Here is a 57,671-nt window from a genome sequence, read left to right on the forward strand (position 1 = left end):
CTGGCAAGCGCCGTGTCGCGATGTTCCAGCTCCTCGGCCTGAAACTCGGCGATTGCGGCACTGAGTTCAGGCTCTTCCGTGCCAAGCTCCACCAGCTGATCGGCGTAGTGCTTATCGATTTCCGTTTCGACAGCGGCGGTGCAGGCCATCGCCGCCTCCGGTCCGATCGCTGCGGTAACGGCGCCCAGCGCAAATCCGGCCACGTCCCAGAAGGGCTGGAGCAAGGTGGGCCGCACGCCGCGTTCTGCCATCAGGCGATCGAAATATTGGCGATGCCGCTCTTCCTGCAGCGCCATGCCGGCGATCTCGCGTGCCAGCGGTGATCGGTGTCCCATGATGGCAAGCTGGCCGGCATAGATGCGCGTGGCCCCATATTCGCCTGCCTGATCGACGCGGATCATGGACTTGGTGTCATGGCGGCGGTCGCCCGGTTTCCAGTTCATCGCACCCTTCCGATCAGCCACAGGATCGCCGCCGCGCCGCCCAGCGACAGGATCGCGTTATACCCGGCCAGAGAAACGCCCAGCAAAGTCCATTGTGCCGCATCGCACCGGATGACGGGCGCCGCGAGCAACCGCCGGAGCATCTCGTCGGTCGATACGCCATCGCCGGTCGCCATGGTGGAGCAGGCGGTGATGCCCTGCCACCAATGATATTCGACGCCGGCGTGGAACACGCCGATCAGGCCAGAAACGGCGATCAGCGCCGCCGCCACGATGATCATCGTCACCTTGCTGGACCGGCCCGGCACGATGAAAGCGAAGCCAGCGGCCAGCACCGCGGCATAATGCGGCCAGCGTTGCCAATGGCACATCTCGCACGGCACCAGGCCGCCGATCAGTTGCGATCCCCAGGCTCCGGCGAGTAGCAGCAATGGCAGCAGCAGCGCGATGAACCGCGCGCGTGATTGGGTCGAGCTCACTTGGCGGCAAGATCCTTCTTCATCGATGCCGTCACCGCCGCCACCTGCGCCGGCCCACCCAGTCGGGCGACCGTCTTCAGCGCATACCAGAGCTGGAAGTCGTCGATGCCGTCCTTTTCCAGCGACTCCGCCGTGGCGGCGAAGCGCGGATCATCCTTGGTATCCTCTTCAAGGATGCGGTCGTCGGCCTTCACTTCGTTGATCAGATGGCGCCGCAGGTCCGCCTCGCGGAACACCGGGCGGGACTTGTAATCGGGATCGCTGATCTGCGGCACGGCGAGATCGGGCTCGATACCGCCTTCCTGCACCGATCGGCCCGATGGCGTGTAGTAACGCGCGGTGGTCAGCCGCAGCGCGGTGGTCGGCCCGAGCTGGAGCAGCGTCTGCACCGATCCCTTGCCGAAGGTGCGCTCGCCCATCACGAGCCCGCGGTGATGATCCTGGATCGCGCCGGCAACGATTTCGGAAGCGGATGCGGTGCCGCTGTCGGTCAGCACGATGATCGGCAGACCATGCGCCATGTCGCCGGGCTTGGCGTAATAACGCTCGACGTCGCCCTTTTCGCGGCCGCGCTGCGAAACGACCTCGCCGCTTTCCAGGAACACGTCCGCCACTTCGATCGCCTGAGTCAGCAGGCCGCCGCCGTTGGAGCGCAGATCCACCACGTAGCCGAGCGGCCGATGGCCCAGCGACTTTTCAATCGCGACCATCGCCGCGCGTGTGTCGGCACCGGTTGTTTCGGAGAAGGTGTTGATGTTGACGTAGCCGACGTCACCCTTCACCTCCCATTTCACCGGCCGCTGCACGATCAGCTCGCGTACCAGCGAAAGCTCGATCGGCTTGTCGCGGCCCGGCCGCACGAGGGTGATGTTCAGCTTCGATCCCGGCTTGCCGCGCATCTGCGCCACCGCCTCGTCCAGCGTGCCGCCGTAGATCAGCTTGCCGTTAATGTGGGTGATATAGTCGCCGGTCTTCACCCCGGCCCGCCATGCCGGCGAATCCTCCTGCGGCGCGATCACCTTAACCGCGCCATCCTCCAGCGAGACGGTCAGGCCCAGCCCGCCGTAATTGCCCTCCGTCTGGATGCGCAGATTCTCGAAGTCGGATGCGTCGACATAGCCGGAATGCGGATCGAGCGCCGCCAGCATGCCGTCGATCGCGCCCTTGATCAGCTGCTCGTCGGTCACCCGGTCGACATAGTCCGCCTTGACGCGATTATACACGTCCATGAAGCGTTCCATCTCGCGATAGGCGCTGGCGTCCACGGCGGCCATTGCGCCGGTGGTAAGCGGCGCCAGCGCGAGCGTCGCGGCCAGAGCAGTGGCGGATAGCAGCGGAAACTTCATGTGGGTCACGTCCTCGGGCGAACCGGATTGATCGCCTTTAGCGGCTTTCGCGTAGCCGATCAAAGCGCAGGCGACGTGAACGGGGGCTGAGCGGGCAAGATCCATCTGTCGCCTCCCGAATTTGAGGCGAAAACACGGTCACCCGATTAGCGCCGTCATGTCGATAGGCCGGCCCTGTCGCCGCAATTCGACCGTCACCAGCGGCTCGCCGTCCACCGGCGCCCGCCCGACCGGCTCGCCCGCCGCCACATAGGCACCGCGTTTCACGAGTGCCTGGCCGATGCCGGTGACCAGGCTGTTCCAGCCCTGCCCATGGTCGATGATGACGATCGTTCGATAGTTACGGAACGGCCGCGAAAGGATCACCCGGCCCGCCGCCGGCGCCATTACGGTCGCTCCGTTCCCCACGGCAAAGGTCAGCCCGCGCGATCGCACGCCATTGTCGGACACCTCACCAAAGCCCGTCACCAGCCGCCCGCCAACTGGCAGACGATAGGCCGGCGCGCGCGCTTCCGGAGCGATGATAGAACGCGGCGGTCCGGGCAGCGCGACCAGCTCTTCCAGCGTCGCTTGAGTCTGTCCGATCGCCGCCATCCGGTCGATGATGTCATGCGCTTCCTCGCCCAGCGCGATCGCACGGTCGGATTGCGCCAGCGCGTCGCGGTTGAGCTGCACCGCCGCACTCGCATGGCGCGCGCGCACCGCCGCCAGCGCGCGGCGTTCGGTCACGAGATCGCGCCGGCTCTGTTCCAGCTCGCCCGCCGCCTGCGCCGCCGCCGTCCGCAACTGCCGGCTTTGGACCAGCTCCTCCCGCAGCCCGGCCGTTTCGCGCCGGATCGCGGGCAAGTTGCTGCCCAGCACCGCACGAATATGGACCAGATCCCTCACCGACCCCGGCTGGACGATCGCCGCCGCGACCGGCCGGCGTGCCAATGAGGATAGCGCCGCCACCAGCCGTGCGACAGGCGCCTGTCGTTCACCCAATGCGGCACGCTGCCGCTGCAGCAGTTCCTCCACGATGGCGACGCGCGCCCGCGCCGCGGCGACGGTTGCCTCCGCCCGGTCGATCCGCGCGCCCACGGCGGCTTCCTCCGCCTGCGCCTTGCCCACTGCGTCACGTTCGGCCTCGGCCTGCCGCTGAAGATCGGACGCGCGCGCGGCGGCCTGCACCGCCTCCGCCTTGGCCGCCTTCAGCCGCGACCGCTCGATCGACAGCGCGTTGGGCGCCGTCGTCGCGCTGGCGAGCAGCATCGCCGCGCCCGTGAGCATCGCTGTCCGCCCCACCCGCATCGCGGATCAGCCTTCGCGATGATAGGGGTGATTGGCAAGGATGGAGGTGGCGCGGAACAATTGTTCCGCTAGCATGGCGCGCGCCATCATATGCGGCCAGGTCGCCCGGCCGAACGACAGCAGCAGGTCCGCGCCCGCCCGCTCGGCATCGTCAAAGCCATCGGCAGCGCCGATCATGAAGCGCGCCTCGCGCACGCCATCATCGCGCCATCGCTCAAGTATTCGGGCGAATTCCACCGAGGACAGCACCTTGCCGGTCTCGTCCAGCATGATGCGCCGCGTCGCGGGCGCGATCTCCGGCATCTTGCCGCCGCGATCGGGCAATTCGGTCACGCGGGTCGGCCAGGCAATCCGCTTAAGATAGCGGTCCACCAGTTCGGCTTCGGGCGAACGACCGATCCGCCCGCGCGCCACGATATGCAGGATCAGATCAGGCGTTCCCGGGGGACGGCACGGCCGGCGCGTCACCGAACGACCACATGCGCTCCAAATTGTAGAAGGAGCGGACTTCGGGTCGGAACAGGTGGACGATCACGTCGCCGGCGTCGATCAGCACCCAATCGGCGGTCGGCAGACCCTCGATCCGCGGCGACTTGCCCGTCTCGCCCTTGATCTTCTCGGCCAGCTTCTGCGCCATGGAGGCGACCTGCCGGGTCGATCGACCGCTGGCGATCACCATGTGATCGGCGATCGATGACTTTCCCGCGAGCGGGATCGAGATGGTGTCGGCGGCCTGGTCATCGTCCAGACTGTCGAGGACAAGCTTATGCAATGCGGCGACGCTGTCAGCGTCGGTCGATCGATAGGCGTTGGCGGAAGCGGGCAAGTTCACTCCTGGGTGAAAGGTTTGGCTGCTGATATGGGAAGCGCATGGCGCTCATGCCAGGCAGGATCTGCGGCGCGAAGCTGCGTCGCGGATGTCGGGTCAGGGCGGAAACGTAACAGCACCAGGGCTGGAACACTCCACTCAGTCCAGTTCTTCGCCTGGCGTGCGGGCCTCTGGAAGCGCCGCAGCCAACCCATCGCGGGTGCCGCGCGGGCAGCAGCATCATAGCCTGGACGCGCGATCACCGCAATCGGAACCGTACGCGCGATCCGTCGCCACGCGCGCCAGCGGTGAAACTGGCCCAAATTGTCCGCGCCCATCACCCACAGGAAACGATGCCGGGGATAGCGGCGCACCAGCGCGGCCAACGTGTCCACGGTGTAACGCGTGCCGAGCCGCGATTCGATGTCGGTCGGCCGGATCCGGGCAGCGCGCGCGATGCGGCGGGCCGAGGCGAGTCGCGAAGCCAGCGGCGCCATGCCCGCGGCGGGCTTCAGCGGGTTGCCCGGCGACACCAGCCACCACATTTCGTCGAGATCCAGCGCCTCGATTGCCGCCAGGCTGATCCCGCGATGCCCCTTGTGCGCCGGGTTGAACGAACCGCCGAGCAGGCCGATGCGATGCGGGCGGCGGCTCATGGGCGAAGCCCTCGCCACGCTTCGTCATCCCGGACGTGATCCGGAGTCCGATTCTCCGCAGGCGCTGCCGCTCGCGCCTCCTGCATCACCGTTCGGTGCACCATTGGTCCCGGATCAAGTCCGGGATGACGGAGGAGGCAAGGCCACCCTCCACCCGGTTTCCCATGTAGCGGGTCGTACGCCTCAGAAACTCTGCTCCGCATAGACCTGCGACAGATCGCCGCCCCAGGCGCCGTTGTAACGATCAAGCAACTGCTCCGCCGGTACCTTGCCCAGCCGCACGATCTCGCGCAGCGGATCAAGGAAGCCGGTCTCGTCGTCGCCGGCGCCATTGACCCGCGCGCGCGCCGCCAGGCCGCGGCCGGCAATATCCAGCACCTCGCCCGCGATATCGCGCAGCGTGCCGCGCCCCGGCACCGGCGCATCAAGGCCCAGCCGGGGGGCAGCGTCACGCAGCGCCTGACGCTCGTCGATCGTCCAATGCTTCACAAGGTTCCACGCTGCATCCAGCGCACCCTGATCGTAGAGCAGCCCCACCCAAAAGGCCGGCAGCGCGCAAATGCGGTTCCACGGCCCACCGTCCGCCCCGCGCATCTCCAGGAATGTTTTGAGCCGCACTTCGGGGAAGGCGGTCGAAAGGTGATCGTTCCAGTCGTCCAGCGTCGGCAGCTCGCCCGGCAGGACCGACAGTTCGCCCTTCAGGAAATCGCGAAAGCTGAGCCCGGCGGCATCGATGTACCGCCCGTCGCGGTAAACGAAGTACATCGGCACATCGAGCATATAGTCGGCATAGCGTTCGTATCCGAAGCCATCCTCGAACACGAATGGCAGCATTCCCGTGCGCGCCGGATCGGTGTCCGACCAGATGTGGCTGCGATAGCTGAGGAAGCCGTTCGGCTTGCCTTCGGTGAAGGGCGAATTGGCGAACAGCGCCGTCGCCAGCGGCTGCAGCGCCAGGCCAACGCGGAACTTCTGCGCCATGTCCGCCTCGCTGGCATAATCCAGGTTCACCTGGATCGTGCAGGTGCGCAGCATCATGTCGAGGCCCATGCTGCCGACCCGCGGCATATGGCGCAGCATGATGGCGTAGCGGCCCTTGGGCATGATCGGCAGCTCGCTCCGCGCCTTGTCCGGCCACATGCCAAGGCCCAGAAAGCCGATGCCCAGCTTCTCGCCCGCGGCCTTCACCTGATCGAGGTGGCGTCCCGTTTCCGCACAGGTCTGATGCAGATTGTCGAGCGGCGCACCCGAAAGCTCGAATTGCCCCGCTGGCTCCAGGCTGACCGAGCCGTCCGCGCCGGTCAGCGCGATCAGGTTGCCGCCCTCTTCTACCGGCTTCCAGCCATGCTGCTGCAATTCGATCAGCAACGCGCGAATACCGCCCGGCTCGCCCCAGCTCGGTGCATGATGATCGGCGCGGGAATATACGAACTTCTCGTGCTCGGTGCCGATCCGCCAGCGTTCCTTCGGCTTCTCGCCTCGCGCGAAACTGGCAATCAGCTGCTCACGCGACTCGATGACAGGCGAGTTGCTGTCCGAAACGGTTTTCGTCGTCATGGCGCGCCCTTAATGGGGGATTGCTGGCGGGGCTAGATGCTGTGGAAGCAGCGCCGGATCACCAATCGCCGGCGTTCGCCATCCAGATCGCGACAGCCGCGGCCGCGGCGGTATCCGCCCGCAGGATGCGCGGCCCCAGCCCCATGCCAACGGCCTGTGGCAGCGCGCGAATGGCCGCGCGCTCGCCATCGTCGAAGCCACCTTCAGGGCCGATCAGGATCGCCGCCGGGCCGGGCTTCATCACCTCGCGCGCCGGCGTGCCGCCAAGCTCGTCTGCGAAGTAAAGCGCGCGGTCGCCCGACCAGTCCCGCAGCAATGCCGAAAGCTTCACCGGCTCCGCCACCTGCGGCAGGGCGGTACGCCCGCATTGCTCCGCCGCCTCGATCATATGAGCGCGCAGCCGCTCCACCTTGGGACGATCCACCACCGTCCGATGCGTGATGACGGGCACAAGGCGTGCCACGCCCAGTTCGCACGCTTTCTCCGCCATCCAGTCGACGCGTCCTTTTTTCAGCGGCGCGGCGACCAGCCACAGGTCGGGCACCGCTTCGCGCTCCGCTAGCTTTTCTGTCACGTCCACCGTTACGTCGCGCCGGCCTGCTTGCGCGACCGTCGCCAGCCATTCGCCCGAGACATCGTCGAACAGGCGCACCGGATCGCCCGCCTTCACCCGCATCACACCCGCCAGGTAATGCGCCTGTGGCCCGTCGATGCGCAGCGGCCCCGCGACCAGCGGCTCCTCCACGAACAGGCGGGGTGTCGAGCGGGGCGGCCAGGCGGGAGTGGCGATCATGGGCGCGGGCCTTTACGCCGCCCGCGCGCGATCAGCCAGCGCGCGATGAGAAACAGGATCAACCCGAAGAAGGCGATCAGCAGCACAATCCCCGTCACCACCCCCGCCACGCGGAGGATGGCGTAGAAGAGCGCCTCCACGAAGCGGCCGATGGCGACGGACAAGTGGATCATTCAGCGCACACGTCGCCACGTCTGCGATTTGCACCCGAAGTTCGCAAAGAGGCATCCGGTGCCGACGATCGTGTTGCGGTCGACCTGCTCGATCGTGCCGTCGAAGGTCTGCCCGATATCAGGTACATAGACCTGGCCGTACCACAGCCCGTCCTCGCCCTCGCGGAAATCATGGAACAACTGCGTGCCGACAAGCTGGTCCGTCCCGCCGGCTGCGGCATCCGCCCTCGCCTTCGCGCTTGCCTGTGTCACCGTGCCGCAAAGCCCTCGGCCGCAGCGGGCCACCTTGATCCGCACGCTGTCCGCCGCGTTACGCCACAGTCCCTCCCACCCGCCGGTGCGCTGGGCGCTGGCGGGTACGGCGATGAGCAGGATGGCGGCAGGGAGAAGAAGGCGCATTGCTGACATGGTCCTTGCTGAACTCCCCTGGCGTGAAATGCTTCCACGTCGGCCGCACGTGCTTCGCGCCCCGAACCGCCTTGTCGATTGGACATAGCAAAGCGCTGTGGCGAAACCACGGCAGCGACGGTACGCAGGCCGGGTGACGCCCGCTCCCGATATCACGCCCGACAGCGAACATTGCGGCCTTGTCGCCGCCTTGCCCGCCAGCATCCGCCCGTTCGCCTTGCTTGCTCGCTTCGATCGACCGATCGGCTGGTGGCTGCTGTTCTGGCCCGGTGCCTGGGCGGTCGCCTTGGCGGGCAGCGCCGTGGAGCGCTGGACCTTGATCATCTGGTTGCTGGTCGGCAGCATCGCCATGCGCGGTGCGGGGTGCGTCTATAACGACATCGTCGATCGCGATCTTGATGCCAGTGTCGCGCGCACCCGCTCGCGCCCGATCGCCTCGGGCGCAGTGTCGGTGAAAGCCGCCTGGCTCTGGCTGTTCGTCCTGTGCCTCATCGGCCTTGCCGTGCTGGTCCAGCTTCGCATCGACACCGCCATCCTCGCGATCGCCAGCCTCGCGCTGGTCGCCGCCTATCCGTTCATGAAACGGATCACCTGGTGGCCGCAGGCGTGGCTCGGCCTCGTCTTCTCCTGGGCCGCACTGGTCGGCTGGCTGGAAAGCTGGGGCACGCTCACGGCGGCCGGCCTGCTTCTCTATGGCGGTACGATCTTCTGGGTCATCGGCTATGATACGATCTATGCGTTGCAGGATCGCGAGGATGATGCGCTGATCGGCGTGCGCTCCTCCGCCCTGCGCATGGGCCGCCACGTCCGCGGCGGCACATTCATCTGCTATGCGCTCGCGCTGTTGCTCTGGGCCGCCGCTTTCTGGCTGCACCGCCCCGATCCGCTGGTCTGGCTCGCGCTCCTGCCAATGGCGCTCCATCTTGTCTGGCAGGTCGCGACGCTGCGGCCGGATGACGGCGCCGGCGCCCTCGCCCGCTTTCGCGCGAACCGCTTTGCCGGGCTGCTGATGTTCCTCGGCTGCGTGGTCGTGGGAACGCCTTTGTAAGGATCTGGCCGAAAGCGGCCGATTATCTCCGCAGACCGGCCGAAAGTTGCACTCTAGCAACCGGAGCATCCGCCCCCTAAGTCGTTTCCATGCTGACCCCGACCCAGGCGCAGAATCGCGCCGCAGATATCGTCGCTCGCGCCAAGAAGGCCGGCGTCGACGCCGCAGATGCCGTTTTCGCCGCTGACGCTTCCACCGAAATTTCCGTCCGCTTGGGCAAGCTGGAGGATGTGGGCCGCTCCGAAAGCGAGGATCTGGGCCTGCGCGTATTCATTGGCCAGCGCTCGGCCAGCGTCTCCACGTCCGATCTTTCTTCAGAGGCGCTGGACGCCCTGGTCGAGCGCGCCGTCGCCATGGCGCGTGAGGCGCCGGAGGATCAATGGGCCGGGCTCGCGCCGCAGGACCGGCTGATGCACGGCGCCCCGCCGCTGCTGGATCTCGACGATGGCGGCGAAGTGGCGCCGGCCGACCTGCGCGAGGCTGCGATGGCAGCCGAGGAGGCGGCCCGCGCCGTCCGCGGTGTCACCAACAGTGAGGGCGGCGGCGCCAGCGCCTCCCGCAGCGTGTGGGCGCTCGCCACCAGTCACGGGTTCAGCGGCGCCTATTCGGCCACCGGCTATGGCATATCCGCCAGCGTGATCGCGGGTGAAGGCAGCGGGATGCAGCGCGATTACGGCTTCCATTCCGCGCGCCATCGCAATCGGCTGGATGCGCCGGATGCGGTCGGCACCCTGGCAGGCGAGCGCGCGGTCGCGCGGCTCAATCCCGCCCGCATGGAAAGCGCAGCGCTGCCGGTAGTATTCGATCCGCGCGTCGGCGCCGGACTCCTCGGTCATCTTACCGGAGCGATATCGGGTCAGGCGATCACGCGGCGCACCTCCTTCCTGCTCGAATCGCTCGGCAGCGCCGTCTTCGCGCGCGGCATCACCATCTCCGATGATCCGCACCGCCCACACGGGCTTCGCTCCCGCCCCTTCGATGGCGAGGGCCTGCCCGTTTCGCCCTGCGCCGTGGTGGAGGATGGCGTGTTGCAGACGTGGTTGCTCGACAGCGCCTCTGCCCGCCAGCTTGGCATGGCACCGACGGGCCATGCCGCGCGCGGCGTGGGCGGCGCGCCGGGTGTCAGCACCAGCAATTTCTACATGCACCCCGGCCATGTCCCGGTGGCGACCCTGATCGGAGACATCGCACGCGGCGTGTATGTCACTGAACTGATCGGCCAGGGCGTGAACGGTGTCACGGGCGATTACAGCCGAGGCGCCGCGGGCTTCCTGATCGAGAATGGCGAGATCACAGCGCCGATCGCCGAATTCACGATCGCCGGCAATCTCAAGGACATGTTCGCCAATCTGACCCCGGCGAACGATCTCGAGTTCCGCTATGGCACGAACGTGCCCACGGTTCGGATCGATGGGATGACCGTCGCCGGTGGATGATCTGGCGAACTCGGTCGCGAAGATCGCGCGCGAGGCGGGGCAACTCGCCATGGCGCGCTTTCGCACCGATTTCGCTCGTTGGGAAAAGGTGCCGGGAAGCCCGGTGTGCGAGGTTGATCTCGCCGTCGACCAGATGCTGCGGCAGCGCCTGTCCGCGCTCCTGCCCGATGCCGGCTGGCTTTCGGAGGAAACGGCCGACAATCCTGAGCGACTGTCACGCCATCGCATCTGGGTGGTCGATCCGATCGACGGCACGCGCGACTATATTCGTGGACGCGCTGGCTGGGCAGTATCGGTCGCGCTGGTCGAAGATGGTCGCCCCGTCATCGGCGTTCTCGATGCGCCCGTACGCGATGAGGTGTGGCAAGCCGCTGCCGGTCACGGCGCGACGCTCAACGGGCGGCCACTCATCGCCAGTCAACGCGATGCCTTCGCCGGCGCCCGCGTTCCCACGGACGCGCTGCCCAAAGCCGACCGGGATCTGACCATGGTCGAAAAGCCAAACTCCATCGCGCTGCGCATGGCGATGGTGGCGGATAATCGCGCGGACCTTGTCGCTACGCTGCGCTGGGGCAATGAATGGGACATTGCGGCGGCCGCCCTGATCGCGACCGAAGCAGGCGGCGCCGTCACCGACGCGCTCGGCGCGCGCCTCGCCTTCAACAAGCCCGACCCCTGCGCCTTTGGCGTGATTACCAGCAGCCGCGGCATCCACCAGGCGGCGCTGGACCGGCTATCGGCCCGCGCCCGCGCAATCCTTGAGCCGGTGCCCGGCACCTGAGCCGGCGCGGGCGGCAGGCCCGCGCCGAGCCCTCACTTCTGGCAGGCCACCACCGTGGCGATCACGCTCAGTGTGTCCTGCGGATCGCGAACGCGCACGGTATCCAGCCCAAGCTCCTTTGCCGGATAGTCGTTTCCACCCGGGAAGATCGCGTCGCCGACGAACATCATGGCGTCCAGCGGAATGCCGCTCTCGTCGCGCAACCGCTTGAGGCCATAGGCCTTGTCCACGCCCTCCTGCGTGATGTCGATCGACGTTGCCCCGCCCATATTGATCGACAGGCCCGGCAGGCGCTTCTTGAGATCGGCCTGAATCACCTTGCGCTTCGCGAAATCGGGATCCCACACTTCCTTGGCATGGATCGGCGCCTGTTGGCCGAGCGCGGAAAAGGTGATCTGGCTGCCACGGTCCTCGATACGTTCGCCCCAGGTCTGTTCGGGAACGAAGCCCGTGGCTTCCAGCGACTCGTCGAACGCCGTCAGGATCTGCTGCTTCTGCTCGTCGGAGAACAGTTCGGCATAGACTGTCCTCCACTGGCCCTCGCGAAAGGTGTACAGCTTGGTGCCGGTCGTCGGCATCAGCCACAGGCGGGAGCGATCCGCGCGGTCGGGCAGCCGGCTGGCGACCTGCTTGTCGAACTGCGGCCAGTCCCCACCCGAAATCACCGCGACATGCGCGACAGTCAGCAGATCGGCCAGTGCTTCGCCCATATCGGGCTGGATCGCCTGCTTGCTCTCGGCCAACGTACCATCGAGATCGAACGCCACCAGTTGCTTCACATCATTCTCCCCAAAATGAATTTGTCGATCGCATGAGCCACGCCGTCCGCATCGTTGGCGAGCGTCACATCCGCCGCCTGCGCCTTCACGTCGTCGGGCGCATTGCCCATGGCAATCGCCCGCCCGGCGCGCTCGAACATGGCAAGGTCGTTCGCCTGATCACCGATCGCGATCGTACGATCGAGCCGCACGCCAAGCGCATCGGCCAGCCGCGCGATCCCCTCTCCCTTGTTCGCCGTCGTTGCCGTTATATCGAGATAATAGGTCTGTGATTTGACGATCGTTGCTGCCCCGTCGTGCGCTGCCACGATCCGATCGCGCAGCGCATCGAGCACCGCCGGCTCATCGCAGACGAAGGTGATCTTGTCGGCACGGTCAAGCAGGTCGGAAAAGCCGCTGCAAATCCTGGGTTCCTGGTTGGACGCACGTCGCTCGCTCGGCACATGCGGTCCCGTATCCGATGTGGCGAACCATTGGTCGTCAGCGAAGACCCAGATGTCCACCGGCTCATTCTGCGCCAACGCCAGAGCACCGCGCGCGACCGCTTCGTCGACGAAATGGCGGCACAGGATCTCACCACCGCGGCGAAACACGAGGCCGCCGTTGAACGCGCCCATCGGCACGTCCAGCGACAGCTCCTCGGCGAGCGGCGCAAGCCCGGACATTGGCCGCGCGCTGATGATGGTGAAGCCGAAACCCGCCGCCTGCAGGCGCTGCACCGCCTGCAGCGTGCCGGGTGTCAGGCGTTTCTCTTTGTCGACCAGCGTGCCGTCGACGTCGCTGACGACCAGCGTCACGCAAGCGTGCTCATTGCGGGATCTCGACATGGCCGCCGAAGCCGTAGCGCATCGCCGACAGCAGCTTGTCCCCGAACATTTCGTCGATTCGGCTGCGATAGCGCGCGAACAGCGCCGTGGTGAGCACCGCCACGGGCGTCGCCTGCTCCATCGCCGCCTCGATCGTCCAGCGGCCTTCGCCGGAATCGGCGACCTTGCCGGAGAATTGCTCCAGCTGGCGGTCCTGCGCCAGCGCAGACGCGGTGAGGTCAAGCAACCAGGACGAGATCACCGAGCCGCGCCGCCACACTTCGGAAATCTCGGCGAGGTTGAAATCAAACCTTTCGTCTTCCGGCAGATGCGGGACGTTGCGCCCCCACAGGACGTCGAAGCCTTCGGCATAGGCCTGCATCAGGCCATATTCGATGCCATTGTGCACCATCTTCACGAAATGGCCCGCCCCTGCGCGGCCGGCATGGATATATCCCTTTTCCGCACGCGGATCGCATGCTTCGGATCGGTTGGGGGTGCGTCCCACGCTGCCGATGCCGGGTGCCAACGTGTCGAAGATCGGGTCCAGCAAGTCGACCGTCTCCTTGTCGCCCCCGATCATCATGCAATAGCCGCGCTCCAGCCCCCAGACGCCACCGGAGGTGCCCACATCGACATAGTGGACGCCCTTTTCGGCCAGTGACTTGGCGCGCCGCACATCGTCCTTCCAGAAGGTGTTGCCGCCATCGATGATGATATCGCCCTCGGCGCATTGCTGGCCGCACAGCGCTTCGATCGTCTCCTCGGTCGGTGCGCCCGCGGGCAGCATGACCCAGTAGATCGCCGGCGCATCCAGCTTGCTCTTCATGTCGACCAGCGAATCGGCGCCGATCGCCCCCTCGCCGGCCAAATCCGTCACTGCATCGCTGTTGCGGTCCCAAACGACCACTTCATGACCACCACGCATCAGCCGACGCGCGATGTTGCCGCCCATGCGGCCGAGGCCGATGATGCCGATCTTCATACTTTCAGGCTCCACGTGAAGTTGCCATCGGGGCTGATCCTGCCGAAAGGCGCGCCGCAAGCAACATGGCTCGTGGCACGCTCTTCGTCAGGTTCAAGGCGAACGGTGGAGGGCGGGCTTCCGTTCCGAAGCCAAATCAAGCGTCAGCGGGATGCTTTGCCTGAATGGAGCCGAGCAGATCGTCGAACGACTTGCTGAAGGAGGCCACACCCTCTTCGACCAGCCGCTCGGTTACGCCCGCAAGATCGAGCCCAAGCCGCTCGGCATCGGCCAGCACCTTGCGCGCACCCTCAACGTCCTGCGTCAGCGAGACGGCAGAGGTGCCGCGCTCGCGAAAGGCATCCATCGTCTTGGGCGGCATGGTATTCACCGTATCCGGCCCGATCAGCGTGTCGACATATAGCGTATCGGGATAGTCCGGGTTCTTGGTGCCGGTCGATGCCCAGAGCAGCCGCTGGGGCTGCGCACCCCTGGCCGCCAGCGCCTGCCAGCGATCCGAGGCGATGAAGTCCTGATACCAGGCGTAAGCGAGCTTGGCGTTGGCGATCGCCACCTTGCCCTTCAGCGCCTTGGCCTCCTCGCCGCCAGTGCCACCGTCGATCGCCTTGTCGATCTCATTGTCGATGCGGCTGATGAAGAAGCTGGCAACGCTGGCAATCCGGTCGACCGGCTCACCGCGCTCGACGCGCTGCTCCAGCCCCTCGACATAGGCCATCGCCACCGCCTCATAAGATCGCTGCGAGAACAGCAGCGTCACGTTGACGTTGATGCCCTTTGCAATGGTGGCCGCGATCGCGGGCACGCCGGCGGGCGTTCCCGGGATCTTGATCATCAGATTGGGGCGATTAACCGCCCTCCACAGCTTCTCCGCCTCTGCGATCGTGCCGTCGGTGTCGTTCGCGAGATATGGCGACACCTCCAGGCTGACATAACCGTCCTTGCCGTTCAGCCGGTCGTACACCGGCCGCAGCGTGTCGGCCGCCGCCTTGATGTCCTGAATGGCGAGATGCTCGTAGCGGTCCATCGCCGCCGCCCCCGGGTGCGCCTTGTCGAACGCGGCAAGCGTCGCGTCATACGCGGTGCCCTCGCCCATCGCCTTCTGGAAAATCGTAGGGTTGGAGGTGACGCCAGTCACGCCATCCTCGGCGACCAGCTTTTCCAGGCCGCCGTCCTCCAGGAACTTGCGATCGACGAAGTCGAGCCACACGGCCATACCGAGGTTCGCGAGATCGTTGAGCTTGCCCATCTGTCCTGTCTCCGTCCGTTCGTGTCGAGCGAAGTCGAGACACGTTGGCGTATGATAACGCCGGCCCGTCCGATCCCGATCCTTGACTTCGCTCGGATCGGACGGGGGTGTCCTTAGCAGTTAGGCAGGCATCACCGACTTCGCCACCTTCACCACGTTATCGGCGGTGAAGCCGAACTTGTCGGCAAGCTTGGCAATCGGCGCGGAAGCGCCGAAGGTCGACATGGTGATCGTCTTACCGGCAAGTCCGACGTAGCGATCCCAGCCGATCTCGCCCGCCATCTCGATCGCGACACGCGCGGTAACCGCCTTGGGCAGCACGCTTTCCTTGTACGCATCGCTCTGCTTCTCGTACCGGTACCAGCTCGGCATCGAGACAACGCGGCTCTTCACACCTTCCGCAACCAGCTTCTCATGCGCCTCGATCGCCAAGCCAACCTCACTGCCCGTAGCAAGCAGGATCACGTCGGGCGTGCCCCCATTCTCCATGGCGCTGTCAGCCAGGACATAGCCGCCCTGCTTCACGCCATCGGCACTGGCATATTTCGACCTGTCGAGCGTCGGCAGGGCCTGGCGCGACAGCACCAGTGCGGCAGGCTGCTTAGGCGTCTCGACGATTGCCCGCCATGCCGCCGCCACCTCGTTCGCATCGCCCGGACGGAACATATCCAGCCCCGGGGTAGCGCGCATCATCGCCAGCATTTCGATCGGCTGGTGAGTCGGCCCGTCCTCGCCCACACCGATTGAATCATGCGTGAAGATCCAGGTGGTGCCGAGCTCCATCAGCGCCGACAGGCGCACCGGCGGGCGCATATAGTCCAGGAAGACGAGGAAGGTGCTGCCATAGGAACGCAGCCCCGACAGCGCCATGCCGACCGCCACCGAGCCCATCGCGTGTTCGCGCACGCCGAAGTGGAAGTTGCGACCGGCGTAGTCGCTTGCAGAGAAGCTCGCCTCGCCCTTGATGTCGGTCTTGGTCGACGGCGCGAGATCGGCCGAACCGCCGATCAGCCACGGCATTGTCTTGGCGATGGCGTTCAGCACCTTGCCGCCGGCATCGCGGCTGGCGAGGCCCTTGGCATCTGCCTCGAAAGTCGGGATCTCCGCGTCCCAGCCGTCGGGCAGCGTACCGTTGATGATGGCGTCGACTTCCTTGGCCAGATCGGCATGCTCGGTGCGGTACTTCTTAAGCAACGCCTCCCACGCCTCGCGCAGCGGCACGCCGCGGCCGGCGACCGCCTGCTCGAACCGCTGTTGCACCCCCTCCGGCACGTAGAAGCTCTTGTCCGCCGGCCAACCATAGGCTTCCTTGGTCAGGCGAACGTTGTCTTCGCCCAGCGCTTCGCCATGCGCCTTCTCGCTGCCGGCCCGCGGGGAGCCCCAGCCGATCACCGACTTGACGATGATCAGCGTCGGCTTGTCACTGGTGGCGCGGAACGCTTCGAATGCCTTGGTCAGCGCCGCGACGTCGTTCGCGTCGTCCACATGGATGACGTGCCAGCCATAAGCTTCGAAGCGCTTGCCCACATCCTCGTCGAAAGCGAGATCGGTGTCGCCCTCGATCGAGATCTGGTTGCTGTCATAGATCCAGCACAGGTTCGACAGCTTCAAATGGCCGGCGAGGCTCGCGGCTTCCGAAGCGACGCCCTCCATCATGTCGCCGTCGCCGCACAGCGAATAGACGTCGTGATCGAACAGCGTGAAACCGGGCTTGTTGTAGCGTGCCGCCATCCAGCGCTCGGCGATCGCCATGCCGACAGAATTGCCGCAGCCCTGGCCAAGCGGGCCGGTGGTCGTCTCCACGCCGACCGTGTGGCTATATTCCGGGTGACCCGGCGTCTTGGAGCCTAGCTGGCGAAAGGCCTTTATATCGTCCAGGCTGACGGCGGGCGCGCCGTCCGGCTGCTTTACGCCGGCGAGGTGCAGCAGCGAGTAAAGCAGCATGGAGGCATGACCGACCGACAGAACGAAGCGGTCGCGGTTCGGCCAGTTCGCCTGTGCCGGATCATAGCGCAGGAACTTGGTCCAGAGCGTGTGGCCGACCGGGGCCAGCGCCATCGGCGTTCCAGGATGCCCGGAATTTGCCGCCTGCACCGCATCCATCGACAGCGTACGGATCGTGTCGATCTCCAGGCGCTCTGGCGTGCCGTCCTCATGAACGTTCGCGGGATTGGCGGTGTCGGTCATCGGGGGCCTCGCTGATATGGGATCGAACGCCCGGGCCTGTGCCCGGTTGCCGAGTCGCGGCCCCTCTAGTCGCTCCATTCGCCGCGTTCCAGTCGCGCGACGATTCTACGCTTCGTGCAGCGACCATACAGGTTCGTCGCGTCAGCTTTGTCAGCTGCAGCTTGGGAGAGGCATTTCGTGGACCCGGTCATCAGCATCGCCAGCATCATCGCCATGCTGTTCGCCACGGCCGGGCTGATCGTCACCTTGCAACCGGGAAGCGTGCACTGGCGCTGGCTGGCCATTGCGGCTGGCCTGATCCTGCTCAACGATCTGCTTCTGACCAACGCCTATGGCCTAGTCCCGGATGTGTTGCCGGGTCGTTGGAACTGGCAGGGAAAGGCGCTCGCGCTTTTCGCCACCCTGGCGATCGCCGCATTGCCCGGACTCGGCTGGCAGAAGGCAGGGATTACGCTGCACCAGGTGTCTGGCAGCCTACGCGCCGCCGTCCCCGTGGCGCTCACTTATTGCGCCTTCTTCCTCGCCATTGCACTGCTCTTCCCCGACGATCCACCCAATGGCGAGACAATCGCTTTTCAGCTGACCATGCCGGGCCTGGAGGAAGAGCTATTCTATCGCGGCCTGCTCCTGCTCGCGCTCGACCGCGCCTTTACGGCGCGCAAGCGGCTGATGAGCGTCGACTGGGGCTGGGGCGCAATTGTCTCCTGCACGCTGTTCGGCCTCACCCACGCCTTTGGCTATGCCAACGGCAGCTTCAGTTTCGATCCGATCTACATGACCCTCACCGCCGTGCCGTCACTGATCGCCGTGTGGCTGCGCCTGCGGACGGGAAGCGTGCTGATTCCGGTGCTGCTGCACAACTTCGGGAACGCGATCGGCCTGATGGTTTAGATCAAAGACGGCGCCGCTAGCACCCAGTAGTCACCATATTTGAGGTCGCTTCAACTCGCGCAAAGCGAACGTTGTGATGCGGTAGTTCCATGCTTCAGGCACCATGATGTGGGCGAGCGCTTAATCTGTGTTGATCCGTAGCTTGGTAGGCGCGGCCCCGTTTTTTGCACGGCCTCTTGAAGGTCACCTTACCCGCTCGGCATGCCGCTAAGCTGCCGGATCGCTTTCCACGCAAACTGACCCACTCGAGCGCTCCAGCGATCGCAGCCATTCAAGGTCCGACAATACGAACCGCCCGCTCCATCTTCGAAACACGGCCGTCGCTTGCAACGTAAGCGGCATCAACCTCATCAAGAAACAGCCCATGGCCAAGGACGCCGGGTATGGCGGCGATCGATACCGCCAGTCGCCGCGGATCGCTGAGATCGCGAAAGCGGCAATCCGCCACTAGGTTTTCATTGTCCGTCAGATAGTCCGGGCGCACCGTCACCGCTGCACCGAGCGCCTCCAGCTGCGCGACAACGAAGCCGCGCGCGAATGGCAGCACTTCCACCGGCACCTTGGCGGCACCGATCGCATCGACCCGTTTCGTTCCGTCTGCGATCACCACGAAGCGCCGCGCCGCCGCCGCAACCGCTTTCTCCCGCAGCATTGCGCCGCCGGCACCCTTGATTGCCCAGAGCCGCGCGTCGATCTCGTCCGCGCCGTCGATGGCGAGGTCTACCGACGTGCATGCCGCAAAGTCGATGACCGGAATGCCTGCCGCGCGCGCCGCTCTCGCGGTCGCCTCGCTGGTCGCGACTGCCCGGATATCAAGCCCGCCCGCAGTCCGCCGGGCCAGTGCCGCAATGGCAAAGGCCGCGGTGGAGCCGGTGCCCAGGCCGACGACCATGCCGTCGCTGACCTCCTGCACCGCCGCCTCCGCGGCCAGCCTCTTGTCATCATCCGTGCTCATGCTGCGTCATAACGCAGGCAGGCATGGATGGGCCAACGGCGTGTCAGCCGTACTTCTGCTCCGCCCACCATGGGAAGAAGTCCGGCATGTTGCTCGACACCTTGTCCGGATAGGCCGGCGTGCGCTTCTCGAGAAACGAGGTGACGCCTTCCTTCGCATCGCCCGAGCGGCCGCGCGACAGGATTGCACGGCTGTCGATCTTGTGCGCGTCCATCGGATGCTGGAAGCCAAGGCCGCGCCACAGCATCTGGCGCGTCAGCGCGACCGATACCGGTGCCGTATTGTCCGCGATCTCGCGCGCCAGTGCGTTCGCCACGGCCAGCAGCTCGCCGCCCGGCACCACCTGCTTCACCAGCCCGCCGTTCAGCGCCTCCTGCGCGTCGAACACCCGGCCGGAATAGCACCATTCCAGCGCCTGGCTGATGCCAACGACGCGCGGCAGGAAGAAGCTGGACGCCGCCTCCGGTACGATGCCGCGGCGGGCGAAGACGAAGCCGAACCGTGCCGTGTCGCTGGCGATGCGAATGTCCATCGGCAGCTGCATGGTAGAACCGACACCGACGGCGGCGCCGTTCACCGCCGCGATCACCGGTTTCAGACATTCGAAAATGCGCAGCGTCAGGCGACCACCGCCGTCGCGCGCCTCTTCCATCTCATAGGTCAGGCCACCCTGCCCGCTGCCATGATCCGGACGATCGGAGCGCTTGTCATAGTCGAACGTCTTGGCCCCTGCCGACAGGTCGGCGCCGGCGCAAAAGGCGCGGCCAGCGCCCGTCACGATCACGCAGCGCACGTCGTCGTCCGCGTCGATCTTGTCGAACGCGTCTATCATCTCGGCCATCATCGTGCCGGTGAACGCGTTCAACTTGTCCGGTCGGTTCAGCGTGATCGTCGCGACACCGTCCTTCACGTCATAGATGATCTGCTCGTACGCCAAGCTGCCTCTCCTTGTCGTGCCGCCCCTCCGGCAGCTCCGATGTGACCATAACATTATTTATGGTGGCGGAGGCAAGCGAGTCGCGCGCCTGGCAGTGCCGTAGCGGCATTTTCGAAGTTCGGGTTCGCTCCAGACGCTCTTGTTTCCCAGCGATTTCCATTACGCGGTCAACAAGGGTTGCAGCGGCCGCGCCCTCGCGCCTACAGGTGCGCTGCACCCGCGAACGGGGTGCGGAAGCCAAGGGGAGTCTTCGTGACCGCAGACGAGATGAAGGCCGCGATCGGCAAGGAAAGCGTTTCCGAATGGGTCGAGGTAACCCAGGAGATGATCAACAAGTTCGCCGACGCGACGGGTGACCACCAGTTCATCCACATTGATCCGGAACGCGCCAAGCAGACGCCGTTCGGCACCACCATCGCCCATGGCTTCCTGACGCTGTCGCTGCTGCCGCTTCTGTCGGCGAAGAATCCGAACATGCCGCGTCTCGATGGCGTGAAGATGGGCGTGAACTATGGCGGCAACAAGGTTCGCTTCCTTGCGCCGGTCCCCTCGGGCTCGCGCGTGCGCGGCCGTTCCAAGCTTACCGAATTTGATGAAAAGCGCCCCGGCCAGTACCAGTTCACCACCGAAACCACGATCGAGATCGAAGGCAGCGAGAAGCCGGCAATGATCGCCGAGTGGATCACGCAGGTCTTCACCTGATCTCTCTTACTCGCCGCCCTCCCCGGGAAGTGCCGCCCGCATCCACGGGTGGCCCGGCAACCAACCATACCCAAGGACAATAAACATGCGTTCCGCCGTCATCGTCTCCACCGCCCGCACCCCGATCGGCCGTGCCTATCGCGGCGCCTTCAACAACACGCTGTCCCCGACTCTCGCCAGCCACGCGCTCAAGGCCGCCGTGGAGCGCGCCGGGATTGACGGCGCCGAGGTCCAAGACGTGATCATGGGCTCCGCGCTTCAGCAGGGCGCACAGGCGACCAACATTGCGCGCACGTCGCTGCTCCGCGCCGGCCTCCCCGTGTCCGTCTCCGGCATGTCGCTTGATCGCCAGTGCGCCTCCGGCCTGATGGCGATCGCCACCGCCGCGAAGCAGATCATGGTCGACAACATGGACGTGACGATCGGTGCCGGCGTCGACAGCATCAGCATCGTCCAGACGCCGCAGATGCGTGTGCAGCCCGACCCGGAGTTGGTCGCAATGCACAAGGACATCTACATGCCGATGCTGCAGACCGCCGAAGTGGTGGCCAAGCGCTACGGCATCAGCCGCGACGCGCAGGACGAATATGGCTTCCAGTCGCAGCAGCGCACCGCCGCCGCCCAGGCAGCCGGCAAGTTCGACGACGAAATCGTCGCCGTCACCGCCAGCATGGCGATCACCGACAAGGAGACAAAGGAAGTCTCCTACAAGGAAGTGACGCTGGCGAAGGACGAGGGCAATCGCCCGGACACGACTCTGGAGGGTCTGAAGTCGCTGAAGCCGGTGCTCGGCCCCGATCTGAACATCACGGCAGGCAATGCCTCGCAGCTGTCCGATGGCGCCTCCGCCAGCGTGCTGATGGACGAGAAGCTCGCGGAGAAGAAGGGCCTTACCCCGCTTGGTCGCTATGTCGGCATGGCGGTCGCTGGCACCGAGCCGGACGAGATGGGTATCGGCCCGGTCTTCGCCATCCCGAAGCTGCTCGAGCGCTTCAACCTCAAGATGGACGATATCGGCCTTTGGGAGCTGAACGAGGCGTTCGCGGTGCAGGTGCTGTATTGCCGTGACAAGCTGGGCATCCCCAACGAACTGCTGAACGTTAACGGCGGCGCGATCTCGATCGGCCATCCTTATGGCATGTCGGGCGCACGCATGACCGGCCACGCGCTGATCGAGGGCAAGCGTCGCGGCGCGAAATATGTCGTCATCACGATGTGCGTCGGCGGCGGCATGGGCGCAGCGGGCCTCTTCGAGGTTCTCTGACCGTCTGTCTTCCCGGCGCGGGTCTGCCGCCGCCGGGATGATGGCCTGGCACATGAAGGAAAGCTCCGGTCGCGCGGGCGGCCGGGGCTTTTTTTTCGAGCTCCCCGTCGACGGTCGGACCGGCCTAAGTGGCCGATCATCAGGCTGTTGGCGCCATCAACGCAACCAACCTCCGCCGCCCTCGTTCTCCAGCCAAATCCAAAGCAGGAGACGATGACATGGCCGATCACGACAGCCCGCAGGAAGTTGCTGAGACGTTCCTCCGCAAGCTGGAAGAAAGTCCGTTCGTGATGATCGGGCTGATGGACGGCGAACATTCAGAGCCGATGAACGTCAAACTTGACGAGACTCAGCCCAACACTCTGTTCATCTTCTCCGCTCACGACAATCGCATTGCCAAGGGCGGCAAGGCGATGGCGCAATTCGTCGGCAAGGGTCATGATTTCTTCGCCTGCCTTGCCGGTCAGGTGTCTCAGGAAACCGATCAGGCGACCTTTGATCGTCTCTGGGACAACCGCGTGGAGGCATGGTTCCCGAACGGCAAGGCGGATGCCCGGCTGAACCGCTTCGATGTCTCGTCCGCCGAACTGTGGGAGACGGATGTCGCGCTGAGCGGCCGGGTTAAGATGCTGTTCGGCGGCACCATCGACGCGTCCGAATCGTCCAGCCATGCCAAGGTGGGCTCGATCGGCTGATTATCTGGCCAGGGCTTCCGCTTGGCAGCAAGCGGAAGCCTTGCTCTCGAGAAAAGGCCAGGCGTTTGCGTGATCTATTTCGTCACGCCGGACTTGTGCCAGCATCTCAGGTGCGGATCAGCGCAAGATGTTGAGTGATGGAACACCGAAGCCTGACATCAGGCGGCACTTCGCAAGAGCCTGATTGCACCCGCGCCACGGCGGCTTTGTGCAGGGTCCAAAGCTCCGCGACTTAACAGCTCGCCGTCAACGGTAACGTACACTCCGAGACAAGTCGGAGAAATTGTTTTGGGCGTGCTGACGCGCCGCCGTCGAGAACTGGGCAGACTGTTATGTCGACTTGTCTTCGGCGCGCGCTTTCTCGCCCAGGTGAGGTCGCGCAACGCTCGGAAGCCGCAGAAATGCTCCCCGCTTATTTTCGTGTACGCGGCCTCAGCGGTCAGCGTCTCTTCGCTAATTCCTCAATCGTGCGCCGCGATCCACTCCTCGACAAGGGGCGCGATCCGCTCGCGCCACTTGGATCCGTTGAAGATCCCGTAATGGCCGACACCCTCGGCCATATAGTAACGCTTCTTGTCCGCCGGCAGATTGCTCGCCAGCGTCAGCGCCGCCTTCGTCTGACCCAGTCCGGAGATGTCGTCCCGCTCACCTTCTACGGCAAGAATGCCGATGTCGGTGATCGCCGCAGGATCGACCGGAACGCCGCGGTGGGTCATGGTGCCGCTCGGGAGCGCATGGGTCTGGAAGACCTTGTCGATCGTCTGCAGATAATATTCCGCCGTCATGTCGCAGACGGATCGATATTCGTCGTAGAAATCCTTGGTCGCGTCTGCGCTCTCGCCGTCGCCCCGCACCAGATGTTTGAACATCTCCCAATGGCTCATCATGTGATTGCCAAGGTTCATCGACATGAAGCCGGTGAGCTGCAGGAAGCCGGGGTACACCTGCCGTCCGGCGCCTGGGTATATGGCGGGAACCGTCGCGATCACATTCTGCTCAAACCAGGAATGCGGCCGCTCGGTCGCCAGTTGGTTGACCGCGGTCGGCGCCTCTCGCGTATCCACCGGCCCGCCCATCATCGTCAGCGTCCGTGGCCGGCATGGATGCTGCCTCGCGCTCATCAGGCAGGCAGCGGCATAGGACGGCACTGATGGCTGGCAGACCGCCAGCATGTGCGCGCCCGCGCCGATCGTCTCCAGAAATTCGATAAGATAATCAACATAGTCATCAAGATCGAAGCTGCCCTCCGCCACCGGAACCAGCTTCGCATCGGCCCAGTCGGTGATGTACACGTCGGCGAACGGCAGCATCCGCTCTACCGTGCCGCGCAACAGGGTCGCGAAGTGGCCCGACATTGGCGCCACGATGAGCAGCCGGGGCCCACCCTCAATCCCCTCGCGCACGAAGCGCTTCAATTGGCCGAAAGGCTTATGGAGCACCACTTCCTCACGCACCGGAATGGTTCGGCTGTCGACCTCGACATGATCGAGTCCAAAGCTCGGTTTTCCGCGCGGTGCCGCAGCATGAGCAAACACCTCAAGCGCCGACGCGATGATCTGCCCGCCACCGAAATAGGTGAACGGGTTTGCCGGATTCTGCAACATGCCTGCGCCAAAATTGGCCATTGCACTTGCCGTTGCGAGCAGTGAGCGTTGGAACTCATAGGCATCGTAGAGCATCGGGTATCCTGTAGCGCAGGAGGATGACGGCATCATATAAGTATTGTGCACCTGCACAACGAGGCACGGCGGCGATTACTTCATGACGGTGGCGATTGAGCCACACTTCACCCGCTGCTAGGGCCGCCCGCATGGCCAGCAACGCGGCGGTAGAGCCGCCTTCAACGCGCCGGATCGGCAATCTCGCTCTCGTCTGGCGCCATGCAAAGCGATACCCAGCGCAGATCGCTGCCGCCTGGACGGCGCTTGCGATCACCTCAGCCGCGACGATCGCTATTCCCTACAGCTTCAAACGCGTGATTGATCGCGGTTTCGGGGCGAACACGGGCGAGGCGGTCGCCGGCGCGTTTCATTACATGCTGATGATCGTGGCCGTGCTCGCGATCGGCACGGCGGTGCGCTTCTACTTCGTGTCCTGGCTTGGCGAGCGGGTGGTGGCCGACATTCGCCGCAGCGTGCAGCGCCACCTTCTGAGCCTCAGCCCGCGCTTTTTCGAAGAGAACCGCCCCTCGGAAATCGCCAGCCGCATGACGGCGGACACAGCTCAGATCGAAATGGTGGTGGGCACCACCGTATCAGTGGCCCTGCGCAACGCCTTCACCGGCATCGGTGGCCTTGTCTATCTGTTCGCCATCTCGCCGAAGCTTGCCGGCCTGTTGTGCCTCGGCATTCCGCTGATCATCCTTCCAATCATGCTGCTTGGCCGGCGGGTGCGCAATTACTCGCGCACCTCGCAGGATCGTGTCGCCGATGTTGGCGCCATGGTCACCGAGACACTGGGGGCGATGAAGATCGTCCAGGCGTTCGGGCAGGAGCGCCGCGAGGCGGAGCGGTTCGCCGGCGCGGTGGAGGCGACCATGAGCGCGGCCGAGCGTCGTATCCTGCTTCGCGCCATCATGACCGCGATCGTGATCGGCCTCGTCTTCGGTTCGATCACGCTGGTGTTGTGGGAAGGTGCGACGGACGTGGCTGCGGGGCGGCTTTCCGGCGGTTCGATCGCTGCCTTCGTGCTGACCGGCGGTATTGTTGCCGGGGCCTTTGGCGCGTTGACGGAAGTCTATGGCGAACTGCTGCGCGGCGCCGGCGCTGCCAGCCGGTTGGCCGAACTGCTGTCGGAGAAGCCCGAGATCGCCGCACCCGCCCGCCCACGTACTCTGCCGGAGCCGGCGCGCGGTGCGGTGACGTTCGAGCATGTCGAATTCCGGTATCCGACGCGGCCCGATACCGCCGCGCTGCACGACTTCTCGCTTCAGATCGCCCCGGGAGAAACAGTGGCGCTGGTCGGGCCGTCGGGCGCGGGTAAGACGACCCTGTTCCAGCTGCTCCAGCGCTTTTACGATCCCGCCGAGGGGCGTCTTGCGATCGACGGCGTGGACCTGCGCGAGGCGGACCCAGCGGCCGTGCGCGCGCGAATCGCCATGGTGCCGCAAGAAACGGTGATCTTCGCCGCGTCCGCCCGCGACAATCTGCGTTACGGCCGATGGAAGGCCGATGACGATGCATTGTGGGCCGCCGCAGATGCAGCGAATGCCGCCAGCTTCCTTCGCGATCTGCCGGATGGCCTCGATACCTTCCTCGGCGAGGGCGGCGCGCGACTGTCAGGGGGCCAGCGTCAGCGGGTGGCGATCGCCCGCGCGCTGCTGCGTGATGCGCCGATCCTGCTGCTCGACGAGGCGACCAGCGCGCTTGATGCCGAAAGCGAGCGACTGGTGCAAGAAGCGCTCGAGCGCTTGATGGCCGATCGTACGACGCTGGTGATCGCGCATCGCCTGGCAACAGTACGCGCGGCGGACCGGATCGTGGTAATGGATGGCGGACGGATCGTCGAACAAGGCGATCACGCGGCGCTGATGGCACGCAGCGGGCTCTATGCCCGTCTTGCCAGCCTTCAGTTCAGCGAAGCGGCATAGGAGACGGAAGTGATGGCGAGCGAGTTCGACGTGATCGTCTATGGCGCAACGGGCTACACCGGGCGCCTCGTGGCGGAGTATATCGCCCACGCCTTTCCCACCGGCGTTCGCTGGGCGATGGCCGGTCGCTCGCTCAGCAAGCTGCAGGACGTGCGCGCCGAGATGGGGATCAGCGCCGACCTGCCGCTCATCACCGCCAACTCGGATGACGCCGCCTCACTGCGCGCCATGTGCGAGCGGACCACCGTGGTGATTTCCACCGTCGGCCCCTATCAGCTTTACGGCAGCGATCTGGTTGCCGCCTGTGCCGCCACCGGCACCGCCTATGTCGATCTATGTGGCGAGCCGGGCTGGATGCGCCGCATGATCGATGCGCATCATGAGGAGGCGAAGCGCACCGGCGCGCGCATCGTCTTCTCCTGCGGATTCGACTCCATTCCCTTCGACCTCGGCGTACTGACGCTGCAGGAGGCCGCGATCGCCCGTTTCGGCCGACCCGCGCCGCGAGTGAAGGGTCGCGTTCGCGTGATGAAGGGCGGCTTCTCCGGTGGCACCGCCGCCAGCCTCAAGGCGACGTTGGCCGCCGCGGCAAAGGATCCGTCGCTCGTCCCGCTGCTCGCCAGCCCGTTCGCGCTCACGCCAGGGCACAGCGGGCCGCATCAGCCGACCGGCATGATTCCGGAGTTCGACTCCACCATCAACTGCTGGGTCGCACCCTTTGTCATGGCGCCGATCAACACCAAGAACGTGCATCGAACCAATTTCCTGCTCGGCGGCCGCTACGGCGATGATTTCGTCTATGACGAGATGATGGTGGCCGGGCTGGGCGACATGGGCAAGGCAGCCGCGGAAGCCATCGCCAAGCTCAACCCGTTCGCCGGTGATAGCGGCCCCAAGCCAGGCGAGGGTCCCACCAAGGAAGAGCGCGAGAACGGTCATTACGACGTGCTCTTCATCGGCTTGATGCCGGACGGCACGCGCATCGATGCAGTGGTGACGGGGGATCGCGACCCCGGCTATGGCTCAACCAGCAAGATGCTCGCTGAAAGCGCGCTGTGTCTGGTGCAGGATGTTGCGGGTGATGGCGGCATCTGGACACCCGGTGCCCTGATGGGCCCCGCACTGCGCAGCCGACTGGAGAAGAACGCCGGCCTCACCTTCACCGCCTGCTGAGTATCGGCGGTTCGATCAAGCGTGACGCGGACTCAGATACAACTGCTCGGGGATGCTTGCCGGGCCAAGCCGACAGATTGCCGCATTTCGCCTATCACGCCATGTCTGGCGAGGGAGGGTTTCCGAGTGGCAGTGATCAGGCTCGCCTCCCGGTCACCGTCCAATTGCGATCGCACCCGCCGCTGCAAAGCCGGCCACAGCGATCGCGCCCAGCACGCGTGCCAGCTCTTCCTTGCGGAAATTGATGAGCGCACGCTCGTCCAGCCAATAGCGCCCCTCACTCTCCGTCACGACGGCGCCGAACTTCACCATTCTGGCCAGCAGCCGGCGCTCGCCGCGCGCGGTCGGCATGTAGGTAGTCGCATTCGCAGGCTTGATGGCACCGGCCCGGCGAAGGCGTTCAACGATCCGGTTCTGCGAGCGCGTCGAATAGCGCTCCGCCGCGCGCATCACGATATTCGCCACCTTACTTCCTCCGCCCCTGATGCCTGATGTTGCCCGGCCGCCCGCGCCGCTTCAGCACACGAGGCGCGCGTGCTTCGCGCTCACCGCGCCGCGCCGGGCGCGCGCCCTTACCTTCCGGCAGTTCGAAGCGCAGCGCACCTGAGACCGGATTTGAATCCGCCAGCCGGAGCTTCAAACGCTGGCCGAGCACATATTCGTCGCCACTGGTTTCGCCCACCAGACGCATGGCGGCCTCATCATAGCGGAAATACTCGCCGCCTAGGTCGCTCACCGGCATCAGACCGTCGCCACCGACCCCCTCGACCGTGGCGAAGAAGCCGAAGTTTTGTACGCCGGTGATCCGCGCATCAACGATCTCGCCCACCCGCTCGGCGAGGAAGGCCGCGACATAGCGGTCGATCGTCTCGCGCTCGGCCTCCATCGCACGGCGTTCCAGCTTGCTGATCGTCTCGCCCAGCCGTTCGAAATCCTCATCGCCGTTCAGCCCGCCCGGACCGAGACCATAGGAACTGGTCAGCGCGCGATGGACCAGCAAGTCCGCATAGCGGCGGATGGGCGAGGTGAAATGGGCGTAGGAACCGAGCGACAGGCCGAAGTGGCCGTGATTGCCAGGGCCATAATAAGCCTGAGTCTGCGTACGCAGCACCTGCTCCATCACCTGGGGACGGAAATCCGCGTCGCCTACCCGTTCGAGAATGCTATTGAAGGTTGCGGGCTTGATCACCTGCCCCAGTGCGAAGGGAATATCGAAGGTCTCGAGATAATCCTTCAGCGCTGCCAGCTTCGCGCGCGTCGGCGGCTCGTGCACGCGGTACATTACCGGCGCCTTCTTGGCCTCCAGCGCCTTGGCCGCCGCGACGTTGGCGGCGATCATATAATCTTCCACCAGCCGATGCGCGTCCAGCCGCTCGCGCGGCGCCACTGATAGCAGCCGCCCCTTTTCGTCCAGCGCGACCTGCCGCTCCGGCAGGTCGAGTCCCAGCGGCTCCCGCTTGTCGCGCGCCTGGGCCAGAGCGCTCCAGCAACCCCATAGATTATGCAGCGCCGCCCTCAGATGCTCAGGCAACGCGGCAGTGCCGGCATCCCCGTCGATCGCGGCCTGCGCATCCTCATAAGCAATGTTACTCGCGATCCGCACCACCGCGCGCGTGAAGCGCCAGGATTTCAGCGCGCCATTTTTGGTGATCTGAAGGTGGCAAGCCATGGCCGCGCGATCCTCGTCCTCCTTCAAGGAGCAGACATCAGCGGACAGCACTTCAGGCAGCATCGGCACGACCCGATCCGGGAAATAGACCGAATTGCCACGGCGTCGTGCCTCACGGTCAAGTGCGGAGCCTGCGCGCACGTAGAAGCTCACGTCCGCGATCGCGACCACCGCACGCCAGCCATCGGGATTGCCGGGATCATCATCCGGCGCGGCCCAGATCGCGTCATCATGGTCGCGCGCATCGGCGGGATCGATCGCCACGATCGGCAGGTGCGTCAGGTCCTCGCGTCCGTCCCCCAGCGGCTGACGCGCGACCCGCGCCGCCTCGTCCAGCGTCTCCTGATTGAACACATGCGGGATCTCGTGCCGATGTATCGCGATCAGCGAGAAGCTACGCGGGGCGAACGGATCGCCCAGTCGCTCCACCACCCGCGCCGTGATCCGCGGCGGGCGCCCCGCCCGTTCCGCCAGCACGAGATCGCCGGGCTGTGCCCCGCCAGCGTCTGAAACGGCATATTCGCGCCGCTCCTTCTTCTCCACGCCTTGCAGCCACAGCCGATCGCCCTCGCCGCGCAGTACGCCGATCATCTGCTCCGCCGCTGGCGCCAGCGCCTTCATCGGATGAGCGATCCAGCCGCTGCCAGCTTCTTCCGTCCGCGCCAGCACCCGCGTGCCGACGCCGATCTCCCCGCGTCGGCGCTCCCGCACCCGTACCCGCGGCGGCGGCGTCTCGGCTTCCCACTTTTCCGGCGTGGCCCAGATGTTGCCGCCGTCATCCACGTCCACGACGCGAAGCACGGTAACCTTGGGCAGCCCGCCCATCTTGTGAAAGGCGCGGCCAGGGGCGCTGTCGATCAGGCCCTCGTCGCTCATATCCTTCAACAAGGCCTTGAGGCCGATCTTCTCCTGCGCCGTCAACCCGAACGCGCGCGCGATCTCGCGCTTGCCGGCCGGGATGTCGCTGGTCGCGATGAAGTCGAGGATCTGCTGGCGGCTCGGCAGCCCGGCCTTTGGTTTGCGCATCATCGACAGATAGGGGCTTGCAGTCGCCCCGTCACCCGCCCGCTCGCCCGCAAGCGCCTAAGCGTCGATCGCCTCCTCATCCATGCGCGCCGCATTCTCCTGGATGAAGGCGAAGCGGTGCGCCGGGTTGGTGCCCATGAGCCGGTCGACCAGGTCCTTCACGCCAGCCCGCTCTTCATATTCCTGCGGCAGGGTGATGCGGATCAGGCTGCGGCTCGCAGTGTCCATCGTCGTTTCGCGCAACTGCGCCGGGTTCATTTCGCCCAGTCCCTTGAACCGGGCAACTTCCACCTTCTTGCCCTTGAACACCGTCGCTTCGATCTCGGCGCGGTGCGCATCGTCGCGCGCATACAGCGACTTGGCGCCGACTGTCAGGCGGTAGAGCGGCGGCTGCGCGAGATACAGATGCCCACGGCGAACCAGATCCGGCATCTCCTGAAAGAAGAACGTCATCAGCAGCGTCGCAATATGTGCGCCGTCGACATCCGCGTCGGTCATGATGACGACCCGCTCATACCGCAGATTGTCGGGCCTGCATTCCTTGCGGGTCCCACATCCCAGCGCCTGGATCAGATCGGCGATTTCTTGGTTCGCCAGGATCTTGGCGCTGGTCGCGCTGGCGACATTCAGGATCTTGCCGCGGATCGGCAGGATCGCCTGCGTCTTGCGATCGCGCGCCTGCTTGGCGCTGCCGCCGGCGCTATCGCCTTCCACGATGAACAGCTCCGTGCCTTCGTTGCTGTCGGTGGAACAATCTGTCAGCTTGCCTGGCAGGCGCAGCTTGCGTGAGGAGGTAGCGGTTTTGCGCTTCACCTCACGCTCGGCCTTGCGCCGCAGCCGCTCGTCCATCCGCTCCAGCACATAGCCGAGCAGCGCACGCCCACGATCCATATTCTGGCTCAGCCAGTGATCAAAATGATCACGAACGGCCTTTTCCACGAGCCCTGCGGCTTCGGGTGACGTCAGCCTGTCCTTGGTCTGTGACTGGAACTGCGGATCGCGAATGAAGACGCTGAGCATCAATTCGCTGCCGACCATCACGTCGTCCGCGGTCAGTTCCTTGGCGCGCTTGTTGTTCACCAGATCGCCAAACGATCGCAGTCCGCGCACCAGCGCCTGTCGCAGGCCCTGCTCGTGTGTGCCGCCGTCAGGCGTCGGGATGGTGTTGCAGTACCAGCTGTAGCTGCCGTCTGACCACAGAGGCCAGGCAACCGCCCATTCGACCCGCCCCGCCTCGTCGTGGAACTCCTGCGACCCGGAGAAGAAGTCAGCCGTCGCACACTCGCGGCCACCGACCTGTTCGCGCAGGTGATCGGCAAGCCCACCGGGGAACTGAAAAACGGCTTCCGCCGGCGTATCGTCGCTGATCAGCTCCGGCGCGCATTTCCACCGGATCTCGACCCCGGCGAACAAATAGGCCTTTGATCGCGCCAGTCGATATAGGCGTGCAGGCTTGAACAGGAGGTCCGGGCCGAAAATCTCCGTATCCGGCACAAAACTCACCAAAGTGCCTCGGCGATTGGGCGCTGCGCCTACCGTTTCCAGCCTGCCAAGCGTCTTTCCCTGGCTGAACTTCTGCCGGTAGAGTTGGCGATCACGCGCGACTTCCACCACCGTGTCGGAGGAAAGCGCATTCACGACGGAGATGCCCACGCCGTGCAGACCGCCGCTGGTTGCATAGGCCTTGCCGGTGAATTTGCCGCCGGAATGCAGGGTGGAAAGGATCACCTCCAGCGCGCTCTTGTCCGGGAACTTCGGGTGCGGATCGACCGGGATACCGCGGCCATTGTCCACGATCGTCAATCGGTTACCGGCTGAAAGCGTGACTTCGATGCGGGTGGCATGGCCCGCCACTGCCTCGTCCATGGCATTGTCCAGCACCTCGGCCGCGAGGTGATGCAGCGCGCGCTCGTCGGTGCCGCCGACATACATGCCCGGCCGCCGTCGCACCGGCTCCAGCCCCTCAAGCACCTCGATGGAAGATGCGTCGTAATCGGCGGAAGTCACTGGAGCGCGGAACAGATCTGGATCAGCCATACCCCCATATAGCAGCGCACCGCCGCATCGCGAGGTATTGAATGCCGCCCATGTGAGCGCGACGCCGCCCCACACCTAGCGCCCGACACCACTTACAAAAAAAGCCACACCAAACCCCCGGTCTGGTGTGGCCTGATCTGCAATCAGAATTCGTGAGCGTCAGCGCATCCGCGGCCCGCCGAACGGAAGTGGAGCCGCACGACGATCACGCCGCGGCAACTGCGCCTGATAGGCGTGACCGCAATGTTCCACGCAATAAGGGAAACCCGGGTTCACCTTATCGCCGCAAAAGTGGAAGTCAGGCTCGCCCGGGTGTCCGAGCGGCCATTTGCACACCTTGTCGCTCAGATCGAGGAGACTGGTCTTTCCCGCGATCTCCGGTGACGGCTTCGCCGGCACGAGACGGCGCGGCGGCGCCGGCGCGATCGGCGGCTGCTGCTCACCTGGCGCCTGACGCACGAAACCGCCCGGCCCGACAGACCGAACCATGCGCTGCGACTCAGCGGGCCGCTCCGGCTCCAGCGGAGTCGTGATGGTGATCGGCTTGGGCGCCGACACCTGCGTGATCGCAGGCGGGCTTGCCGGCGCAGCAACTGGCTGCGGCGGCGCTGGGGGTGGCGGCGCAGGCGGCGGCGGAGCGCTTACCTGTTCTGCTGCGGGAGCGGGAGCGGGAGCGGGAGCAGCCGCAGATGCGGCTTTCGCCTCCGCGTCCTTCGGAACGACAGGTGACGGGCGCGACTGCAGGCCCAGGCGATGCGCCTTGCCGATCACCGCATTGCGGCTGACCCCGCCCAGCGCCTCCGCGATCTGGCTGGCAGTCTGCCCGCCTTCCCACATCTTGCGCAGTGTATCGATCCGTTCCTCGGTCCAGGACATGGGCCTTGTCGTTCCTTCACTTCTTACGCCGGTTGCAGCAAGCGGCGGCAGCGACTACGCGATCAAGCGATGAGCAGCCACCCCCCAATTGGCCAACAATCCGGCGGCCAGGACAATTCCTTGGTCAGGAACGCGCCAGGCGTCCCGTCAATTCGGAACGTCAATTGGGGCGGCCTGAAGACCTTATATGTGAAGGAGGTGCGTCGCTTCTTCAAGGTCCAGCTGCAAACGATCTGGGCGCCGGCGATCACCACGCTGCTCTATCTCGTTATATTTACCGTCGCCCTGGGCGCCCGCGGAGAGGTGCACCTTGGCGGAGCGATGGTTCCCTTCGCCGACTTTGTGGCTCCTGGTCTCATCGTCATGGGCATGCTGAACAATGCCTTTGCGAATGCCAGTTTTTCGCTGCTCGTCGGCAAGATCCAGGGCACGATCGTCGATTATCTGATGCCTCCGCTGTCCACGGCCGAACTGCTGGTGGCGCTTACCGGCGGAGCGGTGACGCGTGCGTTCCTGGTTGGGCTGACGGTGTGGCTCGCGATGGCGCTCTGGCCGGGCGTAAACGTCGTCCCCGCCCATCTCGTTGCCGTCATCTGGTTTGGTCTGCTTGGCTCCGTCTTCCTGGCGCTGATCGGTGTGCTCACCTCGATTTGGGCGGAGAAGTTCGACCACGCAGCCGCTGTGACGAATTTCGTCGTTGCGCCGCTAACCTTGCTGTCGGGTACCTTCTATTCGGTGGATCGACTGTCGCCAGTGTTCCAGGCGATCAGCCATGCCAATCCTTTTTTCTACATCATCTCGGGCTTCCGCTATGGCTTTCTCGGCATCGCGGACTCACCCGTCGTCCTCGGCAGCGCAGTGGTGCTCGCGCTCGACGTCGCGCTTGGCGTTCTATGCTATGTGCTGTTGCGTCGCGGGTGGCGCCTGAAGAATTAAGGTGCCATCGCCGGCGGTGCGGCCGGCCTGGTCAAAACCCGTCCGGCATCGTCACAGGGCCGACGACACGCACATACTCGCGGATCGCATACCGATCGGTCATGCCGGCGATGTAATCCGCGATATGTCGGCTGAAGCCAGGCTCCTCGTTCGGGAGGCTTGCACGCCATTCTAGCGGCAGGGTCCCGGGGTCATCATGAAAGGCCGCGAACAGGCCGGCCACGATCTGATGCGCCGCCGCCGCAGCCTCTAGCTGCTTGGGATGGTGATAAAGGTTCGCGTACATAAAGCGTTTCAGGTCGCGCTCCGCGATGCGCATCGCATCCGAGAAAGCCACCAAGGCCTGACCGGCGTTGCGAACGTCACAAACCGTGCGCACCTTCGACCAAGCGATACGGCGCCTGGTCTCCTCAAGCAGATCGTTCACCATCACGCCAATCTGGCTGCGGACGAGCTCCCTCGCCTGACGTCGCTCGCTGACGTCGGGAAACAAGCTTCGCACACGATCCCAACCCTCGCAAACAAGCGGAACCGTGAGCAATTGATCGACGCACAGGAGCCCGGCTCGCAATCCATCGTCGATGTCGTGATTGTCGTAGGCGATATCATCGGCGAGCGCTGCAACCTGCGCTTCCAGGCTGGCGTAGGTGCCTAGCTCCAGCTCCGCTTCGCAATCAGCCTCCGCCAAGGCCCAGCCAGGATGACGTGCGGGGCCGTTGTGCTTGGCCAGCCCCTCCAGCGTCTCCCAGGTCAGGTTCAAGCCGTCGAAGCGCGGATAGGCGCGCTCGATGCGCATCAACGTCCGCAGCGTATGGCCGTTATGGTCGAAGCCGCCCGCCCCGGCCATGGCAGCTTTCAGTGCATCTTCGCCGGCGTGACCGAAGGGGGGATGGCCAATATCGTGGGCCAGGCACAGCGCTTCCGTCAGATCCTCATTCAAACCGAGCGTGCGCGCGATTGTTCGCCCGATCTGCGCAACTTCAAGGCTGTGGGTCAGCCTGACACGAAAATGGTCGCCGTCCGGGGCGAGAAACACCTGTGTCTTGTGCCTGAGGCGACGAAAGGCGATCGAGTGAATGATGCGGTCGCGGTCGCGCTGGTAAGCGTCGCGCGGACCACGCTCGCCTTGCCCACCGGACTTGCTTTGTTCTTCGTAGAGGCGACCTTTGCTATGCGCCGGGACAGAAGCCCAAGGCGCAAGCGTCGTCACTTTGCCGGCAACCTCACCATCTTCTGCCCGCTCTCACTGGTGAATGAGAACGCGGAAATCCCTTGCTTGGAGAGCGTGTTGATGAACTCGCGCGCTTCCCCATCAGTCTTGAACGGACCCGTCACCAGCCGGTTCGTAAACCGAAGAGGCGTCGTATAGGCGGCCTTGCCCTTCAACGCCGGCGCCTTGTCCTGAGCGGCGGCCCAAGCTTTGGGAAGATCTTCCTTGTTCGCACCGCCAGCGACCTGCACCCAAATCCGCGACGGATCCGCCTTGGCGGCTTTGGCAGCCTCAGCCGCTTTCTTCGCCTCGGCGGCCTTTTTCTCGTCAGCCTGCTTCTTGGCGGCAGCTGCTTTCGCATCGGCAGCCTTGCGCTTCGGATCGACCGACGATCTTTCCTGTTCGCTGCCGGACTTGCTGTCGCGAGCGGCGTTTGAGGCCAGCTTGGTGCCGCCAGCCTTGGGCTCGGGCTTGTTCTGAGCAGCAACGGTCTCGGTTGACGAAGCCCGGCGCGCGCGAGTCGCTTCTTCGACTCTCTCCTGCTGAGCGAGCCGCTCCGCCTCGGCCGCCTTGCGCGCCGTTTCTGCCGCGGCGATGCTACTCGCCGTGGCGACCGTTCCGCCGGAGCTCGGCACGTTCGCTGCTGACGGCTGGGTCATCGGCTCTGGCTGACGAATGGGCGCCACACCCAATTCGGCGCCCGGGATGGAGATGCCGGCCATGATCCGGGCCAGAATCGTATCTTCGGTGAGCGCTGGCCCTGACGATCCGGTCTTTGCCGTCGGCGAAGAGGACACCACCTCCGTTCGCGGAGCGACACTGGGGTTTGCCGATGATGGCACCACAGACCCGACGTTTGAAGCAGTCGCGGCGGCGATCGAGGTTGCGGGCGCGGAACCCGTGGCTTGCGCGGCCGACAGCGGCACGGCGGCGGCGGGCGTCGATGATGCTGCAGTCGGCGCGGGCGGGTTGGCCAATTCACGTACTGCGGCCAGTGTATCGCCAGCCGGCTTGCCCATCCCATCCTGCGCGCGGGATTGGGCAAGACCCGCCGATGGAAGCGGGGTTCCAACCCGCGAAGATGCCGACGGCGCGCTAGCTGTGCTGACCGGCGCCGCGCCGCCCGTCCGAGTGGCCGTATGATCTGCCGCCCGAGGGACGGACTGCACCACCGCCTTGGGCGGAGCGAAAGCAACACCGGCATAGCGGGGTGGCTGAAACGCGGTTGGCTCGTTTACCGGCTGTCGCACGGCAGTCGCCATCGGCGGCTGGCCAACAGCGGTTGCAACAGGCGGCTGTGGCACCACCGGCGCGGTGACGGCAGCGGCCGTGCGCGTGTCACTCCGGCCCGCCCGGCGCGCCCGCTGCTCGGCACGTGCTGCCTCGCGCCGCCTGCTCGCCTCGCTCCGCGCGCTTCCGCGATCTGCAGCCGGAGGTGGCGCGCTGGGCGTAGCGACGGCGGCGGTCTGAACCGGGCGGTCCGGCTCGGGTGCCAAGGGTGGCAAGGCGGGAACCATCCGTGCGTCGGCAAGCCGCTGCGGCGTGGGGCGCAGCTCGCCGAAATGAACGGCGAAGGCCCGATCTGCCGCCGGCAAGGTCGCGAGCCGGGTAAAGAAGGGGGCGAGCGCGGCACCCATTCCCTGTGGCATCATCGTGCCGGCTATCTTCTGCGCGCCCGGCACGTCACCCGTCATCGCGAGTACGAATGCTCGGACCCGCCAGGCGCTGCGATCATTGCCGCGCACCTGATCGTCGATGATCTCGAGCGCCTCTTTTTGCTTGCCGGAAATCCCGAGAGAAAGGGCGTAGCGACGCTGCACCTCTTCCGTCCCGCCCGACCGCAACGCCACACGATAATCGCGCTGGGCGCGCTCCTGTTCGCCGATCAGATCATAGGCCAGGCCACGATCACCGGCGAAGGTACGCGGGTCGAGTCCGTATCCGACCGCCTGATCGAAGTAGCGCAGCGCCTCACCGGGGCGCTCCTGGGTCACAAGGATGCGCGCCATCCCCGCCTTGACCCTGCCATTCATGGGATCGACGTTCTCGGCGCGCTTCAACAGGGAAGCGGCAGCATTAACGTCACCAAGCTTGAGTGACAGCTCGGCAGCCTCGATCAAGGCGGCAAGATCGCGCGGATTGGCGCCAAGCCGCCGCATCGCACCCGCAAGCGCATCAGCGTCCGGCGTCGGACGCGGCACCATTGGCGCTTGCTGGCCAGGATAGCTCTGCGCGAATGCGCCCGACGCACCGACAAGCGCGGCCGCAAGGATCAAGGGACGGGCGATCAACATGGATGTTCGCGTTAAGACGAGGCGGGATTAACCAGCAATGATCATGGCGCGCCGACGCGCCGAGCCGCACGCGGCGGCCGACGAACGCCGGCCGCCGTCGCTCACCTCTTGCTTACTGATTGTTCTGACGGTGCAAAAAACGAGGGATGTCGAGTGCATCCTTGTTTTCTTCTTCCGCACCACGCTGTGCTCCGCGGGAGGCATTCTGCATCCGTTCGAACAGCGTGCCGCCAAGCTTCACGCGCGGCTGCGGAGGCACCTCGGCGCCGCCCTCCCCACCCGACAGCCAGCGGCGCCGGGGTGCTTCGGCAGACTCGTCGTCGCCAAAAACCCGCGGCTCTTCCGGCTGTGCCGGCTTGGAAGCCGCGTTTGCCGATTGCGGTGCCGGCACCATCGTGTCGCTGCCGAGCAGCAGCTCGTCGCCCGGCGCTTCCTCGACTTCACGCGCGACAGCCGTCGGCTGAACGCTCGGCGCGGCGCCGGGAGCAGGCACACCGGCGGACATCGCGCCGGCTGCCGCGCCCGTGGGCTGCGGGCTGGGCACGGGTGTCGCCGGCGCAGCCGGCGCCGGTGCGGCGGCAGGTGCGGGAGCTGCAGGCGCGGCTTCGACGCGGCGGGGCGCGGAGAAGCTGAAGGCGCGAGCAGGTTCGGCGGCGGGTGCCTCCGTACGCTCCACGGCCTCTATACCCGTTGCCACCACCGACACACGAATGCGTCCTTCCAGCTCCGGATTGAACGCGGAGCCCCAGATGATGTTGGCTTCCGGATCGACCAGCTCGCGAATGTGATTTGCGGCTTCGTCCACCTCGAGCAGGCGCATGTCCTCGCCGCCGGTGATGGAGATGATCACACCCTTCGCGCCCTGCATGGATACGCCATCAAGCAACGGATTCGCGATCGCCTTCTGAGCCGCGATCAGCGCACGGTCATCGCCGTCCGCCTCACCCGTGCCCATCATGGCCTTGCCCATCTCCTGCATCACCGAACGCACGTCGGCGAAATCAAGATTGATGAGACCCGGCATGACCATCAGGTCGGTGATGCCGCGGACACCCTGCTGCAGCACTTCGTCGGCGAGCTCGAACGCCTGCTTGAACGTGGTGTTGGCGTTGGCGATCAGGAAAAGGTTCTGGTTCGGAATAACGATCAGCGTGTCGACGAACTTCTGCAGTTCCTCGATGCCCTGCTCGGCCGAATTACCGCGGCGCTTGCCTTCGAAAGCGAACGGCTTCGTCACCACGCCAACGGTCAGGATGCCCATGTCGCGCGCGGCCTTGGCGATGACCGGTGCGGCGCCCGTACCGGTGCCGCCGCCCATGCCCGCCGCGATGAAGCACATGTGTGCGCCTTCAAGCAGCTTGGATACCTGATCGATGGTTTCCTCGGCCGCCGCGCGACCGATCTCCGGACGACTGCCAGCGCCCAGACCCTGGGTGATCTTCGCACCCAGCTGAATCTTCTGGGGCGCGATCGACTGCTTCAGCGCCTGCGCATCAGTGTTGGCGACGAGAAACTCGACGCCCTGCACGTCCGCCCGCATCATGTTGGCGATTGCGTTGCCGCCAGCACCGCCGACGCCGATCACCGCAATCTTCGGGGTAAGTTCGTCAACGTCCGGCGCAATGAATTCGATGCCCATCGCCAATTTACTCCGTCATTTCGGGCACGAAACACTGGCCCGCCATCGCCATTAAACTTAGTGCAACATTGAAACGCCCGGTGCCAGCCGAAAAGCGGCTCCACCCGATCAATAATTTGCCTTCGCCGCCTGAAACAAACGCCTGAGCGCGGTCAGACCCTTTTGTCGCACGACCATCTGCTGCTGCGGCACCAGACCGCGAAGATCCACCGGATCGGACGCGGCAAAAAAGGCAAGTCCCGCCAGTGTCGCAAAGCCGGGTCCGCCGTGCGCGTCGGGAAGCCCCGTCAGCCCGCGCGGCCGACCGACCCGAACGGATCGCCCGAGCACCTGCTGCGCATAGTCCGCGATGCCCTTCAACTCTGCACCGCCGCCCGTCAACACTACCTGACGGCCGACCGCGCCTTCGAACTTCAGCTCCTGCAGCGCCACTTGCACTTCATTGATCAGATGCTCCAGCCGAGTGCGGATCACGCTGATCAACGCCGCCTTTGTGATCTGCATGGGATCGGCATCGTCGTCCGCCCGCCCCGGACGGATCGCGATCATCTCGTGATTGTCGCGCGGTGACGCATTCGCCGAACCGTGGAAGCACTTCATCCGTTCGGCCTGGCCCCGAGTAGTGCCGAATGCGGACGCAATGTCATCCGTGATGTCGCACGAGCCGATCGGAATGGATTTCAGACCGACAAGCATGCCGCCGGCAAAAAGGGACACGTTGGTGATGCCAGCGCCAATCTCCACGAGTGCGACGCCGAGATCGCGCTCCTCCTCACTGAGGCAGGCCAGTCCCGTCGCAACCGGCGACGCGATGATCGACTTTACCTCCAGATGGGCAGAACGAACCGTCAGGTCGAGGTTGCGAACCGGCGAACCGTCAGCGGCGATCACATGAATGTGAACGCCCAGCCGGTCGGCATGGAGACCCAGTGGCTTCTTCACGCCCGTCAGCCCGTCGAGTGTGTAAAGCGCCGGCTGCGCATGCAGCACCATGCGTCCCTGCGGATCGATGGCCTGGCGCCCTTCCTGCAGCAATGCATCAATATCCTGCTGCTCGATACGATGGCCGTTCAATTCGACTTCAATGAAGGCTTCGTCGCTGACCAGCCCACCGGCAGAAAAGCCTGCCCAGACATTCTCGATGTTGAAGCCAGCAATCCGCTCGGCCTGAGCCACTGCCTCGCGCACGGCCAGTTCGGTGAGCGCCATGTCGGCGATATAGCCGCGCTTCACGCCCTTTGATTCGCGCTGGCCCGTTCCCAGCACGATCAACTCGCCGCCATCGCCCCGCTGCGCGATCATCGCAGACACCTTGGACGTGCCGATATCCAGCGCGGTGATGATTCCTTCCGGTGCTGCCTTTGCCATGCCCCTGTTCCCTGTTCCTGCCCCGTGCGCCGTCTCAGACTTCGTCTATTCTCGCAAAGCGAGCACTTTGCGTCGCCGCTCCCGCCCCAGTCGCCGGGACCGCTTGCTCCATGTCCGCGCCCGGCTTGCGCGCCACCAGCTTGGCAGGATCGCGCATGTCGAAGCGCAGCCATCCCTTTCCAAGCAGCGAACGGGCGCCGTCGAGCTCCGCAAACTTGACCAAAGCTGCGGCAGCATTGTCCTGTGGCAGAGCCAATGTCTCGCCCGTGTCGAACGTGATGTCCCAGCGGCGGTTGCCCACCCAGGCGGCCGCCTTGATCCGCGGCTTCAGTGCCGGCGCAGCGGCCAGCAGCCGTTGGTACGCGGCCTCCTGCCGATCAGCGCCCGGACCGATAACCAGTGGCAGATTGGGCATGCGGCTGGGGTCGACTGGCTCCAGCGGCACGCCCTTCGCGTCAATCAGCGTCAACGCACCGCCATTCTGCCAGATCGCCGCTGGCTCACGCTCCACGATATGGATGAGCAGCCGATCCGGAAGACGACGCGACACATAGGCATCGGCGATCCAGCCATAAGCCAGAAGACGCTGGCGGATCAGTTCGAGATCCACCCGCAGCATGGCCTTGGGCTGTTCCTCCAGCGCAACGGCGTACACGGTCTCACGGTTCATCCGCTTGATGCCCGTGATATCGACCTGTTCGACACGCAGCCCGATCTGCCCGGTCGTGTCCGCAAGAGCCGTACCGATCGCCGCTGGAACGCCGAGCCAGGATGCCGTGCCGAGCACCACCGCCCCGCCGATGCCAAGGATCGACCAGGTAACCGCACGGCGAACCGCCGCCTCACTGACTGGCATTGCCGCAAGCAGGCGATCACCCAGCGACTTCTTCGGTGCCGTGCGGCGCACCGTCGGTCGCCGCTGCGGCGCGCCACGGGCTACTGAGCGGCTCATTTGTCGTCCCTCAGCGCTTCATCGACGATCGCCTGAACCAGTTCGGGATAGGTGATGCCCAGATGCCGGGCTTGTTCGGGAACAAGGCTAAGCGGAGTCATGCCGGGCTGCGTATTCACCTCCAGAAGAAAGAGCCCCTCGACGCCTCGCTCATCGTCCCACCGGAAGTCGGCTCGACTGCTTCCCTTGCAGCCAAGCAGCTGATGCGCCCGCAACGCCAGCGTCTTGCACGCTTCCGCGATGTCGTCCGGGATGGGCGCTGGGAAAATGTGGTCAGTCAGGCCATCAGTATATTTCGCGTCATAGTCGTACCAGCCCGATTTGGGACGAAGCTCCGTGACGCCCAGCGCTCGGTCACCCAGCACCGCAGTCGTCAGCTCGCGGCCACGCACATACGGCTCGGCGAGAAGCTGGTCGAACTCCTGCCAAGGCCCTGCCGCGTCCTTGTTGATCGGATTGCCGTAATTGCCTTCATCGGTAACGATCGCGACGCCGACCGACGACCCCTCGTTCACCGGCTTCAGCACATAGGGACGCGCCAGCGGATCGCCCTTGTACAGATCCTGCGTGCTGACAATCCGCCCGCCGGGCATGGGTATGCCGTGCGGCACCAACGCTTGCTTCGTCAGCACCTTGTCGATGGCGATCACCGAGGTTGCGAGCCCGCTATGAGTGTAGCGCAGGCCCATGATGTCCATCAGCCCCTGGATCGAGCCGTCCTCACCGGGGGTGCCGTGCAGGGCATTAAAGACGAGGTCTGGCTCCGCAGCGGCGAGCTTGGCCGCAATGTCGCGGTCCATGTCGATCCGAGTGACGCGGTGTCCCAAGGACTCCAGCGCATCCGCGATCCCGGCTCCGGATGAAAGCGACACGGCGCGTTCGGCCGACCAGCCGCCCATCAGGACGACAATGTGAAGCGCGCTCGCCTGCTCAGCCACGCTCACCTCCAAGGATTGCGACCGGCGCAAGGACAAGCAGGCCGCACGGGATCTCGTCAGCGCAAGCTGCAACCACGCGCCGGCAAACCGTGGCAGCTGTTGCAACGCGGATCACGAGGCAACTCCCACGCGCTGGATCTCCCACTCAAGCGTCACCCCGCTTTTCTCCTTCACGCGCGATCGCACGTCTTCGCCCAGTGCTTCGATGTCCGCGCTCGTCGCGCTGCCGAGATTAAGCAGAAAGTTCGTGTGCTTCTCGCTGACCTGCGCATCGCCGCGGCGAAGCCCGCGGCATCCTGCTTGGTCGACCAGCTCCCAGGCCTTGTGGCCGGGCGGGTTCTTGAACGTCGACCCGCCCGTCTTGGAGCGCAGCGGTTGAGACGCTTCCCGACTGGCAGCGATACGATCCATTTCCGCCTTTATGGCATCGGGCTCGCCCGGCCGACCGCGGAACGTGGCGCTTACGACGATCGCGTCCGCCGGCAGCTCGGAGTGTCGGTACGTGTAGCCGAGCGCGTCTGCCGAAAGCTTCCGCATTTCGCCGTTGCGAAGGACAACGGTGCACTCGACCAACACGTCGGCCGTCTCGCTGCCATAGGCACCGCCATTCATGCGGACGAACCCACCCACGGTGCCTGGGATGGAGCGCAGAAACTCAACGCCGGCAATACCCGCGTCACGCGCAGCGGACGATACAAGGATGCCGCTCGCGCCGCCTTCGCAGCGGAGCGTCGTCGAATCAAGCCGTTCAACGGTGGCGAATGGTTTGCCGAGCCGCACCACAACGCCTGGCACGCCGCCATCCCGCACGATGAGGTTCGAACCCAAGCCAAGCGCCATTACGGGGATGGACGGATCCAGACGCTCCAAGAATCCAGAAAGATCATCCGCATCGGCCGGCTCAAACAGCCATTGCGCCACGCCACCCGACTTGAACCAAACCAACGGCGCGAGCGGCGCCGCCGTCGTCAAGCGACCGCGAGTGGAAGGAACGGCCACTGCGTTCATCGGTGCGCCTCGATGGCAGGCGCCAGGCCCGCAGCCCATTTCGTGATGTCGCCCGCTCCCAGGCAGACGATCTGGTCCTGCGCCCGAACGTCCCTGGCCAGCGCTGCAGCGAGTTCGTCCGCACTTCCCACCGATGCCACCGAACGATGCCCGCGGCGCTTCAGCCCCTCAACCAACGCGTCGGCGTCGACCCCTGGCACCGGAGCCTCGCCCGCCGCGTAAACGGGGGTCACAAACACCTGATCCGCGTCGTTAAAGGCGCCCTGGAAATCATCCATCAGATTGCCCAGGCGCGAATAGCGATGCGGCTGGACGACGGCGATAACGCGTCCTTGCGCCGACTCCCGCGCCGCGGCCAGCACGGCGCGGATCTCGACCGGATGGTGGCCATAATCGTCGATGATCACGGCACCCGCAACTTCCCCGACCTTGGTGAAGCGCCGCTTAACCCCGCCAAACTTCTGAAAGCCCTGCTGGATCGTCGCGTCATCGATGCCGAGTTCCAACGCCACGCCGATCGCGGCCAGGGCGTTCTGCACATTGTGCCGCCCGGGCATCGGCAGATCGATATTCTCGATCGAGCGAACCGTTCCGTCCCGATGACGGATAAGCGCCTCGAAACGGTTGCCGCCCGGATAGGGCGCAACGTTGACGCCGCGCACGTCAGCACTGGCGGCAAAGCCGTAGGTGACGATCCGACGGTCGCGAACGCGCGGGATCAGCGCCTGCACCTCCGGATGATCGAGGCACAGCAATGCCGCACCATAGAAGGGTACGTTCTCAACGAACTCGACATAGGCATCCTTCGCCTTTTCGAAGCTGCCGTAATGGTCGAGGTGCTCGGGATCGATGTTGGTGACGACGGCGATCGTCCCATCAAGGCGAAGGAAGCTGCCATCGCTTTCGTCCGCCTCCACGACCATCCAGTCGCTGTCTCCAAGGCGTGCGTTCGAGCCGTAGCTATTGATGATGCCGCCATTGATCACCGTGGGATCCACGCCGCCCGCATCGAGCAGCGCCGCCACCATCGACGTGGTCGTGGTCTTTCCGTGGGTACCCGCGACAGCAACCGTGGATTTGAGGCGCATCAGCTCGGCCAGCATCTCGGCACGCCGCACCACCGGGATCCGCTGGTTGAGGGCCGCTTCCACCTCGGGATTGCCGCGCTTCACCGCGGTGGAGATCACCACCACGGCCACGCCGTCGACGTTCGAGGCGTCATGCCCGATCGTCACCTTGATGCCGCGTGCGCGCAGGCCCTCAACGACATAGCCCTCCGCCACGTCCGAGCCCTGCACGCTATAGCCAAGGTTGTGCATCACCTCGGCGATGCCCGACATTCCGATGCCGCCAATGCCGACGAAGTGGATCGTGCCGATATCCGTCGCGACGCCCCTCACGCAAAGGCCTCCTTCGGCTTGGACACGCCCACCGGCAGCTTCGCAACGGGCGCATCGAGACTTTCGACCAGATCGGCCAAGTCGCGTGCCGCTTCGGGCTTTCCGCAGGCGCGAGCGCGGCCGGCCGCATTCTCGAGCGCCGCGGGATCAAGCCCCAGTTTCTGCATCTGCTTGGCAAGCTCGCTGGGAGTAAAGGCGGTCTGAGGGATCGTGCGCGCACCACCCGCGGCCGTAATCTCGCGCGCATTGGCCGTTTGGTGATCGTCCGTGGCCCCGGGCAGCGGCACCAGGATCGCCGGTCGGCCAGCTGCCGTCAGCTCGGATATGGTCGACGCGCCCGCCCTTGCGATCACAAGGTGCGCCCATCCGAGTTGCTCAGGCAGATCGGGCAAGTAGGTCGCGAGATCGGCAGCAATCTCGAGCTCCGCATATTTGGCCCGCGCCGCATCGATGTCTTCGATGCGCGCCTGATGCGTCACCTGCAGCCTCCGCCGAAACGCGATCGGCAGCATAGCGAGACCCTCCGGCACTACCTTCGACAGGATGTTGGCGCCCTGCGAACCGCCGGTAACCAGAACGCGGAAGATGCCGTCTTCCTCCAGCAGCGGATAAGGTCGGGCACGCAGCGCCAGCACGGCGTCCCGAACGGGATTGCCGACATGGTGGGCCTTTCCGACGTGCTTCTGCTTCAGCCGCTCGGTCTGGGCATAGGAAGTGGCGATTGCGTCCACGCGCCCCGCCACCAACCGGTTGACCCGCCCGAGAACGGCATTCTGCTCATGCACGGCCGTCGGGATCTTTTCCGCGAAAGCGGCCGCCAGCGCGGGGAATGCCGGATAGCCGCCAAAGCCGATCACGGCCGCCGGCTTGAACGTACGATACAGTTCACGCGCCATCGCACGGCCGCGCCACATCTCACGCGCGGCCCGCGTCCAGCCGAGCGGACCGCCTGCCAGCCGACCGGCCGGAAGGACATGGGTCTGCACGCCATCGAACAATCCGGGAAAACGGACGCCGCGCTCGTCACTGACCAACGCAACCCGATGACCCCGGCGCATCAACTCTTCCGCCAGGGCGGCCGCCGGAACCATGTGCCCACCGGTCCCGCCCGCGGCGAGCACAAAATGCCGAGCGCGGCTCATGCGGCGCTCCCCCAGCGGGCAACATAGGGGCTGCGCAACAGGAACGGATTGCGGCGCGTGAAGGTAAGCAAAAGGCCCATGCCGATCGACAACGCGATCATCGACGAACCACCATAACTGATGAACGGCAAAGTCATCCCCTTGGACGGCGCCAGACCCGTGTTCACGGCCATCGAAATCAGCGCCTGCAACCCGAACTGCGTTGCCAGCCCCGAAGCCGCCAGCAACTTGAAGCTATCCTGCTCGTCCAGCATCTTCACGTAAACACGCGCGACAATGGCAAGAAACAGCACGGCGATCACCATACAGGCGATCAGGCCGAACTCCTCCCCGATGACGGAGAAAATGTAATCGGTATGCGCCTCCGGCAAACCGAACTTCGATGTTCCGGCGCCCGGCCCGGTTCCCGTCCAGCCCCCCGAGGTGAGCGTGCGGTGCGCCGCATCCGTCTGGAAATGCGCGCCTTCCGCTTCGTTCGGATCGCGAAAGAGGAAGCTGTCGATGCGGGTGCGCGCGGTGCCATAGAACATATAAGCGGCGCCCACTCCGATCGGCGCCATGGCGAAGAAGGCTGCCAGCGTCTTGGTCGGCGTACCAGCGATCACCAGCAGGGCCATCCAGACAAGACCGAACACCATGGTCTGCCCGAAATCGGGTTGAAGCATCAGCAACGCCCCGACTGTGGCCGTCATGCCGAAGGTGATCGCAGTGAGCGGCAGCCCTTCTTCCTTGGTGCGCAATGACAGCAGCCACGCAACGGTAACGATGAAGCACGGTTTCAGGAACTCGGAGGGCTGAAACTGCGACACGCCGATGCCCAGCCAGCGCTTGGCCCCGTTCACCTCCACGCCGATGCCCGGGATCAGCACCAGCAGGAGCATGAAACCGAACAGGCCCGCCCCGATGACGGCGGCGCGGCGCGCGAGGTTCACCGGAAGCATCGAGATGCCGATCAGCACGGGCAGCGACACGGCAACCCACATCACCTGCCGCCAGAAGTAATAGAGTGGCGGAAGCTTCAGCTGCTCACCCGAATAACGCATTGCCGTTGCCGGCGATGCTGCCGCCACCGATAGGAGGCCCACTGCGATCAGGGCGAATGTCAGCAGCAGCAGCACACGATCCGTGTCCCAGAACCAAGTGCCGAGTGGCGAGCGATCGCCACGACCGCCCCGGTCCTTGAGGCGCCCGCGCAGACCCTGAGTGGTCGCGTGATCCGTCAAGACAGTTCCCCCACTGCTTCGCGAAACGCCTGCCCGCGATGCTCATAATCGCGGAACTGATCGAACGAAGCTGCCGCCGGAGACAGAAGGACGACATCGCCGGGCCGTGCCTGCCGAGCCGCACTCTCCACCGCCGCCGCCAGCGTGCCCGATTCCTCTACCGCCACCTGTTCCGCCAGCACTCGAGCGAACACCGGCCCGGCAGCGCCAATGGTATAGGCGCGCACGACATGGGCGAGGTGCGGCAGGCAGGCATCCAGATCATCGCCCTTCGCCTTGCCCCCGACGATCCAGTGCACACGATCAAACGCCGCAAGCGCAGGCGCGGCGCTTTCCGGGTTCGTCGCCTTGCTGTCGTTGATGAACGCCACCCCGTTCACCTCTGCCACCTTTTCCATTCGGTGTGGCAGGCCGGTGAAGCTTTCCAGCCCGCGATCGATCGCCTGCGCGTCCACGCCAAGCGCACGAACGGCGGCAATGGCGGCGAGCGCGTTCTGGGCGTTGTGAGGTCCCTGTAGCGAGGGCCAGCGGGACTGATCCATGCAGACGCCGGGCGCGATCTTGGTGAGATGTTCGCCGCGCGCAGACAAGGAGCGGGCGATCTGCGCGGAGGATGCATCCCCGATCCCGATCACCGCATCGTGCGTTGCCGACTGCATGGCGAACAGCCTTGCCTTTGACGCAGCATAGGCTTCGAAGCCGTCGTAGCGATCGAGATGATCGGGGGTGATGTTGAGCAGCACGGCAACGTCGCAATCCAGCCCGTGCGTAAGATCAATCTGGTAGCTCGAAAGCTCCAGCACATAGACGCCGATGCCCTTGTCGTTCGGGAGCAGGGGCTCCTGACCAAGGATGGGAAGGCCGATGTTTCCGCCCATGCGCACGGGGCGGCCCGACGCTTCCGCGATGTGCGCGATCAGCGCCGTCGTCGTCGACTTTCCGTTGGTGCCGGTAATACCGATCACCTTGTGAGGCGGGAGATGCGCCCGGGCCTCGGCGAACAGCTCGATGTCGCCGATGATCGGCACGCCCGCCGCGCGCGCCTGCGCGGCGATCGGATGGGTGTTCAACGGAACGCCCGGCGAGACGACCAGGCCTGCAGCGCCGCCGAGATCCAGCGTGGCGATGTCGTGTATGATGACGCCGTCGATCCCCTCCGCCCGCTCCCGCGCGGCGGGATCGCTATCCCAGGCGACCACATGCGCACCGGCCGCGGCAAGCGCGCGCGTCGTTGCCAGGCCGGAGCGTGCCAGCCCCAGCACGGCATAGCGTTTGCCGGCCCAGGCGGGAGAGATGATCACCGCAGCTTCAACGTCGACAGGCCGGCGAGCGCCAGCACCAGGCTGATGATCCAGAAACGGATCACCACCGTCGGCTCGCTCCAGCCAAGCTGCTCGAAATGGTGGTGGATCGGCGCCATGCGGAACACGCGCTTGCCGGTGCGCTTGTACCAGAACACCTGGATGATGACGCTCATGGCCTCTACCACGAACAGGCCACCGATGATGCCAAGAACGATTTCATGGTGCGCCACAACCGCGATGGTGCCCAAAGCCCCGCCCAGTGCGAGGCTGCCTGTATCGCCCATGAAGACGGCGGCCGGCGGAGCATTATACCACAAGAACGCGAGGCCCGCGCCGATCATGGCGCCGCAGAAGATCGCCAGGTCCCCGGCCCGGCCCACATGCGGGATACCGAGATAATCGGCGAACTTCACGTTGCCGGCCAGATACACGATCAGCATAAACGCCACCGATGCGATGATCACCGGCATCGTCGCCAGGCCATCCAAGCCATCGGTCAGGTTCACAGCATTGCCAAAGGCGACGATCGTGAAGGCGGCAAAGACCGGGAAGAACCAGCCGAGCTCCAGATAGACCTGGTTCGTGAACGGCAGATAGAGCCCCGTCCCGTTCTCATAGCTGATGATCCAAGCGGCAACGCCAGCGATGGCAAATTCCAGCAGGAGACGAACCCGCCCCGGCACGCCCGCCGTGCTGGCCTTGCGCACCTTGTCGTAATCATCGAGGAACCCGATCGCGCCGAAACCCAGGGTGACGAAAAGGCACGCCCAGACGAACGGATTGCGCAAATCCATCCAAATCAGGATCGACAGCGCCAGACTGGTGAGGATCATCAGCCCGCCCATCGTTGGCGTTCCACGCTTCGCCAGATGCGTCTGCGGGCCGTCCGCGCGGATCGGCTGCCCCTTGCCTTGGCGGACCCGCAACCACCCGATGAACTTGGGGCCGATGATCAGGCCGATGAACAACGCCGTCGCGATCGCCCCGCCGGTGCGGAACGACAGATACCGAATAAGATTGAATATACCCGGGAAACCGAGCTGCTCGGCGATCCAGTACAACACTATGCCATGCCCCCGGCGAGCGCCGCGATCACGCGCGACAGCCCGACCCCGTTTGATCCCTTGACGAGTACCGCATCACCCGGCGCGAGCATTCCGGGAAGAACCTCCAGCGCCGCTGCGGCGGTGGGCACATGGACGAATTCAAGCCGCCCCTCAAGCGCTTGTGCAAGCGGCGTCATCGCTTCGCCGACAAGCAGCGCCACTTCGACGTGCGCCGCCTCAAGCGGCTCCTTCAATGCTGCGTGATAGACCGGGGATGAAGCGCCTAGCTCCCGCATCTCGCCCAGCACAGCGACATGCCGGCCGGGTTCGGCGGCCAAGACCGAGAGTGTCGCCGCCATGGATGCCGGATTGGCGTTATAACTTTCATCGATCACCAGCGCCTGGCCCTGCTTGACCGGCGCGACGAAGCGCGCCCCGCGGCCGGGCAGGCCGCCCAGATCGGCAAGGGCGAGCCCCGCAAGCCCGAGGTCGCCGCCGACTGCATCCACTGCCGCGAGAACCGCCAGGGCGTTCGAGACCCAATGCGCGCCGGGCTGGCCGACGGTGAAGCTCAGCTCCCGCTCGCCGACTTTTGCGGAGACGAAGGTTCCGCCGGTGCGGACGGGCATGGTCTCGATTGGGCGAACGTCCGCCTCACTTGCCGTACCGAACGTCATGATCCGTGCGGCATATGGTTTTGCTGCGGCAATCAGGCGGTCGCGATGAGGGCTGTCATAGGGCACGATCGCAATGCCGCCGGGCTCCAGCCCGCGAAAGATCTCTCCCTTTGCGTCGGCAATCGCGCTTTCATCGGGGAAGAATTCGGTGTGCGCCGGTGCGATCGCGGTGACGATCGCGACATGCGGACGCACCAGGGTGGTCAGGTGCGCAAGCTCGCCCGGGTGGTTCATCCCCATCTCGAGCACGCCATACCGGGTCGAAGCCGGCATCCGCGCAAGGCTGAGCGGGACGCCGGTGTGGTTGTTGTAGCTTTTGACGGAACGGTGCGTGGAACCGGGCGCGCTTCGATCCAGCGCCGCGAACAACGCCTCCTTGGTTGAGGTCTTGCCAACCGATCCGGTCACACCGATGATCTTTGCGTCCGTGCGCGCACGGGCCGCACGACCGAGATCCTCGAGCGCGACAAAGGTGTCCGCCACCTGCACGTGCGGGCCGGCAGCTTGGTCCGAGACAAGGGCTCCGGCGGCGCCCTGCGCATAGGCCTGCTCAAGGAAGCAGTGGCCGTCCGTGGCCTCGCCGCGCAGGGCAATGAACAGGTCGCCCGGGCCGACTTCGCGTGAGTCGAATGCAACGCCCTTTACGTCAAAGTCGGCCGAGACATGACCGTGAGTGGCGGCGGCGATCGCGTCGGAGGTCCAGAGATATGGCATGGGGGTCTATAGCACCGGCAACGAGGCGATCGCACGCGGATCGCGGTGGAACTTGCGCATAATCTGCCAAGCGGCAGCGAACGTCACCCGCAACCGGCAGTAGCCGGGTGCCGCCCCGAGATGGAGCGCAGGATGGCGTCGCGCGCGCTGCTTCAACGCAGCCCGCTCACAGTCTCGCCCGTCACCAGTTCATATCGCAGGCCGAGGGTACGCCGCTCGCGGGGCGGCTTTGCACCTTCGCTGACGATAGGCTTCGACGGCACAACGAACTTACGCTTCACCTGCCACCTCCCTGGCTACATTGACGTCATCGAACGGGAGCACCAGATCGCCGACGATCTGCCCCTGTTCGTGCCCCTTCCCGGCGATCAGCACGATATCGTCTGCGTTCGCCTCCCGAACCGCGCGCCGGATCGCCTCGCGCCGATCCCCGCATTCAATGGCGCCCGGCGCGCCCTTCAGGATCTCGGCGCGGATCGCCGCCGGCTGCTCGCTGCGGGGGTTATCGTCAGTCACGATTGCGAGATCCGCATGTGCGGCCGCGATCTGCCCCATCGGCTCCCGCTTTCCCTGGTCACGGTCCCCGCCGGCACCAAACACTAGGATGAGACGGCCGGCCACATGGGGCCGCAGCGCGGCGATGGCCGCCTCCAGCGCATCGGGCGTGTGCGCGTAATCGACATAGACCGGCGCGCCGCTCGGCGCGATTACCGCGCGCTCCAGCCGCCCGCGCACCGGCTGCAACCGTGCAAGCCCGGCGATCGTCTGGGCAGTGTCGCCGCCCGTGGCGATCACTAGGCCCGCCGCAATCATCGCATTGGCGGCCTGATAGGCACCGATCAGCGGCAGGGTGACGCGATGTTCCACTCCCCCGGCCAGGATCACCAGGCCTTGCCCCAGCAACGTCGGGTCGCGTGAAATCAACCGTAGGTCGTCCCCGTGCTCGCCAACCGTCAGCAGGCCGTTGCGACGGGCGCGCGCCAGATCGACGACGCGTTCCGAATGCGGATCGTCCACCCACACGACCACCGTGCCGTCGGGCGCGAGGACTTCGGAGAAGAGGCGCAGCTTGGCGGTGAAATATGCCGCCATGTCACCGTGATAGTCGAGATGATCACGACTGAGATTGGTGAACGCCGCAGCCGAGACGTGGAGCCCTTCCGTGCGGTACTGGGTCAGTCCGTGGCTGGATGCTTCGAACGCGAGATGGGTGACGCCCTCACGCGCGAGTCCGGCGACATTGGACAGGAAGGTGACCACGTCCGGCGTCGTCAGCCCGGTACCTACCCGTTCATCGGACGTGGTGACGCCCAAGGTGCCGATCGACGCTGCTGAATGGCCCGCCATTCGCCAGAGCTGGCGGGCGAGCTCAACGGTGGAGGTCTTGCCGTTCGTGCCGGTCACCGCCACGCACGTGGCGGGAAACGGCGCAAAGAAGCGCGCCGCCAGATCAGCAAAGCAGGCGCGCGGATTGTCTGCCGCGATATGCGCGGCGCCTTTCACCTCGGCCTCGTGCCGGGCCACCACGGCAATTGCACCGGCGGCGATCGCCGCGGGGATGAAGTCTTCGCCGTTGACCCGTGCGCCCTCGAACGCACCGAACACATTACCCGGCGCGACCTTGCGATGATCGATCGCAAAGCCCGTCACCGTTGCCGCTTCGCCGTTCCCGGTGAGCTCGCCGAGCTTCATTCGGCATCCACCTTCTTGTTGCCGGGCGCGTGCCAGAGCAGGCTTTGCAGCTCGCGAACATCGATGTCCCGCTGCGCGTCCGGAATGACCCCCAGCATCGCGCCGGTACGGCTGATGACGCGGCTGACGACTGGCGCGGCGGTATAGGCAGCCGTGGTCTGGAAGAGGTTTGCCTCCACGCGCTTCGGACTGTCCATCATGGTGAGCACGACATAGCGCGGTGCATCCATCGGGAAGGCCGCGGCAAAGGTCGAGACGTTGCGGTTGTGCGCATAGCCGCCCTTTTCGGCCGCTTCGGCGGTGCCCGTCTTGCCGCCGACGCGATAGCCGGGTGCCTCTGCCTTTCGCCCGGTCCCGTCCGTCACGATCAGCCGGAGCAGCTGCCGCATGCGGGCACTGGTCGTCTCGCTGATCACCCGGCGGCCCTTCGGGGCCGCGCCAGGTGCGACTTTCAGCAGAGTCGTCGGCCGCCAGACGCCGCCATTGACCAAAGTCGCATAGGCATTGGCAAGGTGAAGCGGCGTCACGGCGATGCCATGCCCATAAGCCGTCGTCATCACCGTGGTGCGGGCCCAGAAGTGCGGCCACAGCGGGCGCCCCTTCTCGACCAGCTCGATGTCGGGCTTGGTATCGAAGCCGAGCTTGCGGAACATGATCTGCATCCGCTCGGCACCGATCTCATCCGCAATGCGCGCGGTGGCGATGTTGGAAGAGTGGATCAGCGTTTCGGGGATGTTGAGCCAGCGGTTCTGCGCATGGTCGTCCTTGATTCGGAAACGACCCACCTGCAGCGGGGCGGTGGCATCGAAACGCCGAGACATGTCCGTGACCACGCCATTGTCGATGGCGGTCGCCATGGCGATCGGCTTGAAGGCAGAGCCCAGCTCGTACACGCTTTGGGTGACGGTATTCCGAAGCTGCTCGATCCCGGCCATGCCGACCCGGTTGGGATTGAACAGGGGCAGCGACACCATCGCGATCACTTCGCCGGTATCGACGTCGAGCACCACGCCGGCGGCGGCGCGCGCCTGCATGCTCGCCATCGATTGGCCAAGCTCGCTTTCCATCGCCGCCTGAACGCGGCTGTCGATCGACAGGATCACTGGCTTAGCGGACATGGCCGGGTTCAAGAGGCGCTCGTCCAGCGCCCGCTCCATGCCCAGCCGGCCATGAACGGTCGGATCCTTCCGCGTCGTGCCGATGTAGCCGAGCACATGCGCCGCCAGGGTGGATTGCGGGTACAGGCGCTGCGTTTCGCGATCGAACACGATGCCTGGCTCACCGATGGCATTCACCGCCTGAACCAGCGCCGGAGACGCCCGGCGGTTCAGGTAGGTGAAGTTCACGTCCTTGGTGATCAGGCGATAGAAATGATGCTGGTCGCCGATATCCGGCATCAGGTCGGCCAGCTTCTTCGCGATATCGCTGCGGTCGCCCAGCAAGCGACGCGGATGGACACCGATCGTCCACGCGTCGATCGTTCGTGCGAGTTGCTGCCCATTGCGATCAACGATGTCGCCGCGCGGCGCCGTGCTGATGGCGGCGGTCCGCTGCGGTCCGCCATCGAAGGCCAGCATCGCCAGGCGCGCGATCACCAGCAGGATCGCCGCCCCGAACAGCAGCAACAGCACCATGAGGCGCATGTGCTGAGTCGCAAGCAGCGCCTGGCGCTGTTCGCTCACGCGCGCTGGGCGCGCTGCCCGGGCGACCATTGTGGTCAACGCAAGCGGCCCCGCTCGCTGCGAGCGCCGCTCATCAGATCACCAAGCGTCGCGTCGCTGAGCAGCGACTTGTCCAGCATCGCGACCGCGTGCGCCTTGCGGATGGAAGCGGTCGGCGCACCCGCTGCGGTCACCGACGCCTTGATGATCGCGGGACGAGCCGGCTCCGTCACCGCAGCCATCACCTTGACCGCCGAAGGGCGCGGAGCGGCGGGCCTGGCGGCGACCTGAACCAGAGTAGCAGTCGATGCGGCGGGCATCTCCTCAACTACGGCGGGCGCGATCTCAGCAGGGCGAGCAGGAACGATCAGCTGAGCGGTCTGAACGTCACCCTCGCCTCCTCCGGGCAGCAACGATCCCGGGCGGAAGCTGATGGCGGCAAGCTGCGCTTCGTCGCGCACGAACTGCGAGGCGGTCGGCGCGACCAGCGCCAGCGTATCGCCGTTCCAGCGCTCGAGCTGGGCGAGATTTGACCGCACGTCGAACTCCGTCTCGAGCGCGCGGATATCGCGCTCCGCCGAGCTGATCTTGGCGTCGATCTGCGCCAGCCGCTTTCGCTCAGCGGCCACCTGCAGGCTGACGAGATAGAAGCTCAGCGACACGATCACCACGCCGCCGAACCACCCAAGTCCTTTCAGTCGATACGCCGCCGTCATTTACTCGTCTCCACTCGCAGCCCGCCCCGCCACATCTATTTCGCTTTCGCCCCATGCCGGCGCAGCCGTCCGGCGCGCCGCCCGCAGGGTCGCGGATCGGGCACGCGGATTGCGCGCCACCTCCGCCGCCGTCGGACGCACCGCCCGCCCGAGAACCTCAAATGTCGGCTGGCGCGTATCCACGGCCGCCGGCCGATGACGCGATCCCGCCGGCGTTCCGCCGCTCCGCTCGCGAAGGAAACGCTTGATCATGCGATCCTCCAGCGAGTGAAAGCTGACGACCGCCAGCCGCCCGCCCGGCGCGAGCGCCCGCTCCGCCGCGGCCAGCCCGGCCGCCAGCTCATCAAGCTCGCGGTTCACATGAATGCGCACCGCCTGAAAAGCGCGGGTCGCCGGATCCTTCTTGTCATGCGGTCGATGGCCCAGAGCCTTGCGTACCACGCGGGCGAAATCGCCAGTCGTCGTTAGCGGCCGTGCCGCCACGATCGCGCGCGCCACCCGCCGCGACTTCGGCTCCTCGCCATAGCGCCACAGCACGTCCGCGATGTCCGCCTCATCGGCATTGTTGAGGAAGTCGGCGGCGCTTTCCCCTTCCTGGCTCATCCGCATGTCCAGCGGCCCGTCCTGCTGGAACGAGAAGCCGCGCGCCGCCTGGTCGAGGTGCATGGACGACACGCCGATATCCATCGTGATACCGTCCACCGGCGCTGCACCACGCGCGGCCAGCTCCCGATCCAGCCGGGAGAACTCCGATGCCACGAGGATCAGGCCAGCCTCGGACTTTTCCAGCTCGCGCCCTGCCGAGATCGCGTCAGGATCGCGATCAAAGGCGAACACGCGCGCGCCGAGCCCGAGCAATGCGCGGGTATATCCCCCGGCACCAAAGGTGGCATCGACCATGGTTTCGCCAGGCGCAGGGGCGAGCGCCGTCAGCACTTCCTCCAGCAGGACCGGGATGTGAGGCGCGCCGCTCACAGCGCGATGCCCTTGTCGCGGCACATGATGGTCGCGTGACGCTTCACCATCTCGTCGACGCCATCGTGCGCAATCAGCGCACGGGGATCCCAGATCATGAAGCTTTCATAATCGCCCAGAAAGAACGCGATGTCGCTGATGGTCGCCAGTTCGCGCTCGGCCGCGGGCAGGATGAAGCGGCCGCTGCCATCGAACGGCACCGGCTCGACGGACGCGCCGCGCATGCGGGGCGCGTAATAAGCAGCGGAGCCGGTGTGCGTGCCGGCCTCGTTCTGGCGCTGGATCAGTTGGTTCTTGGCGAATTCGATATAGCCGCGATCATGCGCGATCAGGCAGGGGAAATCGGGGTGGACCCCAACCAATACGGTGCCGCCATCCTTGCCGTCAGGCCGGGGCGCATTCTGGGCGAGGGCTGCCCGTAGGGTGCTAGGAATGGCGACACGGCCCTTGTCATCGACAAGGCCGACCCCCTTCCCAAGATAATCCACCCGTTCCGACACGCCCACCTCGCACAAGGCGCGCAAGAGACCCTGTCCCGAAAAGCGGCCTTCACCGCCCTCCGGCTGTCGCAACTTGCAGACAACAGTGGTCCTGCCCCTCTGTCGCTAAACAAGTACCAGCGACCGTCGGGGATGGGAAGGGAAATTCGGGGAAAATCGGGGAAACGAACTCAGCCTGGCGAGAATCTTCCACTCTCGGCCAGACAGTTTGCCCAGCGTTCATGATCAGTTCCGCCCGCAGCGAACAAAAACTCGGCCAAACAGCGCCGGAACGGGGCGCCCGCCCATGATTTCCCCAAGCATCCCTGAATCATTGCGGCATCTCGGCGGGAGCAGGAGTCGGCTCAGCGGTGCTCGGGGCCACGCCGAGTTGTGCAAGTGGCTCGTTGTCGGCGTCGTCGATCGGCGAGGTCGTGTTGACGGCCGTCATGTTGGCGACCTCGGCCGCGCTGGTCGCGGCCGAGGCAGGCTGCTGACGGTTCGCGGCGCTGAACAGCGCGCTGGCCAAGCCGATCAGAAGGATCACAGCGGCGAGGCCGACCATGCCGACCCGAACGCGCTGCATTGCCTGGCTGGAGGTTGCGCCTTGCTTCATCACGTGCCGCGACTCTAGCGCGGGGTCACGCACTTGTCGAATTTTGCTTGTCAAGACCGTGCCGACGCCAATCCCTTCGACTCGCGCCAGGTCGGGTCATAGAGCGTCGACAGGTACCGAAAGCCGGTGTCGCACAGGATCGTGGCCACTCTCTTGCCAGGTCCCAACGCCTTGGCGAGGCGGACCGCGCCGGCGACGTTGATCCCGGATGACAGCCCAAGGCACAGCCCCTCCTCCGACAGCAATCGGTCGACCCACTCCAGGCCCTCGGCATCCGAAATCCGGAATTGTGTGTCGATCGGCGCACCCTCAAGGTTCGCGGTGATGCGCCCCTGACCGATGCCCTCGGCCACGGACGAGCCCTCGCTCTTCAACTCGCCATGGGCATAATATTCGTACAGCGCCGCGCCATGCGGATCGCTGAGCGCGATCGTGATGCCTTCATCCTTTTCCTTGAGGCCGAGCCCAACCCCGGCAATGGTGCCACCAGTACCCGCGGCACAGGTGAAGCCGTCGATCCGTCCGTCCATCTGCGCCCAGATCTCCTCTGCCGTACCGACGATATGAGCGCGGCGATTGGCGATATTGTCGAACTGGTTAGCCCAGACGGCGCCGGGCGTTTCCTCCGCGATGCGGCGGGACTGGT

Annotated in this window: 53 protein-coding genes (2 of these 53 running past the window's edge); 10 read left to right on the forward strand and 43 right to left on the reverse strand. The window is 65.3% G+C overall.

The features are described 5' to 3' along the window. From AX702_RS04955 to AX702_RS05000, 11 genes are all read right to left on the reverse strand, one after another. Nucleotides 1-443, reverse strand: the 5' portion of a protein-coding gene (locus AX702_RS04955; RefSeq protein ID WP_066776880.1) for a demethoxyubiquinone hydroxylase family protein. 91 nt of this gene lie to the left of the window's left edge; 443 of the gene's 534 nt are visible here — the first part of the coding sequence; it begins with the start codon at nucleotides 441-443; its stop codon lies beyond the left edge, outside the window. Continuing rightward, the gene (locus tag AX702_RS04960) at nucleotides 440-922 is read right to left on the reverse strand and encodes a disulfide bond formation protein B (RefSeq protein WP_066776882.1); all 483 of its coding nucleotides are present in this window, start codon (nucleotides 920-922) and stop codon (nucleotides 440-442) included. Before AX702_RS04960 ends, AX702_RS04955 begins: the two co-directional genes overlap by 4 nt. Beyond that, nucleotides 919-2,268 carry a S41 family peptidase gene (locus tag AX702_RS04965; RefSeq protein WP_066777108.1) on the reverse strand — a complete coding sequence of 450 codons (1,350 nt, stop codon included), beginning with the start codon at nucleotides 2,266-2,268 and terminating at the stop codon, nucleotides 919-921. Before AX702_RS04965 ends, AX702_RS04960 begins: the two co-directional genes overlap by 4 nt. Nucleotides 2,269-2,406: 138 nt before the next feature. Continuing rightward, nucleotides 2,407-3,537, reverse strand: coding sequence for a murein hydrolase activator EnvC family protein (locus tag AX702_RS04970; RefSeq protein WP_231731728.1), 1,131 nt, complete (start codon nucleotides 3,535-3,537; stop codon nucleotides 2,407-2,409). Between the two features lie 27 nt (nucleotides 3,538-3,564). Further along, complete coding sequence (locus AX702_RS04975) at nucleotides 3,565-3,987, reverse strand: 23S rRNA (pseudouridine(1915)-N(3))-methyltransferase RlmH (RefSeq protein WP_066777112.1); 423 nt, start codon at nucleotides 3,985-3,987, stop codon at nucleotides 3,565-3,567. 1 nt (nucleotide 3,988) lies between these two features. Then, the gene (gene rsfS / locus AX702_RS04980) at nucleotides 3,989-4,390 is read right to left on the reverse strand and encodes a ribosome silencing factor (RefSeq protein ID WP_371262833.1); all 402 of its coding nucleotides are present in this window, start codon (nucleotides 4,388-4,390) and stop codon (nucleotides 3,989-3,991) included. Next, complete coding sequence (locus AX702_RS04985) at nucleotides 4,387-5,022, reverse strand: nicotinate-nucleotide adenylyltransferase (RefSeq protein WP_066776885.1); 636 nt, start codon at nucleotides 5,020-5,022, stop codon at nucleotides 4,387-4,389. The genes rsfS and AX702_RS04985 overlap by 4 nt, the downstream gene beginning before the upstream one ends. A gap of 183 nt (nucleotides 5,023-5,205) precedes the next feature. After that, nucleotides 5,206-6,579: a glutamate--cysteine ligase gene (locus AX702_RS04990; RefSeq protein WP_066776888.1), complete on the reverse strand. Its 1,374-nt coding sequence runs from the start codon at nucleotides 6,577-6,579 to the stop codon at nucleotides 5,206-5,208. A gap of 58 nt (nucleotides 6,580-6,637) precedes the next feature. After that, nucleotides 6,638-7,372 (reverse strand): 16S rRNA (uracil(1498)-N(3))-methyltransferase, encoded by a 735-nt coding sequence (locus AX702_RS04995; RefSeq protein ID WP_066776891.1) that lies wholly within the window; start codon nucleotides 7,370-7,372, stop codon nucleotides 6,638-6,640. Then, nucleotides 7,369-7,545, reverse strand: coding sequence for a hypothetical protein (locus tag AX702_RS22430; protein WP_177179058.1), 177 nt, complete (start codon nucleotides 7,543-7,545; stop codon nucleotides 7,369-7,371). The genes AX702_RS04995 and AX702_RS22430 overlap by 4 nt, the downstream gene beginning before the upstream one ends. Then, a complete protein-coding gene (locus AX702_RS05000; protein ID WP_066776894.1) occupies nucleotides 7,546-7,944 on the reverse strand; it encodes a DUF2147 domain-containing protein in 399 nt (132 codons plus the stop codon). Nucleotides 7,945-8,086: 142 nt separating this feature from the next. Between AX702_RS05000 and ubiA the strand changes: the two genes are divergently transcribed. The 3 genes from ubiA to AX702_RS05015 all read left to right on the forward strand — a co-directional run bounded on the left by ubiA (nucleotide 8,087) and on the right by AX702_RS05015 (nucleotide 11,218). Continuing rightward, the gene (gene ubiA, locus AX702_RS05005) at nucleotides 8,087-9,001 is read left to right on the forward strand and encodes a 4-hydroxybenzoate octaprenyltransferase (protein ID WP_066776897.1); all 915 of its coding nucleotides are present in this window, start codon (nucleotides 8,087-8,089) and stop codon (nucleotides 8,999-9,001) included. An 89-nt stretch (nucleotides 9,002-9,090) separates the two neighbouring features. Continuing rightward, on the forward strand, nucleotides 9,091-10,437 hold the full coding sequence (locus AX702_RS05010) for a TldD/PmbA family protein (protein ID WP_066776900.1): 1,347 nt from the start codon (nucleotides 9,091-9,093) through the stop codon (nucleotides 10,435-10,437). After that, entirely contained in the window at nucleotides 10,430-11,218 is a 789-nt protein-coding gene (locus AX702_RS05015) for a 3'(2'),5'-bisphosphate nucleotidase CysQ (RefSeq protein WP_066776903.1), read from the forward strand. The genes AX702_RS05010 and AX702_RS05015 overlap by 8 nt, the downstream gene beginning before the upstream one ends. Nucleotides 11,219-11,250: 32 nt before the next feature. On the opposite strand, the gene AX702_RS05020 is transcribed toward AX702_RS05015, so the two are convergent. The 5 genes from AX702_RS05020 to tkt form a co-directional block, all read right to left on the reverse strand. Continuing rightward, entirely contained in the window at nucleotides 11,251-11,997 is a 747-nt protein-coding gene (locus tag AX702_RS05020) for an HAD-IIB family hydrolase (RefSeq protein WP_066776906.1), read from the reverse strand. Then, the gene (locus AX702_RS05025; RefSeq protein WP_331710375.1) at nucleotides 11,994-12,794 is read right to left on the reverse strand and encodes a Cof-type HAD-IIB family hydrolase; all 801 of its coding nucleotides are present in this window, start codon (nucleotides 12,792-12,794) and stop codon (nucleotides 11,994-11,996) included. Before AX702_RS05025 ends, AX702_RS05020 begins: the two co-directional genes overlap by 4 nt. A gap of 10 nt (nucleotides 12,795-12,804) precedes the next feature. Then, entirely contained in the window at nucleotides 12,805-13,848 is a 1,044-nt protein-coding gene (gnd, locus tag AX702_RS05030; RefSeq protein ID WP_269450374.1) for a phosphogluconate dehydrogenase (NAD(+)-dependent, decarboxylating), read from the reverse strand. Between the two features lie 76 nt (nucleotides 13,849-13,924). Beyond that, nucleotides 13,925-15,034, reverse strand: coding sequence for a transaldolase (gene tal / locus AX702_RS05035; protein WP_066776916.1), 1,110 nt, complete (start codon nucleotides 15,032-15,034; stop codon nucleotides 13,925-13,927). A 120-nt stretch (nucleotides 15,035-15,154) separates the two neighbouring features. Further along, nucleotides 15,155-17,221 carry a transketolase gene (gene tkt, locus AX702_RS05040; protein ID WP_066776918.1) on the reverse strand — a complete coding sequence of 689 codons (2,067 nt, stop codon included), beginning with the start codon at nucleotides 17,219-17,221 and terminating at the stop codon, nucleotides 15,155-15,157. A gap of 177 nt (nucleotides 17,222-17,398) precedes the next feature. Between tkt and AX702_RS05045 the strand changes: the two genes are divergently transcribed. Continuing rightward, nucleotides 17,399-18,112, forward strand: a complete 714-nt coding sequence (locus AX702_RS05045) for a CPBP family intramembrane glutamic endopeptidase, BDIM_20840 family (RefSeq protein ID WP_066776922.1) — start codon at nucleotides 17,399-17,401, stop codon at nucleotides 18,110-18,112. 271 nt (nucleotides 18,113-18,383) lie between these two features. On the opposite strand, the gene rpiA is transcribed toward AX702_RS05045, so the two are convergent. After that, a complete protein-coding gene (rpiA, locus tag AX702_RS05050) occupies nucleotides 18,384-19,067 on the reverse strand; it encodes a ribose-5-phosphate isomerase RpiA (protein ID WP_066776928.1) in 684 nt (227 codons plus the stop codon). A 43-nt stretch (nucleotides 19,068-19,110) separates the two neighbouring features. Then, nucleotides 19,111-20,004, reverse strand: a complete 894-nt coding sequence (locus AX702_RS05055; RefSeq protein WP_066776930.1) for a crotonase/enoyl-CoA hydratase family protein — start codon at nucleotides 20,002-20,004, stop codon at nucleotides 19,111-19,113. A gap of 267 nt (nucleotides 20,005-20,271) precedes the next feature. Here AX702_RS05055 and AX702_RS05060 point away from each other — a divergent pair, with 267 nt between their 5' ends. The 3 genes from AX702_RS05060 to AX702_RS05070 all read left to right on the forward strand — a co-directional run bounded on the left by AX702_RS05060 (nucleotide 20,272) and on the right by AX702_RS05070 (nucleotide 22,665). Beyond that, a complete protein-coding gene (locus AX702_RS05060) occupies nucleotides 20,272-20,706 on the forward strand; it encodes a MaoC family dehydratase (RefSeq protein WP_066776932.1) in 435 nt (144 codons plus the stop codon). Nucleotides 20,707-20,791: 85 nt separating this feature from the next. After that, complete coding sequence (locus tag AX702_RS05065) at nucleotides 20,792-21,970, forward strand: acetyl-CoA C-acyltransferase (RefSeq protein ID WP_066776935.1); 1,179 nt, start codon at nucleotides 20,792-20,794, stop codon at nucleotides 21,968-21,970. A gap of 218 nt (nucleotides 21,971-22,188) precedes the next feature. Further along, on the forward strand, nucleotides 22,189-22,665 hold the full coding sequence (locus AX702_RS05070; protein WP_066776938.1) for a pyridoxamine 5'-phosphate oxidase family protein: 477 nt from the start codon (nucleotides 22,189-22,191) through the stop codon (nucleotides 22,663-22,665). A gap of 461 nt (nucleotides 22,666-23,126) precedes the next feature. Here AX702_RS05070 and AX702_RS05075 read toward each other — a convergent pair whose 3' ends face one another. Next, nucleotides 23,127-24,344: a polyhydroxyalkanoate depolymerase gene (locus AX702_RS05075; protein WP_066776941.1), complete on the reverse strand. Its 1,218-nt coding sequence runs from the start codon at nucleotides 24,342-24,344 to the stop codon at nucleotides 23,127-23,129. A gap of 131 nt (nucleotides 24,345-24,475) precedes the next feature. On the opposite strand from AX702_RS05075, the gene AX702_RS05080 reads away from it, so the two are divergent. Further along, a complete protein-coding gene (locus tag AX702_RS05080; protein WP_066776943.1) occupies nucleotides 24,476-26,254 on the forward strand; it encodes an ABC transporter transmembrane domain-containing protein in 1,779 nt (592 codons plus the stop codon). Between the two features lie 12 nt (nucleotides 26,255-26,266). Then, nucleotides 26,267-27,427 (forward strand): saccharopine dehydrogenase family protein, encoded by a 1,161-nt coding sequence (locus AX702_RS05085; RefSeq protein ID WP_066776945.1) that lies wholly within the window; start codon nucleotides 26,267-26,269, stop codon nucleotides 27,425-27,427. 153 nt (nucleotides 27,428-27,580) lie between these two features. On the opposite strand, the gene AX702_RS05090 is transcribed toward AX702_RS05085, so the two are convergent. The 4 genes from AX702_RS05090 to AX702_RS05105 all read right to left on the reverse strand — a co-directional run bounded on the left by AX702_RS05090 (nucleotide 27,581) and on the right by AX702_RS05105 (nucleotide 33,035). Then, nucleotides 27,581-27,892: a hypothetical protein gene (locus AX702_RS05090; protein ID WP_066776947.1), complete on the reverse strand. Its 312-nt coding sequence runs from the start codon at nucleotides 27,890-27,892 to the stop codon at nucleotides 27,581-27,583. A gap of 1 nt (nucleotide 27,893) precedes the next feature. Beyond that, nucleotides 27,894-30,125: a ribonuclease R family protein gene (locus AX702_RS05095; protein WP_066776951.1), complete on the reverse strand. Its 2,232-nt coding sequence runs from the start codon at nucleotides 30,123-30,125 to the stop codon at nucleotides 27,894-27,896. A gap of 54 nt (nucleotides 30,126-30,179) precedes the next feature. Further along, a complete protein-coding gene (parE, locus tag AX702_RS05100) occupies nucleotides 30,180-32,159 on the reverse strand; it encodes a DNA topoisomerase IV subunit B (protein WP_066777117.1) in 1,980 nt (659 codons plus the stop codon). A 159-nt stretch (nucleotides 32,160-32,318) separates the two neighbouring features. Then, complete coding sequence (locus tag AX702_RS05105; protein WP_066776954.1) at nucleotides 32,319-33,035, reverse strand: GcrA family cell cycle regulator; 717 nt, start codon at nucleotides 33,033-33,035, stop codon at nucleotides 32,319-32,321. 69 nt (nucleotides 33,036-33,104) lie between these two features. Here AX702_RS05105 and AX702_RS05110 point away from each other — a divergent pair, with 69 nt between their 5' ends. Next, nucleotides 33,105-33,971, forward strand: a complete 867-nt coding sequence (locus tag AX702_RS05110; RefSeq protein ID WP_066776957.1) for an ABC transporter permease — start codon at nucleotides 33,105-33,107, stop codon at nucleotides 33,969-33,971. Nucleotides 33,972-34,002: 31 nt separating this feature from the next. On the opposite strand, the gene AX702_RS05115 is transcribed toward AX702_RS05110, so the two are convergent. The 20 genes from AX702_RS05115 to AX702_RS05210 form a co-directional block, all read right to left on the reverse strand. Further along, nucleotides 34,003-35,181 (reverse strand): deoxyguanosinetriphosphate triphosphohydrolase, encoded by a 1,179-nt coding sequence (locus AX702_RS05115; protein WP_066776960.1) that lies wholly within the window; start codon nucleotides 35,179-35,181, stop codon nucleotides 34,003-34,005. Then, nucleotides 35,178-37,475, reverse strand: a complete 2,298-nt coding sequence (locus tag AX702_RS05120; RefSeq protein ID WP_066776963.1) for an SPOR domain-containing protein — start codon at nucleotides 37,473-37,475, stop codon at nucleotides 35,178-35,180. Before AX702_RS05120 ends, AX702_RS05115 begins: the two co-directional genes overlap by 4 nt. Before the next feature lie 112 nt (nucleotides 37,476-37,587). Next, the gene (ftsZ, locus tag AX702_RS05125) at nucleotides 37,588-39,114 is read right to left on the reverse strand and encodes a cell division protein FtsZ (protein ID WP_066776968.1); all 1,527 of its coding nucleotides are present in this window, start codon (nucleotides 39,112-39,114) and stop codon (nucleotides 37,588-37,590) included. Nucleotides 39,115-39,222: 108 nt separating this feature from the next. Beyond that, nucleotides 39,223-40,482, reverse strand: coding sequence for a cell division protein FtsA (ftsA, locus tag AX702_RS05130; RefSeq protein WP_066776970.1), 1,260 nt, complete (start codon nucleotides 40,480-40,482; stop codon nucleotides 39,223-39,225). A 34-nt stretch (nucleotides 40,483-40,516) separates the two neighbouring features. After that, the gene (locus AX702_RS05135; RefSeq protein ID WP_066776973.1) at nucleotides 40,517-41,434 is read right to left on the reverse strand and encodes a cell division protein FtsQ/DivIB; all 918 of its coding nucleotides are present in this window, start codon (nucleotides 41,432-41,434) and stop codon (nucleotides 40,517-40,519) included. After that, nucleotides 41,431-42,372: a D-alanine--D-alanine ligase gene (locus tag AX702_RS05140; protein WP_269450375.1), complete on the reverse strand. Its 942-nt coding sequence runs from the start codon at nucleotides 42,370-42,372 to the stop codon at nucleotides 41,431-41,433. The genes AX702_RS05135 and AX702_RS05140 overlap by 4 nt, the downstream gene beginning before the upstream one ends. 111 nt (nucleotides 42,373-42,483) lie before the next feature. After that, the gene (murB, locus tag AX702_RS05145; protein ID WP_066776977.1) at nucleotides 42,484-43,380 is read right to left on the reverse strand and encodes a UDP-N-acetylmuramate dehydrogenase; all 897 of its coding nucleotides are present in this window, start codon (nucleotides 43,378-43,380) and stop codon (nucleotides 42,484-42,486) included. Further along, nucleotides 43,377-44,780 (reverse strand): UDP-N-acetylmuramate--L-alanine ligase, encoded by a 1,404-nt coding sequence (gene murC, locus AX702_RS05150; protein WP_066776980.1) that lies wholly within the window; start codon nucleotides 44,778-44,780, stop codon nucleotides 43,377-43,379. Before murC ends, murB begins: the two co-directional genes overlap by 4 nt. Then, nucleotides 44,777-45,922, reverse strand: a complete 1,146-nt coding sequence (gene murG / locus AX702_RS05155; protein ID WP_066776982.1) for an undecaprenyldiphospho-muramoylpentapeptide beta-N-acetylglucosaminyltransferase — start codon at nucleotides 45,920-45,922, stop codon at nucleotides 44,777-44,779. The genes murC and murG overlap by 4 nt, the downstream gene beginning before the upstream one ends. Further along, nucleotides 45,919-47,145: a putative lipid II flippase FtsW gene (gene ftsW / locus AX702_RS05160; protein WP_066776984.1), complete on the reverse strand. Its 1,227-nt coding sequence runs from the start codon at nucleotides 47,143-47,145 to the stop codon at nucleotides 45,919-45,921. Before ftsW ends, murG begins: the two co-directional genes overlap by 4 nt. Then, nucleotides 47,142-48,446, reverse strand: coding sequence for a UDP-N-acetylmuramoyl-L-alanine--D-glutamate ligase (murD, locus tag AX702_RS05165; protein WP_066776987.1), 1,305 nt, complete (start codon nucleotides 48,444-48,446; stop codon nucleotides 47,142-47,144). The genes ftsW and murD overlap by 4 nt, the downstream gene beginning before the upstream one ends. Continuing rightward, a complete protein-coding gene (mraY, locus tag AX702_RS05170) occupies nucleotides 48,443-49,513 on the reverse strand; it encodes a phospho-N-acetylmuramoyl-pentapeptide-transferase (protein ID WP_066776990.1) in 1,071 nt (356 codons plus the stop codon). The genes murD and mraY overlap by 4 nt, the downstream gene beginning before the upstream one ends. Further along, the gene (locus AX702_RS05175) at nucleotides 49,513-50,886 is read right to left on the reverse strand and encodes a UDP-N-acetylmuramoyl-tripeptide--D-alanyl-D-alanine ligase (protein WP_066776992.1); all 1,374 of its coding nucleotides are present in this window, start codon (nucleotides 50,884-50,886) and stop codon (nucleotides 49,513-49,515) included. The genes mraY and AX702_RS05175 overlap by 1 nt, the downstream gene beginning before the upstream one ends. Before the next feature lie 270 nt (nucleotides 50,887-51,156). Beyond that, nucleotides 51,157-52,578, reverse strand: a complete 1,422-nt coding sequence (locus AX702_RS05180; protein WP_066776996.1) for a UDP-N-acetylmuramoyl-L-alanyl-D-glutamate--2,6-diaminopimelate ligase — start codon at nucleotides 52,576-52,578, stop codon at nucleotides 51,157-51,159. Next, nucleotides 52,575-54,290, reverse strand: a complete 1,716-nt coding sequence (locus AX702_RS05185; protein WP_066776999.1) for a peptidoglycan D,D-transpeptidase FtsI family protein — start codon at nucleotides 54,288-54,290, stop codon at nucleotides 52,575-52,577. The genes AX702_RS05180 and AX702_RS05185 overlap by 4 nt, the downstream gene beginning before the upstream one ends. A gap of 5 nt (nucleotides 54,291-54,295) precedes the next feature. Next, complete coding sequence (locus AX702_RS05190) at nucleotides 54,296-54,955, reverse strand: hypothetical protein (RefSeq protein WP_066777002.1); 660 nt, start codon at nucleotides 54,953-54,955, stop codon at nucleotides 54,296-54,298. After that, nucleotides 54,956-55,930, reverse strand: a complete 975-nt coding sequence (rsmH, locus tag AX702_RS05195) for a 16S rRNA (cytosine(1402)-N(4))-methyltransferase RsmH (protein WP_082745985.1) — start codon at nucleotides 55,928-55,930, stop codon at nucleotides 54,956-54,958. After that, nucleotides 55,927-56,430 (reverse strand): hypothetical protein, encoded by a 504-nt coding sequence (locus tag AX702_RS05200; RefSeq protein WP_066777122.1) that lies wholly within the window; start codon nucleotides 56,428-56,430, stop codon nucleotides 55,927-55,929. The genes rsmH and AX702_RS05200 overlap by 4 nt, the downstream gene beginning before the upstream one ends. Before the next feature lie 310 nt (nucleotides 56,431-56,740). Beyond that, nucleotides 56,741-57,058 (reverse strand): hypothetical protein, encoded by a 318-nt coding sequence (locus AX702_RS05205; RefSeq protein WP_231731729.1) that lies wholly within the window; start codon nucleotides 57,056-57,058, stop codon nucleotides 56,741-56,743. Between the two features lie 17 nt (nucleotides 57,059-57,075). Beyond that, nucleotides 57,076-57,671 carry the 3' portion of a cysteine synthase A gene (locus tag AX702_RS05210; protein ID WP_066777007.1) on the reverse strand. Its footprint extends 385 nt past the window's final position, so the window shows 596 of its 981 coding nt (coding positions 386-981); its start codon lies off the right edge, out of view; it ends in the stop codon at nucleotides 57,076-57,078.

Origin of the sequence: Sphingomonas sp. CCH5-D11, from assembly GCF_001557395.1 — a bacterium.
In the GTDB taxonomy this organism is placed as follows: Bacteria; Pseudomonadota; Alphaproteobacteria; order Sphingomonadales; family Sphingomonadaceae; genus Sphingomonas.

What these genes read in the sequence shown, in the direction of transcription:
- tal (WP_066776916.1), bottom strand. Translation starts at nt 15,034, where the DNA reads ATGGGCAAGCTCAACGATCTCGCGAACCTCGGTATGGCCGTGTGGCTC.
- AX702_RS05070 (WP_066776938.1), top strand. Translation starts at nt 22,189, where the DNA reads ATGGCCGATCACGACAGCCCGCAGGAAGTTGCTGAGACGTTCCTCCGC.
- parE (WP_066777117.1), bottom strand. Translation starts at nt 32,159, where the DNA reads ATGGCTGATCCAGATCTGTTCCGCGCTCCAGTGACTTCCGCCGATTAC.
- AX702_RS05190 (WP_066777002.1), bottom strand. Translation starts at nt 54,955, where the DNA reads ATGACGGCGGCGTATCGACTGAAAGGACTTGGGTGGTTCGGCGGCGTG.
- AX702_RS04985 (WP_066776885.1), bottom strand. Translation starts at nt 5,022, where the DNA reads ATGAGCCGCCGCCCGCATCGCATCGGCCTGCTCGGCGGTTCGTTCAAC.
- AX702_RS04990 (WP_066776888.1), bottom strand. Translation starts at nt 6,579, where the DNA reads ATGACGACGAAAACCGTTTCGGACAGCAACTCGCCTGTCATCGAGTCG.
- AX702_RS05185 (WP_066776999.1), bottom strand. Translation starts at nt 54,290, where the DNA reads ATGGTCGCCCGGGCAGCGCGCCCAGCGCGCGTGAGCGAACAGCGCCAG.
- AX702_RS05000 (WP_066776894.1), bottom strand. Translation starts at nt 7,944, where the DNA reads ATGCGCCTTCTTCTCCCTGCCGCCATCCTGCTCATCGCCGTACCCGCC.
- murG (WP_066776982.1), bottom strand. Translation starts at nt 45,922, where the DNA reads ATGAGCCGCGCTCGGCATTTTGTGCTCGCCGCGGGCGGGACCGGTGGG.
- AX702_RS05135 (WP_066776973.1), bottom strand. Translation starts at nt 41,434, where the DNA reads ATGAGCCGCTCAGTAGCCCGTGGCGCGCCGCAGCGGCGACCGACGGTG.
- AX702_RS04995 (WP_066776891.1), bottom strand. Translation starts at nt 7,372, where the DNA reads ATGATCGCCACTCCCGCCTGGCCGCCCCGCTCGACACCCCGCCTGTTC.
- AX702_RS22430 (WP_177179058.1), bottom strand. Translation starts at nt 7,545, where the DNA reads ATGATCCACTTGTCCGTCGCCATCGGCCGCTTCGTGGAGGCGCTCTTC.
- AX702_RS05010 (WP_066776900.1), top strand. Translation starts at nt 9,091, where the DNA reads ATGCTGACCCCGACCCAGGCGCAGAATCGCGCCGCAGATATCGTCGCT.
- AX702_RS05080 (WP_066776943.1), top strand. Translation starts at nt 24,476, where the DNA reads ATGGCCAGCAACGCGGCGGTAGAGCCGCCTTCAACGCGCCGGATCGGC.
- AX702_RS05085 (WP_066776945.1), top strand. Translation starts at nt 26,267, where the DNA reads ATGGCGAGCGAGTTCGACGTGATCGTCTATGGCGCAACGGGCTACACC.
- rpiA (WP_066776928.1), bottom strand. Translation starts at nt 19,067, where the DNA reads ATGAGCACGGATGATGACAAGAGGCTGGCCGCGGAGGCGGCGGTGCAG.
- AX702_RS05180 (WP_066776996.1), bottom strand. Translation starts at nt 52,578, where the DNA reads ATGAAGCTCGGCGAGCTCACCGGGAACGGCGAAGCGGCAACGGTGACG.
- AX702_RS05175 (WP_066776992.1), bottom strand. Translation starts at nt 50,886, where the DNA reads ATGCCATATCTCTGGACCTCCGACGCGATCGCCGCCGCCACTCACGGT.
- AX702_RS05105 (WP_066776954.1), bottom strand. Translation starts at nt 33,035, where the DNA reads ATGTCCTGGACCGAGGAACGGATCGATACACTGCGCAAGATGTGGGAA.
- AX702_RS04965 (WP_066777108.1), bottom strand. Translation starts at nt 2,268, where the DNA reads ATGAAGTTTCCGCTGCTATCCGCCACTGCTCTGGCCGCGACGCTCGCG.
- AX702_RS04970 (WP_231731728.1), bottom strand. Translation starts at nt 3,537, where the DNA reads ATGCTCACGGGCGCGGCGATGCTGCTCGCCAGCGCGACGACGGCGCCC.
- ftsZ (WP_066776968.1), bottom strand. Translation starts at nt 39,114, where the DNA reads ATGGGCATCGAATTCATTGCGCCGGACGTTGACGAACTTACCCCGAAG.
- AX702_RS05095 (WP_066776951.1), bottom strand. Translation starts at nt 30,125, where the DNA reads ATGATGCGCAAACCAAAGGCCGGGCTGCCGAGCCGCCAGCAGATCCTC.
- tkt (WP_066776918.1), bottom strand. Translation starts at nt 17,221, where the DNA reads ATGACCGACACCGCCAATCCCGCGAACGTTCATGAGGACGGCACGCCA.
- AX702_RS05110 (WP_066776957.1), top strand. Translation starts at nt 33,105, where the DNA reads ATGAGCAGCCACCCCCCAATTGGCCAACAATCCGGCGGCCAGGACAAT.
- AX702_RS05120 (WP_066776963.1), bottom strand. Translation starts at nt 37,475, where the DNA reads ATGTTGATCGCCCGTCCCTTGATCCTTGCGGCCGCGCTTGTCGGTGCG.
- AX702_RS05060 (WP_066776932.1), top strand. Translation starts at nt 20,272, where the DNA reads ATGAAGGCCGCGATCGGCAAGGAAAGCGTTTCCGAATGGGTCGAGGTA.
- ftsA (WP_066776970.1), bottom strand. Translation starts at nt 40,482, where the DNA reads ATGGCAAAGGCAGCACCGGAAGGAATCATCACCGCGCTGGATATCGGC.
- murB (WP_066776977.1), bottom strand. Translation starts at nt 43,380, where the DNA reads ATGAACGCAGTGGCCGTTCCTTCCACTCGCGGTCGCTTGACGACGGCG.
- AX702_RS05075 (WP_066776941.1), bottom strand. Translation starts at nt 24,344, where the DNA reads ATGCTCTACGATGCCTATGAGTTCCAACGCTCACTGCTCGCAACGGCA.
- AX702_RS05065 (WP_066776935.1), top strand. Translation starts at nt 20,792, where the DNA reads ATGCGTTCCGCCGTCATCGTCTCCACCGCCCGCACCCCGATCGGCCGT.